At 70.5% G+C, this 57671-nt stretch carries 51 protein-coding genes and 5 tRNA genes (2 of these 56 running past the window's edge); 28 read left to right on the top strand and 28 right to left on the bottom strand.

Features of this window, described 5'->3' with window-relative positions; genetic code table 11:
- On the top strand, positions 1-408 hold the 3' portion of the coding sequence (locus ACFY36_RS02035) for an alpha/beta hydrolase (protein ID WP_499744013.1). Its footprint begins 1041 nt before the window's first position; the window shows 408 of its 1449 coding nt (coding positions 1042-1449); the start codon falls outside the window, past its left edge; it ends in the stop codon at positions 406-408.
- Between the two features lie 17 nt (positions 409-425).
- On the opposite strand, the gene ACFY36_RS02030 is transcribed toward ACFY36_RS02035, so the two are convergent.
- Together ACFY36_RS02030 and ACFY36_RS02025 are read right to left on the bottom strand one after the other, a co-directional pair.
- A complete protein-coding gene (locus ACFY36_RS02030) occupies positions 426-1085 on the bottom strand; it encodes a LuxR C-terminal-related transcriptional regulator (protein WP_499744012.1) in 660 nt (219 codons plus the stop codon).
- Positions 1076-2770 carry a sensor histidine kinase gene (locus ACFY36_RS02025; protein ID WP_499744011.1) on the bottom strand — a complete coding sequence of 565 codons (1695 nt, stop codon included), beginning with the start codon at positions 2768-2770 and terminating at the stop codon, positions 1076-1078. Before ACFY36_RS02025 ends, ACFY36_RS02030 begins: the two co-directional genes overlap by 10 nt.
- Before the next feature lie 91 nt (positions 2771-2861).
- Between ACFY36_RS02025 and ACFY36_RS02020 the strand changes: the two genes are divergently transcribed.
- Positions 2862-3533, top strand: coding sequence for a DUF4097 family beta strand repeat-containing protein (locus tag ACFY36_RS02020; RefSeq protein WP_499744010.1), 672 nt, complete (start codon positions 2862-2864; stop codon positions 3531-3533).
- Positions 3530-5143 carry an alpha/beta hydrolase gene (locus tag ACFY36_RS02015; protein WP_499744009.1) on the top strand — a complete coding sequence of 538 codons (1614 nt, stop codon included), beginning with the start codon at positions 3530-3532 and terminating at the stop codon, positions 5141-5143. The genes ACFY36_RS02020 and ACFY36_RS02015 overlap by 4 nt, the downstream gene beginning before the upstream one ends.
- Before the next feature lie 112 nt (positions 5144-5255).
- Here ACFY36_RS02015 and ACFY36_RS02010 read toward each other — a convergent pair whose 3' ends face one another.
- From ACFY36_RS02010 to ACFY36_RS01990, 5 genes are all read right to left on the bottom strand, one after another.
- Positions 5256-5945 (bottom strand): CBS domain-containing protein, encoded by a 690-nt coding sequence (locus tag ACFY36_RS02010; protein WP_499744008.1) that lies wholly within the window; start codon positions 5943-5945, stop codon positions 5256-5258.
- Between the two features lie 300 nt (positions 5946-6245).
- Positions 6246-8162 (bottom strand): acyl-CoA dehydrogenase family protein, encoded by a 1917-nt coding sequence (locus tag ACFY36_RS02005; RefSeq protein ID WP_499744007.1) that lies wholly within the window; start codon positions 8160-8162, stop codon positions 6246-6248.
- A 96-nt stretch (positions 8163-8258) separates the two neighbouring features.
- The gene (locus ACFY36_RS02000; RefSeq protein ID WP_499744006.1) at positions 8259-8609 is read right to left on the bottom strand and encodes a BBE domain-containing protein; all 351 of its coding nucleotides are present in this window, start codon (positions 8607-8609) and stop codon (positions 8259-8261) included.
- A gap of 131 nt (positions 8610-8740) precedes the next feature.
- Positions 8741-9358, bottom strand: a complete 618-nt coding sequence (locus ACFY36_RS01995) for a hypothetical protein (RefSeq protein ID WP_499744005.1) — start codon at positions 9356-9358, stop codon at positions 8741-8743.
- A 15-nt stretch (positions 9359-9373) separates the two neighbouring features.
- A complete protein-coding gene (locus ACFY36_RS01990; protein WP_499744004.1) occupies positions 9374-9610 on the bottom strand; it encodes a hypothetical protein in 237 nt (78 codons plus the stop codon).
- Positions 9611-10003: 393 nt separating this feature from the next.
- On the opposite strand from ACFY36_RS01990, the gene ACFY36_RS01985 reads away from it, so the two are divergent.
- Positions 10004-10204, top strand: a complete 201-nt coding sequence (locus ACFY36_RS01985) for a FitA-like ribbon-helix-helix domain-containing protein (RefSeq protein WP_499744003.1) — start codon at positions 10004-10006, stop codon at positions 10202-10204.
- Here ACFY36_RS01985 and ACFY36_RS01980 read toward each other — a convergent pair.
- A complete protein-coding gene (locus tag ACFY36_RS01980) occupies positions 10159-11577 on the bottom strand; it encodes a hypothetical protein (protein WP_499744002.1) in 1419 nt (472 codons plus the stop codon). The two genes, ACFY36_RS01985 and ACFY36_RS01980, sit on opposite strands and share 46 nt — an antisense overlap.
- Before the next feature lie 209 nt (positions 11578-11786).
- Positions 11787-17834 (bottom strand): LamG-like jellyroll fold domain-containing protein, encoded by a 6048-nt coding sequence (locus ACFY36_RS01975; RefSeq protein ID WP_499744001.1) that lies wholly within the window; start codon positions 17832-17834, stop codon positions 11787-11789.
- A gap of 315 nt (positions 17835-18149) precedes the next feature.
- Between ACFY36_RS01975 and ACFY36_RS01970 the strand changes: the two genes are divergently transcribed.
- From ACFY36_RS01970 to ACFY36_RS01960, 3 genes are read left to right on the top strand one after another with little or no spacing between them, the layout of a single operon-like run.
- On the top strand, positions 18150-24611 hold the full coding sequence (locus tag ACFY36_RS01970; protein ID WP_499744000.1) for an RHS repeat domain-containing protein: 6462 nt from the start codon (positions 18150-18152) through the stop codon (positions 24609-24611).
- 13 nt (positions 24612-24624) lie between these two features.
- Positions 24625-25149 carry a DUF1877 family protein gene (locus ACFY36_RS01965; protein ID WP_499743999.1) on the top strand — a complete coding sequence of 175 codons (525 nt, stop codon included), beginning with the start codon at positions 24625-24627 and terminating at the stop codon, positions 25147-25149.
- 24 nt (positions 25150-25173) lie between these two features.
- Positions 25174-25704, top strand: a complete 531-nt coding sequence (locus tag ACFY36_RS01960; protein ID WP_499743998.1) for a hypothetical protein — start codon at positions 25174-25176, stop codon at positions 25702-25704.
- A gap of 55 nt (positions 25705-25759) precedes the next feature.
- On the opposite strand, the gene ACFY36_RS01955 is transcribed toward ACFY36_RS01960, so the two are convergent.
- Positions 25760-26008: a GntR family transcriptional regulator gene (locus ACFY36_RS01955; protein ID WP_499743997.1), complete on the bottom strand. Its 249-nt coding sequence runs from the start codon at positions 26006-26008 to the stop codon at positions 25760-25762.
- Here ACFY36_RS01955 and ACFY36_RS01950 point away from each other — a divergent pair.
- From ACFY36_RS01950 to ACFY36_RS01930, 5 genes are all read left to right on the top strand, one after another.
- A complete protein-coding gene (locus tag ACFY36_RS01950) occupies positions 26007-26354 on the top strand; it encodes an SAV_915 family protein (RefSeq protein WP_499743996.1) in 348 nt (115 codons plus the stop codon). The two genes, ACFY36_RS01955 and ACFY36_RS01950, sit on opposite strands and share 2 nt — an antisense overlap.
- Positions 26354-26623, top strand: coding sequence for a hypothetical protein (locus ACFY36_RS01945; protein ID WP_499743995.1), 270 nt, complete (start codon positions 26354-26356; stop codon positions 26621-26623). Before ACFY36_RS01950 ends, ACFY36_RS01945 begins: the two co-directional genes overlap by 1 nt.
- Positions 26623-27729 carry a WXG100 family type VII secretion target gene (locus ACFY36_RS01940; RefSeq protein ID WP_499743994.1) on the top strand — a complete coding sequence of 369 codons (1107 nt, stop codon included), beginning with the start codon at positions 26623-26625 and terminating at the stop codon, positions 27727-27729. Before ACFY36_RS01945 ends, ACFY36_RS01940 begins: the two co-directional genes overlap by 1 nt.
- Positions 27711-28538 carry a hypothetical protein gene (locus ACFY36_RS01935; protein ID WP_499743993.1) on the top strand — a complete coding sequence of 276 codons (828 nt, stop codon included), beginning with the start codon at positions 27711-27713 and terminating at the stop codon, positions 28536-28538. Before ACFY36_RS01940 ends, ACFY36_RS01935 begins: the two co-directional genes overlap by 19 nt.
- Positions 28539-28657: 119 nt before the next feature.
- Positions 28658-29899 (top strand): vanadium-dependent haloperoxidase, encoded by a 1242-nt coding sequence (locus ACFY36_RS01930; RefSeq protein WP_499743992.1) that lies wholly within the window; start codon positions 28658-28660, stop codon positions 29897-29899.
- Positions 29900-29911: 12 nt separating this feature from the next.
- Here ACFY36_RS01930 and ACFY36_RS01925 read toward each other — a convergent pair whose 3' ends face one another.
- Positions 29912-30595: an NAD(P)-dependent oxidoreductase gene (locus tag ACFY36_RS01925; RefSeq protein WP_499743991.1), complete on the bottom strand. Its 684-nt coding sequence runs from the start codon at positions 30593-30595 to the stop codon at positions 29912-29914.
- A 57-nt stretch (positions 30596-30652) separates the two neighbouring features.
- On the opposite strand from ACFY36_RS01925, the gene ACFY36_RS01920 reads away from it, so the two are divergent.
- Positions 30653-30985, top strand: coding sequence for a winged helix-turn-helix transcriptional regulator (locus ACFY36_RS01920; protein ID WP_499743990.1), 333 nt, complete (start codon positions 30653-30655; stop codon positions 30983-30985).
- Between the two features lie 10 nt (positions 30986-30995).
- The gene (locus ACFY36_RS01915) at positions 30996-32480 is read left to right on the top strand and encodes a class I SAM-dependent methyltransferase (RefSeq protein WP_499743989.1); all 1485 of its coding nucleotides are present in this window, start codon (positions 30996-30998) and stop codon (positions 32478-32480) included.
- A gap of 14 nt (positions 32481-32494) precedes the next feature.
- Here the strand turns inward: ACFY36_RS01915 and ACFY36_RS01910 are convergent, their stop codons facing one another.
- Positions 32495-33013: an RICIN domain-containing protein gene (locus ACFY36_RS01910; protein WP_499743988.1), complete on the bottom strand. Its 519-nt coding sequence runs from the start codon at positions 33011-33013 to the stop codon at positions 32495-32497.
- 510 nt (positions 33014-33523) lie between these two features.
- Between ACFY36_RS01910 and ACFY36_RS01905 the strand changes: the two genes are divergently transcribed.
- The 7 genes from ACFY36_RS01905 (at position 33524) to ACFY36_RS01875 (ending at position 39252) form a co-directional block, all read left to right on the top strand.
- On the top strand, positions 33524-34351 hold the full coding sequence (locus tag ACFY36_RS01905; RefSeq protein ID WP_499743987.1) for a methylenetetrahydrofolate reductase: 828 nt from the start codon (positions 33524-33526) through the stop codon (positions 34349-34351).
- A gap of 2 nt (positions 34352-34353) precedes the next feature.
- Positions 34354-35205, top strand: a complete 852-nt coding sequence (gene purU, locus ACFY36_RS01900; protein WP_499743986.1) for a formyltetrahydrofolate deformylase — start codon at positions 34354-34356, stop codon at positions 35203-35205.
- 10 nt (positions 35206-35215) lie between these two features.
- Positions 35216-36043, top strand: a complete 828-nt coding sequence (locus ACFY36_RS01895; RefSeq protein ID WP_499743985.1) for a bifunctional 5,10-methylenetetrahydrofolate dehydrogenase/5,10-methenyltetrahydrofolate cyclohydrolase — start codon at positions 35216-35218, stop codon at positions 36041-36043.
- Positions 36044-36228: 185 nt separating this feature from the next.
- Positions 36229-37518 carry an aminomethyl transferase family protein gene (locus ACFY36_RS01890; RefSeq protein ID WP_499743984.1) on the top strand — a complete coding sequence of 430 codons (1290 nt, stop codon included), beginning with the start codon at positions 36229-36231 and terminating at the stop codon, positions 37516-37518.
- Positions 37515-37769 carry a hypothetical protein gene (locus ACFY36_RS01885; RefSeq protein ID WP_499743983.1) on the top strand — a complete coding sequence of 85 codons (255 nt, stop codon included), beginning with the start codon at positions 37515-37517 and terminating at the stop codon, positions 37767-37769. Before ACFY36_RS01890 ends, ACFY36_RS01885 begins: the two co-directional genes overlap by 4 nt.
- Before the next feature lie 52 nt (positions 37770-37821).
- Complete coding sequence (locus ACFY36_RS01880) at positions 37822-38049, top strand: hypothetical protein (RefSeq protein WP_499743982.1); 228 nt, start codon at positions 37822-37824, stop codon at positions 38047-38049.
- A 102-nt stretch (positions 38050-38151) separates the two neighbouring features.
- Positions 38152-39252, top strand: coding sequence for a beta-galactosidase (locus ACFY36_RS01875; protein ID WP_499743981.1), 1101 nt, complete (start codon positions 38152-38154; stop codon positions 39250-39252).
- On the opposite strand, the gene ACFY36_RS01870 is transcribed toward ACFY36_RS01875, so the two are convergent.
- The 10 genes from ACFY36_RS01870 to ACFY36_RS01825 form a co-directional block, all read right to left on the bottom strand.
- Positions 39234-40328, bottom strand: a complete 1095-nt coding sequence (locus tag ACFY36_RS01870) for a glycosyltransferase family 4 protein (protein ID WP_499743980.1) — start codon at positions 40326-40328, stop codon at positions 39234-39236. The genes ACFY36_RS01875 and ACFY36_RS01870 overlap by 19 nt on opposite strands.
- The gene (locus ACFY36_RS01865) at positions 40325-41719 is read right to left on the bottom strand and encodes a polysaccharide biosynthesis protein (RefSeq protein WP_499743979.1); all 1395 of its coding nucleotides are present in this window, start codon (positions 41717-41719) and stop codon (positions 40325-40327) included. The genes ACFY36_RS01870 and ACFY36_RS01865 overlap by 4 nt, the downstream gene beginning before the upstream one ends.
- A complete protein-coding gene (locus ACFY36_RS01860) occupies positions 41719-43335 on the bottom strand; it encodes an ArnT family glycosyltransferase (protein ID WP_499743978.1) in 1617 nt (538 codons plus the stop codon). The genes ACFY36_RS01865 and ACFY36_RS01860 overlap by 1 nt, the downstream gene beginning before the upstream one ends.
- A complete protein-coding gene (locus ACFY36_RS01855; RefSeq protein ID WP_499743977.1) occupies positions 43328-44059 on the bottom strand; it encodes an SGNH/GDSL hydrolase family protein in 732 nt (243 codons plus the stop codon). Before ACFY36_RS01855 ends, ACFY36_RS01860 begins: the two co-directional genes overlap by 8 nt.
- Complete coding sequence (locus tag ACFY36_RS01850; protein ID WP_499743976.1) at positions 44056-45507, bottom strand: glycosyltransferase family 4 protein; 1452 nt, start codon at positions 45505-45507, stop codon at positions 44056-44058. Before ACFY36_RS01850 ends, ACFY36_RS01855 begins: the two co-directional genes overlap by 4 nt.
- The gene (locus ACFY36_RS01845) at positions 45504-46055 is read right to left on the bottom strand and encodes a glycosyltransferase (protein ID WP_499743975.1); all 552 of its coding nucleotides are present in this window, start codon (positions 46053-46055) and stop codon (positions 45504-45506) included. The genes ACFY36_RS01850 and ACFY36_RS01845 overlap by 4 nt, the downstream gene beginning before the upstream one ends.
- A gap of 357 nt (positions 46056-46412) precedes the next feature.
- Complete coding sequence (locus ACFY36_RS01840; protein WP_499743974.1) at positions 46413-46694, bottom strand: hypothetical protein; 282 nt, start codon at positions 46692-46694, stop codon at positions 46413-46415.
- A 305-nt stretch (positions 46695-46999) separates the two neighbouring features.
- Complete coding sequence (locus tag ACFY36_RS01835) at positions 47000-48856, bottom strand: EAL domain-containing protein (RefSeq protein WP_499743973.1); 1857 nt, start codon at positions 48854-48856, stop codon at positions 47000-47002.
- A complete protein-coding gene (locus ACFY36_RS01830; protein WP_499744842.1) occupies positions 48853-49422 on the bottom strand; it encodes an RNA polymerase sigma factor in 570 nt (189 codons plus the stop codon). The genes ACFY36_RS01835 and ACFY36_RS01830 overlap by 4 nt, the downstream gene beginning before the upstream one ends.
- Positions 49423-49424: 2 nt before the next feature.
- Positions 49425-49682 (bottom strand): hypothetical protein, encoded by a 258-nt coding sequence (locus ACFY36_RS01825; RefSeq protein WP_499743972.1) that lies wholly within the window; start codon positions 49680-49682, stop codon positions 49425-49427.
- A 463-nt stretch (positions 49683-50145) separates the two neighbouring features.
- Between ACFY36_RS01825 and ACFY36_RS01820 the strand changes: the two genes are divergently transcribed.
- From ACFY36_RS01820 to ACFY36_RS01805, 4 genes are all read left to right on the top strand, one after another.
- Positions 50146-51153, top strand: a complete 1008-nt coding sequence (locus tag ACFY36_RS01820; RefSeq protein ID WP_499743971.1) for a glycoside hydrolase family 11 protein — start codon at positions 50146-50148, stop codon at positions 51151-51153.
- Between the two features lie 183 nt (positions 51154-51336).
- Complete coding sequence (locus ACFY36_RS01815; RefSeq protein WP_499743970.1) at positions 51337-52488, top strand: sensor histidine kinase; 1152 nt, start codon at positions 51337-51339, stop codon at positions 52486-52488.
- 21 nt (positions 52489-52509) lie between these two features.
- Positions 52510-52755, top strand: a complete 246-nt coding sequence (locus ACFY36_RS01810) for a hypothetical protein (protein WP_499743969.1) — start codon at positions 52510-52512, stop codon at positions 52753-52755.
- Entirely contained in the window at positions 52725-52907 is a 183-nt protein-coding gene (locus tag ACFY36_RS01805) for a hypothetical protein (protein ID WP_499743968.1), read from the top strand. The genes ACFY36_RS01810 and ACFY36_RS01805 overlap by 31 nt, the downstream gene beginning before the upstream one ends.
- Here ACFY36_RS01805 and ACFY36_RS01800 read toward each other — a convergent pair.
- The 6 genes from ACFY36_RS01800 to ACFY36_RS01775 form a co-directional block, all read right to left on the bottom strand.
- Complete coding sequence (locus tag ACFY36_RS01800; protein WP_499743967.1) at positions 52904-53362, bottom strand: nuclear transport factor 2 family protein; 459 nt, start codon at positions 53360-53362, stop codon at positions 52904-52906. The two genes, ACFY36_RS01805 and ACFY36_RS01800, sit on opposite strands and share 4 nt — an antisense overlap.
- 35 nt (positions 53363-53397) lie before the next feature.
- Positions 53398-53478, bottom strand: a tRNA-Tyr gene (locus tag ACFY36_RS01795).
- Between the two features lie 2 nt (positions 53479-53480).
- A tRNA-His gene (locus ACFY36_RS01790) sits at positions 53481-53553 on the bottom strand.
- Between the two features lie 2 nt (positions 53554-53555).
- A tRNA-Pro gene (locus ACFY36_RS01785) sits at positions 53556-53628 on the bottom strand.
- A gap of 4 nt (positions 53629-53632) precedes the next feature.
- Positions 53633-53705 (bottom strand) — tRNA-Leu (locus ACFY36_RS01780).
- Positions 53706-53715: 10 nt separating this feature from the next.
- A tRNA-Glu gene (locus tag ACFY36_RS01775) sits at positions 53716-53787 on the bottom strand.
- 303 nt (positions 53788-54090) lie between these two features.
- On the opposite strand from ACFY36_RS01775, the gene ACFY36_RS01770 reads away from it, so the two are divergent.
- From ACFY36_RS01770 to ACFY36_RS01760, 3 genes are all read left to right on the top strand, one after another.
- Positions 54091-55512, top strand: a complete 1422-nt coding sequence (locus ACFY36_RS01770; protein WP_499743966.1) for a serine/threonine-protein kinase — start codon at positions 54091-54093, stop codon at positions 55510-55512.
- A 37-nt stretch (positions 55513-55549) separates the two neighbouring features.
- Positions 55550-56569 (top strand): aldo/keto reductase, encoded by a 1020-nt coding sequence (locus ACFY36_RS01765; protein ID WP_499744841.1) that lies wholly within the window; start codon positions 55550-55552, stop codon positions 56567-56569.
- Positions 56570-56642: 73 nt separating this feature from the next.
- On the top strand, positions 56643-57671 hold the 5' portion of the coding sequence (locus ACFY36_RS01760) for a glycoside hydrolase family 6 protein (RefSeq protein WP_499743965.1). 342 nt of this gene lie beyond the right edge of the window; only the first 1029 of its 1371 coding nucleotides appear in the window; it begins with the start codon at positions 56643-56645; its stop codon lies beyond the right edge, outside the window.

Below are 57671 nucleotides of genomic sequence, written 5' to 3'. Positions count from 1 at the left end.
GCGCAGGCCACCGGCCCGGCCTGCATGGACAACCCGTCCGAGATCAGCACCTACGAGCAGTACCGGCGGCTGGCGGCCAAGGCCAGGAAGATCGCCCCGCACCTGCAGGGCGCGTCGCAGTCCTGGACGCTGTTGCGCTGCACCGGATATCCGGTGCCGGCGACGAACCCGCCGCGGCGGCTGGACGTCCGTGGCGTGCCGCCGATCCTGCTGGTGAACGCCACCCATGACGCCTCCACGCCGTACAAATGGGCTCATCAGCTCCGATCCCAGGTGCGCGGCAGCGTGCTGCTGACCCGGATCGGCGACGGGCACACGTCGTCCATGCACGATCCCTGCGCCCGCGCGGTCATCGACCGCTACCTGATCGACCGGATCACGCCGGCCCCGGGCTTCGTCTGCCGCTGACGCCGCGGGAAAAGTCGCTAACGCCGCAGGAACAGCAGGACGGCCAGGACGCGGCGGCTCTCGCTGCCGGTGGCCGGGAGCCCGAGCTTGCCGAAGATGCTGGACACGTATTTCTCCACCGCCCGCAGCGTGATCACCAGGCGGTCGGCGATGCCCTGGTTGGAGTTGCCCTCGGCCATCAGGGTGAGCACCTCCCGCTCGCGGGGCGTCAGCGCCGCGAGCGGGTCGTCGCGGCGGCGGCGCGACAGCAACGTGGAGACGATGATCGGGTCGACGGCCGAGCCACCGGCCGCGACCCGGCGCACCGCCGCCAGGAACTCGGGGACGTCGCTGATCCGGTCCTTCAGCAGATAGCCCACTCCGTCGGCCGAGTCGGCCAGCAGACTCATGGCCAGGCCGACCTCGACGTACTGGGACAGCACGAGGACGGCCAGGCCCGGATGGGCGGCCCGCAGCTCGATCGCCGCCCGCAGGCCCTCGTCGGTGTGCGTGGGCGGCAGCCGGATGTCGACGATGATGACGTCGGGCACGCTGGCCCGGACCGCGGCCCGCAGCTGGACCGCGTCGCCGCACCGGGCCACGACGTCGAATCCGGCGCCGGCCAGGAGCGAGCTGATCCCCTCGCGGAGCAGGACGCTGTCCTCCGCGATGCCGACGCGCGGGGTTCCTACCGGCACGGCAGCTCCGCCCGCACCCGGGTGCCGCCGCCGGCCGCGGCGCACACGCGCAGCCGGCCGCCCAGGGCCTCCACCCGATCGGCCAGGCCGCGCAGGCCGGTACCCCGCCCGGTGTCGGCGCCGCCGCGCCCGTCGTCGACGACCTCGATGATGATCGAGCCGTTCAACGGGGTGACCAGGACGGCCGCGCACGACGCCGCCGCGTGCTTGCCGATGTTGGTCAGGCTCTCGCAGACCACGTAGTAGGCCGCGACCTCGACCGCCTCGTCGACCCGGCCCGGCAGGTCGACGGTGAGCCGCACCGGCACCGGCGCCCGGGCCGCGAGCGACTCCAGCGCGACCGCCAGCCCGTGCGCGCTGACCACGGCCGGGTGCAGGCCGCGGGCCAGGTGGCGCAGCTCCTCCAGCGAGACGGCGATCTCGGTACGGGCCAGGTCGAGCAGCGCGCCCGCCTCCGGGTCGCCGTCGAGGCGGGTCCGCAGCACGCCGAGGTTCAGCGACAGCGCCACCAGCCGCTGCTGGGCGCCGTCGTGCAGGTCGCGTTCCAGCCGCTGGCGTTCCCGCTGGCCCGCCTCGAGCACCCGGGCCCGCGAGCCGCGCAGTTCCTCGACGTTGGCCCGCAGCTGCGCCTGCAACCGGCCGGCCCGCAGCGCGATAGCGGCCGCCGCGCTGACCGCCTCGAGCAGGGCCGGCTCGTCGCGCAGGGCCGCGTCGTGCACCAGCGCCGCCATCGGCCGGCCGTCGTCGTCGATCATCGTGACCCGGGTCGTGTCGTCGGGCAGGCGCAGCGGCCGGCCGTCCTGGTCGCCCCAGACCCCGAACTGCGGCAGCCAGTAGGCGAGCACCAGCGACGGGTCGCGCAGCGCCCGGGCGAGCGGGCCGCGCAGGTCGGCCGGGCCGGCCCGCAGCTCGACGACCAGATCGCCGACCGAGCTGCGGGCGAGCCGGGCCTGCAACAGCCCGGCCACGAAGGCGACCGGCGCGACGCCGACCAGCAGCAGGCAGATCCGCTGGACCACGGGGAACACCGGTCCACCGAGGACACCGACGATCAGCAGCACCGCGATCATCGTGAGGCCGACGGTGAACGAGTCGATGAGCAGCGACAGCGATCGCCGGAGCGGATGCCCGCGGCGCATGACCAGCAGCACCACCCCGCCCAGCGCGACCGCGCTGACCACCAGCAGCTCTGTCTGATAGACGACGGTACCCAGCGTGCGCCGCTCGACAACGGTCAGAACGTGCGGTTCGAGCACGCCGAGCAGCATGGCGGCGAGCTGGCCGCCGACCGCCGCCAGGTAGCCCGCGCCCAGCAGCAGCCGCTCGGGCCGCCCCCGCAGCCGGCCGGACGGGAACGACAGGAAGACGTGCACGATCAGCACCAGCGGAAGCACGTCCACGGCCTGCCCGACCGTGTGCGCGATCCGGTCGCTCGACCAGCTCAGAGCGCCGACCATGCTGGTCACGCCGGTGATGATCATCAGCGGCCCGAACCGGTTGTCCGGCCGGCAGCGCCACGCGACCAGCCCGCTGAACGCGTATCCGGCCGAGATCCAGCCGATGACGGCCACGTGCGCGCGGGGAATCCCCTCGCTCACCCCGAGCGCGACGACGCCCGCCCACGCGGCCAGCAACACCGAGCCGAGCGTGGCGAGCACAGTGGTCGTCGGGCGGAGCGTCCGCACCCGGTTGACGCTACGCCCCCGGGATACACCAGAAAACCGCCTTACCCGCGCGCCTTCCCGCTGCGACCGTGGCTTGGAGGAGGTGAACGTCATGCGCCGCTTCGTTCCGCTCGCGGTCCTCGTGGCAGTGGCCGCGGCCTGCGCCGGGCCCTCCGAGACCGGCGAGAAAACGTACAAGACAGACACACCGATCACCGCGCTCGTGGTGGACGCCCGGGCCGCGACGGTCACGATCGAGACCGCTGACGGGCCGGTGTCCGTCCGCGAGGAACACCGCTGGTCCGACCGCCGGCCCACCACCGCCAACACCGTCGACGGGCAGACCCTGCGCCTGACCGAGTCCGGATGCGGCGGCGACGACGTCCGGTGCGACGTGAAGTTCCACGTCGTGATGCCGGCCGCCGTGTCGGCCGACATCAGCTCCCAGGCGGGCGCGGTGAAGATCGACGGGCTGACCGGCAACCTGCGGGTCCGGTCCCAGGCGGCCGCCGTCGAGGCCACCGCCCTCGGCGCCGGCCAGGTGACGGTCGAGACCAGGGCCGGGGCGGTGTCGCTCGAGTTCGCCGAAGCTCCCGGCCTGGCCCGGGTCACGTCGGACGCCGGCGCCGTCACCGTGCGGGTGCCGGACACCACCGCCTACGCGGTCGAGGCCGCCGTCAGCATGGGCGCCCGCGACGTCTCCGTGCGGGAAGACCCCACGTCGCCGCACCACATCCAGGTCAAGACGTCGGCCGGAGCGGTGAGGATCGAGCCACGACCATGACCGGCCGGGTCGTGCGGGCTCCGCTGAGCCCGACGGGGACCGTCTTCGCGCTCGTGTTCTTCTGCGCCGCCCTGACGCCGTCGCTGCTGCCGCGGCCCTGGCTGTTCCAGGGTGTGGTGAGCGGGCTGACCGCGGTGCTCGGCTACGGTCCGGGCGCCGCCGCCGGCGCCCTGGCGCGGCGGATCCCGCACCGGGCCCGCCCGCGCGCGGTCCGGATGTTCTGGCTGGTCATGGCTGTGTGCGGGCCGCTGATCGGGCTGGTCTTCCTCGCTCTGGGCACACGGTGGCAGCAGGAGCTGCGCGAGCGCCTGGTGATGCCGCGGCTGGAGACGTACGACCTCATCCGCATCGTCGCGGTGAGCGCGCTGACCTTCACGATCCTGCTGCTGCTCGCGCGGAGCCTGCGGCTGGCCACGCGGCGGCTCGCCCGGTTCGCGGGGCGATGGGTGCCCAAGCCCGTCGCGTACGGCATCGGGGTCCTGATCGTCGCTTATGTGGTGACCGGCGTCGTGCGCGGCTTCCTCGGCACCCAGCTGCTCACCGTCGCCGACCAGACGGCCTCGCTGGCCAACGGGCGCACCGGGCCGAACGCGCGGGAACCGTGGGCGCCGCAGCGGTCGGGCAGCGCGTCGTCCTACGTACGGTGGCCGGACCTGGGCATGCAGGGCCGTGAGTTCATCGGCACCGGTCCGAACACGGCCGATATCAGCGCGTTCACCGGCCGGCGCGCGGTCGACCCGATCCGGCTCTACGCGGGACTGGAGTCGGCCGGAACCCCGGAGGAAAGGGCCCGATTGGTGGTACGGGAGATGGAGCGCACGAAAGCATTCGACCGCGCCGTGATCGCGGTGATCACGCCGACCGGCACCGGCTGGGTGGACTCCGCGGTCACCGACTCCCTGGAATATCTGTACAACGGCGACACCGCGCTCGTCTCGATGCAGTACTCGTACCTGCCGAGCTGGATCTCGTTCCTGGTCGACCGTTCGAAGGTGGCCGAGTCGTCACGGGCGCTGATCGGCGCCGTACGGGAAAAATGGTCCTCCCTGCCCGTCGCCACCCGGCCCAAGCTGCTGCTGTTCGGCGAGAGCCTGGGCTCGTTCGGCACCGAGAAGGCGTTCCCGGACGCGGCCGGCCTGACCGCCGGCGCCGACGGGGTGCTGCTGGTGGGGCCGCCGTTCGCCAACCCGATCCGCAACCGGCTGCTGCCGGCCCGCGACCCCGGCAGCCCCGCCTGGGATCCGGTGCTGACCGGAACCGGCATCGAGTTCAGCCGCGACCCGGCCGACCTGCGCACGTCCCGCCCGGCCAAGGTGGTCTACCTGCAGAACTCGTCCGATCCGGTGGTGTGGTTCCACCCGAGGCTGCTCATCCGCGAACCGGACTGGCTGCAGGGCCGGCGCGGCCCCGACGTCTCCCCCGACATGCACTGGTATCCGGGCGTGACGTTCTGGCAGACCGCCGTCGACCAGTTCTCGGCCAACGGCGTGCCCGCCGGGCACGGCCACGTCTACGGCTCCGGCGTCGTGGACGGCTGGGTGGCCCTGGCCCCACCACCGGGCTGGACGGACGCCGACACGATGAACCTGCGCGCCCTGATGGACGGCTGACGGTGAGGCCCTCCGGCACGGCCGCACACAAGGCCCATCGGCGTCTGCGCCCGCTCGCCTCCGGCGAGTTGGAGCGGGCCCGCACATGGGCGGCGGGACTCGCCGCCGACCTTCAGCCGGCCACTGTGCCCTTGCGGACGTCGAGGAACTGGCGGTCGTCGTAGTCGTGGTCCAGGGCGCACCGCACCTCGACCACGCCCGCCACCTGCCGGGTCAGGCGCTCGGCGATCTGGGCCGACGTATATCTCTGCACCCGCCCGGACAGGGTCACCACTCCGTCGACGACGGTTGCCGTCACCATCGTGCCCTCGTCGTCCACGTACGGCTGGAGGACTCCCGACTCCACGTCGGCGAGGATCTCGTCGTCCGGGCGGAGATGCGCCTTGAGCAGGTCGGCCCGGGACACGATGCCGATCAGGCGCCCGAGGTCGTCGGTGACCGGGAGCCGCTTGACCTTCTCCTGGTCCATCAGCCGGGCCGCCGAGGCGATCGACGTGCCGCTGGTCGTCACCACCGCCGGCGCGCTCATCAGCTCGGCCACCGAGCTCGCCAAGGCCTTGCGCCGCTCGCCCCGGCGACGGCGGCCCTCGAACATGCGGGGCTCCTCCTCCCCCGCGAACTCGACCTTGCGCAGCAGATCGGCCTCGGAGACCACGCCGGCCACGTGCAGCGAGTCGTCGATCACCGGGACCGCGCTCAGCCTCTTCCCGATCAGCAGATCGACCACGTCCCGGTAGGAGTCGGTCGTCTTCACCGACACGACCGCCCGGGTCATCACATCGTCGACGGTCCAGGTCTTCACGGCGCTCTCCTTCGACAAGCTTCAATTCCCCACACAGTACGGCGGCGGGCCGCTCCACATCAGGGCCGATCGGCTCTCACGGCGCGGCCGGGCCGCGTCCGAGGAGCGGGGCCGCCACGACTGGGGCGGGTTCGCCCCCGCCGGCGGCTGCGACCGGGTCCGCCACTGCCTGCGGTGCGGCAAGGCCGATTCGTGGCCCGAGCACGACTGGGGCCCGTGGCTCTACGCCGGCACCGAGTTCAACGCGCCGCAGGTCCACACGTGCCGGCGGTGCCACATCAGCGAGCGGACGACGCCGACCTATCGGTGATGGTCCGGGTCGGGCTTCGGCGGGATGCGCCGGCGGACGTCCTCCGCCGTCGACGGGCCGGCCTCCCAGGCCGCGACCCAGGGGTTCTCGTCGCGGCGCGGGGCGATGACGCCCTCCTCCAGCAGGCCGTAGCGGCCCTGGACAAGGCGCTTCGCCGCCCGTACGTCGACGCTGTCGTTGTTCTCCCACAGCGCCGTGAACAGCGCCTCGGTCCGCAGGCGGGCCTGACGGCAGAACAGGTCGGCCAGCTCGGCTCCCTCGGGCCGCCGCTCCCGCTCGGCCCGGGCCCGGACGCAGGCCGCCGACATCGCGAACAGCTCGGCCCCGATGTCGACGATCCGGCCCAGGAAGCCCTGTTTGCGTTCCAGCTTCCCCTGCCAGCGCGACATGGCGTAGAACGTGGACCGGGCCAGCTTGCGGGAGGCCCGCTCGGCGTAGCGCATGTGGCCGGCCAGGGGGCCGAACTCGGCGTACGCCGAAGGGGCCTGCCCACGCCCGACCGCGAGGGTCGGCAGCCACCGTGCGTAGAACGCTCCGGCCCGTACTCCGGCCCGGGCCTTGCGGCCGAGATCGGCCTCCGGGTCGATGATGTCGCCCGCCACCGCGAGATGCGCGTCGACCGCCTCGCGGGCGATCAGCAGATGCATGATCTCGGTCGAGCCTTCGAAGATGCGGTTGATCCGCAGGTCGCGCAGGAGCTGCTCGGCCTCGGCGGCGCGCTCGCCGCGGGCGGCCAGCGAGTCGGCCGTCTCGTAGCCCCGGCCGCCCCGGATCTGAATCATCTCGTCGGCGATCCGCCACGCCATCTCGCTGGCGTACAGCTTGACCAGCGCCGCCTCGATCCGGATGTCGTTACGGTCGTCGTCGGCGATCACACAGCTCAGGTCGAGCATCGACTCCATCGCGTACGTGGTGGCGGCGATGAAGGCGAGCTTGCCGGCCACCGCCTCGTGCCGGCCGACCGGATGTCCCCACTGCACCCGCTGGGCCGACCATTCGCGGGCGATCGTCAGCGCGCGCTTGCTGGCGCCGACGCACATCGCGGGCAGCGACAGCCGTCCGGTGTTGAGCGTCGTCAGCGCGATCCGCAGGCCCTTGCCCGGACCGCCGACGACGTTGCCCTCGGGCACGAAGACGTCGTGGAAACGGGTCAGGCTGTTCTCGAGCCCGCGCAGGCCGAGGAACGAGTTGCGCCGCTCGACGGTGATGCCCGGGGAGTCACCTTCGACGACGAAGGCGGTGATGCCCTTGCCCGGCACCCGCGCCATGACGACGAGCAGGGTGGCGACGGTGCCGTTGGTGGCCCACAGCTTCACCCCGTTGAGCCGATATCCCCCCTCGACCGGCTCGGCCACGGTGGCCAGCCGGGCCGGGTCGGAGCCGACGTCGGGCTCGGTGAGCAGGAAGGCGGACACCTCCCCGGCGGCCAGACGGGGCAGGAACTCGGCCTTCTGCTCGGCGGTGCCGAAGATCTTCAGCGGCTGCGGCACCCCGATCGACTGATGCGCCGACAGCAGGGCGCCGGCCGCCGGGCTGACCGATCCGATCAACGTCAGCGCCTTGCAATAGTGCAAATTCGAGAGTCCGAGGCCGCCGTACGTCTCGTCGATCTTCATACCGAACGCGCCAAGCTCGGCCAGACCGTGGAACACCTCGTCCGGGATGCGATCCTCGCGCTCGATGCGGGCCCCGTCCACCTCGTCCCGCAGATATCCTTCGAGCCGCCCGAGAAACTCGGGAGCCGGCGCCGCGCCGGGCCACAGATCGATCAGATCGAGCCGCAACCGCCCCAGAAACAGTTCCTTGCCGAAGCTGGGCTTGCGCCACTCGGTCTCGCGAGCGGCCTCGGCCACCTGCCGGGCCTGCTTCTCCGAGACATGGGTCTGTGCTGGCTGCGCTGCCGTCACGGCTAAACCCCCCTGACCTGGCTCGCCGTCACGCTACTCAACGGTGTTACCTCTGGGTAGCCGTCTGGCGCATGCCGCGATTTCCCACCGCCCGGCCTAGCCGAAGTTGACGTTGACGTTGACGCGGAACAGGTCGTCCGGGTCGTACTCTTGCTTCACGGCGAGGACGCGGTCGTAGAGCTCGGGCCCGTACACCTCGCGCGGCCCGGCTCCGCAGGCGGTCATGAAGTTGGGCATCTGGTGCTCGTACCGCCAAGGGTGCAGGGCGTTGACGAGCCGGTCGAGCGCGGCCGTCAGCCGGGGCAGGTCGTCCGGCCCGCCCGCGCCGATGCCGAGTACCTGGAAGGGCAGTCCAGCAGCGGGGCCAAGGGGCTCGCGTGCATCATCGCGGATTCGCGGTACGGCACGCCGGAGCACGTTGGCGTAGAACGCCAGCTTCTCCCGCACCGGCGACGCCATCGTGACGGCCCCGGTGTGGCCATCGCGGCGAGCTGCTCCGGTGCTGGATCAGTCCGGCCGGGCCCGGTCGAAACGGTCGATCAGACTCGGCTTACGCGCATGACGCTCCCACAGCCGCGTCATCCGCTCCGCGAACTCGAAGATCTTGCCCTCCCGTGCCGCCATTGCCTGAAGTTCAAAAGTGAAGTGACCGCCGTGTCGTAGTCCTTCGGGCGCTTCGTCGCGATCAACTCGTCCACCTGATCCCAGGCTCGGACCGGGTTTCTTGCCAGCTTGTCCAGACGCTGCTCGCGGGCCGCAACGGCCGCTTCCTCACGACTCTGACGCTCGGCCGCCTCTCGCTCCCGCTTCTGCTGCTGCCGTGCGGCCCAACGTTCCTCAGCGGCAGCGAGCAGGTCCCCGGCGGTCCGGCTCTCTCCGGCAGGCGGCTCCTGCGCCACACCCTGAAACCGCCTCAGCAACTCCGATCGCAGCATCTCGGCATCGCCGCGAAGTACCCGCAGCAGCACCTCGTCCTTATCCTCCGCCACAGGCAGACCCGCCACCCAGCGGCGCAACTCGGCGGCCGACGGCTTCTGCTCGACCAGCGGCCGGCTCGCCACTGCCGCCGGATCCAGCAGACCGGGATCCAGGCGAAGGAAATCGGCCAAGGCCCGCAACGGCCCGCTCAGCTTCGCCAGCCCGGCCGGGATCGGAGGCTCCGGCTCTTCATCATTCGTCGCCGTCCTCGTCCTCACTGCGAAGATCGAGGATCACACGGGTACGGGTCGTCGCCCCACTTGTAGTTGTTGACGAAACTCGACTACGTGATCCGCCCCCGCGACGACCCCGCCCACCACCGGCACGCCGAACACCTCGGTCTCGAACGGCACCGCCAGATCGCCCTCAATCATGGCGAACAGGCCACTGAGCTGCTCATGCTCGTCGTAGCAGTCCACGACCGCCTCGGCGACCAAGGCATCGAGCTCGGTTTTACTGAGCGAAGACACCCGCGCAGAAGTGCCGCCGCAGCCGCATTGACAGTTCGCCGAGGCTCACTGCGTTTGGCTCCAGCCTCGGCGCTCACGAAGTTCTCGAACAGAACGACCCAGTTCAAAGGCCAAGCGCACAGCGTCGTACGCCTCCGCGGCACCCGGCTCGGCCATCCGCCGTTCACGCATCGCGGCCCAGCCACCACTGTCGCTCATGACCCTGCCTCCTCGTCCACGGCCTCGTGCGCCTCGTCGATACACCGCGCCACGCCCGGCGCGCCCGGTCGATCTCCCGCTCGTCTCGCATGCGCGTCTTGTGGAAGACCGTCAACAGGATGATCCTTTTGTCGGTCGCAATCCAGTAGGTGATCCGGACTGACCGCCGCAGCGTCAGCCGGCGACGAGGAGCCAATGGCGGCCCTCAGCATTAGAGGTCTCGACGACTCCGTGGAGGAGAATCTATGCCTGCGTTCCGCCGGGCATGGTCAGTCCGTGGAGGCGTCGCCAGGCAGGACGTTGGCTCCTCGACTATCGCCCCGAAGTCTCTGCTGGCGCGGACACAAGATTCATCGTTTATCACTGACGATCTGGAGGGCCGGAGCGCCCACCTGAAATCGGCCGCGGTAGGGCTCACTGAACGCGCCTTCACGCCGTAGCGTTGCCCGCACCTTGGCCTCACCTCGGGGGAACCCGTCGGTCAGCCGGAGCGCCGCAGCGAGCTCAGCCGCGCTCAGGTCGCTCTGCGGGTTGCGAGCAAGGCGGTGCAGGCTGGCTCGGGTCAGCGCGGCCTCGGTACCGCGGCAGTTGGCGACCTCATTCCAGCCGGGCTGGACCGGTAGCAGTGACTCGAACTGGCCTCTTGCTGCCTCCCGCGCGTTGACGACCTCCATCACGGTCTCCCCGACGGACGCGAGGCCAGCGCCCAGCGCGACCTGCACTCGCTGCCGAGTCTCGGGCGCGACGAAGTAGCGGAACGCGCCGGCCGCGGCCACCGCACCGACCAATAGCCAAGGCAAAGGCACTCGTCGAGCCGCCGCTGCGACTCCCTGGAAGGCCCCAGAAGCAGCGATTCCGAGAAGCGAGTTGATCGCTCCAGCCAAGCGTCCGAGCGGTCCCAGGTCACCGACGGCGGAGAGTTGGTCCAGCCACTGAGCGTGCGCGACATGGTCGAACGGCTCGCCGTAAACCGCGCGCAACGGTGCCTTGTCTTTGCTCAGCAACGGCGCGTTCAGCAACAACGCCAGCCTGGCCGTCGGAACGTCATCCGGGTCGCAGTACCTGCTGGTCTCGGGCGGGAGGCCGAGGTAGTCCAAGCGTTTCTGCTCAGCGATGGCCGCGAGTCCATCGGGAACGTCGACGCAGCGCAGCAGAGGCGCAACGTCGCTTTCCCAGACGCCACGGACAATGACGGGATCGAGACGTTTCCGTGCTGACCACTCAGCAAGGTGTTCGTCGACCTCGTCCAAGACGTGCGGCGCGCAGAAAAGCCGGAGAACGCCGCTGTTGGCGGCCTTCAGCATCAGAGTCCGCCCCCGGCCGCCGGCCACCCGTAGCAGGTCGTCGCGCAGCGCATTCGCGTCCACGACCGCCGGGAACGTCTCGGGCAGAAGCGCGGGCGGAAAGAGACCGTTCTCGTCGGGGACGCCGACAGGGAGGGCCGCGTTCTGGAGGTGAGCCTTCTTGACCATTACACGGACGGCGTCATCTGCGGAAGGCCGTACGGTCAGCTTGGGCTGAGCGGCGGTCATCGGCGACGCGCCAAACGAGCGCCACCACCTCCGCCGCTCTGCCGTTGTCACCGCGGTGGCCACGAACTCCGCCACGTCGCCGGCCACCGTGACCTCCACCGGCGCGGGCGCCTCGGCGACCCGTTCTGCCTCGACCGCCATGATCGGCAGCGGGGCCAGTTGCTTCGCGCCAAGCGCGATCAGCCCGTCGGCCGTCCCCGGGGTGCCGTCCGGGCCGACCCACCAGACGCGGGGCACACCGTCTAGTGGGGTGCGGGCGCGGTCGTACACCCCGGAAAGCTCGAATCCCACACCTGGAGAACGCCGTTGAGCGTCGGGTGCGGGACCCGGTTGGCGGCGAGCTGGGTGTCGAGCGTTTCCACCAGTCGATGATCGACGCGACGACCCCGGCGAGCACGAGTCATTCGACTCTTGTCGCCGGGGTCACGCGCCCGCGCCCGACCGGATCAGGCCTGTGGGGTCTCCTTGGCCATCAGGTTCGTGATGTTCTCCGGGGTCAGTGCCTCCTGATAGGCGACGACGTCGTCGACGTCGCCGGTGAAGTAGTCGCGCCAGGCGTCGTTCCACCAGGCGCGGCCCACCACGAACTGGCCGCTCGAGTTCCACGTCGGTGCCGGCACGGCCACGCTGGCCACCTCGGCGCCGTTCACGTAGAGCTTGGCCGTGCCGGTCGACGCGTCGTAGACGCCGGCCAGGTGTGTCCAGGTGTTCAGCGCCACCGGCTTGGTGTCGGCCGCGATCGTCGACGCCGGGCTGGTGTTGACGTCGGTCAGCGGCAGCACGAAACGCCAGCACTTGCAGGTGCCGCTGAAGTTGAGCTGCATGCCGCTGGCGTGCGCGCCCGCCTGGCCGACCACCGTCGAGAACTTGGTGTCGTTGGTCAGGCGGGCCCAGGCGGCCACCGTGAACGACTGGTCGGTGCGCAGCCGGGCCCGGGTGCTCACCGCCGAGTCGGTGCCGCTCAGCGTGATCGCGCCGCGGTCGACGTCGATGCCCTCGTCCGAGCCGGCCGGCAGCGGGTGCCCGTCGGCCTTCCAGGTGACGCCGCCCGTGAAGGCGCCCGGCGCGTCCGGGTCCAGGCCGGACGAGTCGGTTGCCGTCGTCGGCAGGCTCTGGTCCTCGAACTGCCAGTTCACCATGGCCGACCGGGGCTCGGCCTCGCCCGCGACCTCGGCCTCGCCCAGGGCCCGCTGCCACACCCGCACGTCGGCGATGTCGCCGGCGAACCACGTGGCGCCGCTGCGGCCGATCCAGGCCGTCTTGTCAGGCTCGTTGAACGGGGTCACCTCGTCGGCGCGGCCCTGCGCCTCGCCGTCGACGAACAGCTGAAGCCCGTTGACCGAGGCGTCGTAGACCGCCGCGATGTGCGTCCACACACCCACCTTCGGGCTCAGCCCCTCGTCGGAGACCGCGTCGAAGTAGGTGATCGAGTCGCCGGAGGTGGCCGAGGGCATCTGGGCCCGCCAGCCGTCGGCCGCCTTGTCGTACTGGACGTACAACGAGGCGTAATTGGTGCCGGAGCGGGCGAAGAACGTCCGGTTGGCCGACTTGTCGGTCAGCCGGACCCAGGCCGACACGGTGAAGCTCTTCGCCGTGTTGAACGGCAGGTTCGTGTCGGCGTAGCTGCTGGTGCCGTTGAAGGCGCCGGCCTTGGCGTCCGCCTTGCGGCCGGCCGACCAGGTCACGTTGGTCAGGGCCGCGTCGTGATAGACGGGACTGGCCGGGTCTCCGGTGCCGGTGCCGGTGTCGGCCGCCGTCGTGCCGGTGCCCTCGCCGAGCTTCCACTCGCCGATCGGGAACGTGTCGTCGCCGCCGGTGACCGTGCCGTCGCCGGCGATGGCGTCGACGCTGTCGGCGTCGAGGACGTACTGCTGGGCGAGCGCCTGGTAGTAGAGGGCGTTGGGCGCGCCGCCGGTGAGATATTCGGCGCCGACGGTGCCGGCCGGGGAGACGGCGGCGGCGAAGTCGATGACCCCGTCCGCATATCCCTGCATGTTGGCCGGTCCGCCCGAGCCGAGGATGTGGGTGTTGACGAGCTGGCGCGCGGTCTCCTGGGCCGCGGTGTGTGTGCCGGCGAAGGCGGGGACCGTGGCGACGTACACCTTCAGGGTGCGGCTGCTGGTCGGCAGCCCGACCGCGTAGTCCAGGGCGTCGTCGGCCCGATACTGCTGCAGCTGCCCGGAGAGGGTGTTCAGCTTGGTGATCACCGCGCTGGAGCACGCGGCCGCGGTGTCGGTGCAGGCGAGCAGGTCGCTGCCGCCGCCCGCGAGCAGGACGATCCGCGCGTTCGTCTGGTTGAGGATCTCGCGGTCGACCAGGCCGTACGAGTTCTGCGGATAGAGGGTGTTGGCCACCCGCGGCAGCTGGGCCTTGCTGGTGCCCTGGTCGAGCACGCCGGCCCGGATCGGATAGCGGTTGCCGTACTCGTCGGTGGACAGCGCCGTGGCCAGCGGGTCGCTGACCTGGCTGAACTCGTCGTCGCCGTAGAGCACGACCGAGCCCGCCGGAGCGGAGGCCGGAGTGCTGACGTCGACGCCGGCCACGAGCGGGATGCCGGTCATGGCCGAGACGGTGAAGGCGGCCCCGTCGGTGTCGCCGGTGTGGTCGGCGCCGTCGGAGGCGCTGACGTAGACCGGGGTGCGGCCGTCGAGGTGACCCGGCACGGCGCTCAGGTTGCCCTTGACCTTGAGGCTGACCAGCACCGTGGACTGGTCGCCGGCGGGCAGGGCGACCGGGTCGCTGAGCAGGTCGGCGCCGGCCGGCAGGGTGGCGCCGGCGGCCCCGTTGAAGGTCAGGCGCACCGGGGCCGAGGCCGCGGTGGCACCGCCGGATCCGGGGTCCTGCAGCGCGATCGAGGCCGCGTCGAAGGTGACCGGGGTCTTGCCCTGGCTGTTGGCGACCCGCACCCGGACCCGCGGCGTGTCGCCGCCGGCGCCGATGCTGAGCCGGGCCGGCACGCGCACGGTCTGCGCGCTGAGCGAGCCGTTCTTCACCGCGCCGGTGTCCTGCGCGGCCGACCAGCTGCCGGTCCAGCGGCCGCCGTCGGCCGTGACCGAGGCGGGCCGGATGCCGAGGCCGAGGATGTGCAGGGCGTTGGGGTGCCCCTCGACGGTGTTCGACAGCAGCGGCAGCGAGACGCTGGAGACGGCGGCGCCGGGGCAGACCAGCGGGACGCTGAACGCCATGATGCTCGGGGTGACGCCGCTGTACGCCGTGCCGTCCGCGGTCTTGTTGCGCCACGGAAGGTTGACCACCGTGTTGCCGGCCGGGACGTACGCCCAGTCGACCACCCAGTCGATCGTGTACGCCTGCGAGGCGACGTTGCAGCCGCTGTCCTTGGCGTAGGTGACGCGGCCGGTGGCGCTCTTGACGTCGCCGTTGACGGCGAAGCCGAGGAAGACCACGGCGTTGCCCTTGTTCACCACGCCGCTGCCGGGAACGGTGACCACCTGCCCGGCCGCCAGCATGTTGTCGTTCTTGCCGTCGCCCCACGTCGCCGGGAGCTTGACCGCGGCGCCGTGCACGTTGACGGTCGCGCCGGGCGCCCAGCCGACGTCGCGCAGGTTGCCCGCGTTCAGGCTGTAGCCGAAGCCGTCGGCGTCGGCGTCGGTGACGGCGGGAGTGCCGCCCGGCGTCCAGGTGCTGATGGCCTTGTTGTTGAGGCAGGACCGGGTGTCGTTGATCGGGCAGGTGACGGTCAGCCCGAGCCGCAGCACGTCGATGCCGGCCTGATATCCGCCGGAGGCGGCGTTCTTGCCGGTCACCTTCAGGGTGAGCGTGTGCAGGCCCTTGTCCAGCACGATCGGGGCGCCGTTGGCGTCCTTCGGGGTGCCGAAACTGCGGTAGACGGTGCCGTTGGGCGTGGTGTACGCGTCGAACGGCGAGATGAGCGTGGCCTGGGTGGACCGGCCCTGGTCGAGGGTGAGCGAATAGCTGCCGTAGTCGCTGGCCGCCATCAGGTTGGCGCCGATCTCCCAGATGCCGATCTGCGGCACCGCGAACGAGAACGTGGCGCTGTCACCGGAGGCCACCTTGGTGCCGGCCGTGTTGTTGTTGGCCAGCATGCCCTGATAGCCGTCGGCGAAGTAGTACCCGGCGTAGCTCGGCTGCGTGATCATGACGCCGCCGGCGCTGGTCGTGGTGGCCTTCGGCACGGCGGTGGTCGTGCCGTCGGAGTTGGTGGCCGTATATCCGGTCACCATCTTGTCGCCGTACACATAAACCGGTGTTGAAGTGCCGGCGTTGAACTGATAGGTCGTCTGCCCGGAGGTCGATCCGGCCGCGTCGACCGCCTTGGCCACGAGTTTGTGCGCGCCCGCCGTCCGCGGCGCGAAGACCGGCGCGGCGCTGCCGTTGTTCACGACCGTGCCGGTGCCGTCCTTGTTGTCGGCCTTGGCGAAGTAGATCGTGCCCGGGGTGATCGTCGTCCCGGCCGTCCACTGGGTGCCCTTGTTGTTGGCGTACATGACGTTGTTGAGGTCACCGTCGAAGCTGAACAGATATCCGGTGACGTTGTTCTTGCGGTCGTTGCCGAACGCGAACACACCCTTGTCGGTGAAGCTGCCGCCGACCTGGTTGGGCGGGAACTGCGACGACTTGATGGTGGGCGGGTTGGGCGCCGTCGCGTCGACCGTGAAGTACATGTACGGGCCCCAGGCCGGCGCCCAGAGGCCGTCCTGGTTCTTGGCGGTGACCCGCCATTGATACTCACCGTCGGGCAGGGCGACGTTCACCCGCCAGTCGGAGCCGTTCTTGTTGTACGTCGTGGAGCCCGGCCCGTAGCCGTACGCGATCAGTTTGCCCGTGCCCTTCTGCTCGACGTGGTAGTCGACCATCAGGTTCCGCTCGTACCCGTTGGGGAAGCGGTTGGTGGCCCGCCAGGACAGCGTGGGCTGGCGCGAGGTCGTGATGACCTTGCCGCCGTCGGTGATCGACGGGAAGACGTGCTGCTTGCCGTCGTTGGCGTTGAGCGTGGGCGGATAGCTGTAGTGGACGGTCAGCTTGGCCCCGCCCTTGTAGCCGAGCTGCTTCCACGACATCCGGTCGTTCATGTCTTTGGCCTCGACCAGGAAGTACGCGTAGTCCTTCTTGGACTTGGCCAGCGTCGCGACGTTGCCCGAGACGTCGAACGGGAACGAGCCGGGCGAGGCCGACGGGCTCGACGTGCCGCACTTCAGCTCCTGGCCGGCCTGCGTGTTGAGCAGGGCGCCGCGGGACGGCTCCTTGCCCCAGTACAGGGTGGAGGAGCTGAAGCCGGCCGGCGCGCCGGTGGCGTACACCGCGGCGTTGGTCTTCGAGCAGGAGGCCGACCACCGGTGGGTGACGTACAGATAGGCGTACTTGACCGTGGCGCCCTTGATGCCCGAGATGTTCATCTTGTAGTACGTGCGGGCCTTCTCGCCGCCTCCGCCGGCCCAGTCGTCGAGGCCGATGCGGGCGCTGTTGGAGCCCGTGGTCGACGTCGAGTTGTAGACGTTCCAGCCGTTGCTGGAGATGCGGGCCCAGGACGACTGGCTGCCGTAGTACTTGACGCCCCAGTCGGGGTCGACGAAGACCGGATATTTGGTGGTCTTGGCGGTCAGCAGGGACTTGTCGAGGGTCAGCGACTGCTTGCCTTTGCCGAACCCCACCTTGATCTTGGCGCGGTTACGGCCCATCACCGACGCCGCCTCGTGCGCGGCCTGCGGGCTGGTCAGCGCCTTGCTCAGCGCGGCCTTCTCGGCGGGCGCGCCGGTGGCCGGGGTGCTGTCCCACATCATCGCGGTGTTGGCCTGGAAGACGGTGCGCCCGGTGGCGGTGTCGGTCGCCTCGGCGCCGCCGTCCCGGGTCGCCGCGACCTTGACGCGGGTGCCGGTGAGCCCGAGGTCGAGCTGCTGGACCTTCGGGTTGGCGGCGGCCTCGGGGGTCTTCACCACGAAGATCGACGAGTAGCCGGTGGCGTTCGCGGTGACCTGGAGGTCGACGCCGGCCAGGACGTTCGGATAGGTGGCGGTGTCGCCGGTGATCACCGGGCGCGGCAGGGCGCTGCCCCAGGTGAACTTGAGCGTGTTCGCGCCCTGCTTGAGCGAGACCAGGGTGGCGTCGCCGCCACCGCCGAAGGCGACATCGGCCGCCGCGACCTTGGGGGCGAAGGTGCCGTCCGGCCGCTCGGTCAGGGTGGTGTCGATGGCGGTCCACCTGCCGTCGCGCTGCACCCGCTCGGGGGTGACCGAGTACGTGGTGGCGAGTGTGCCGTCGGGCATGGCGCCGGTGGTCGTGTACTCGTCGGTCAGCGCCGGGATCGGCGTGGTGCGGCCGCTCTTTCGCGCCTCGGCGAAGGCGTCGGCGATCGCCTTGGCCGCGGCCGGCGGGGGTGCCTCGGAGGCTGGTCCGGGATCGGTGTCCTGGGTGGTGGGCGGGACGGAGGGGCTGGGTGGACGGGTGGGCGTGGGCTGAGGTGCCGGAGGTGCCGCCTCCGCCGGGACGGCAGTCCCGACGGTCCCCGTGATGAGCAACGCGGAGACCGCCGGTACCACTACCAGACGGCCCCATCGCGTCGAACGTGACGACATGGTTCCTGAGAGACCCTTCATGAGGAAATCGCGATCATGAATCGCGTGGCGCACATTGTGATCACGGGCAGTGAGAAAGAGTTGCATGTATCGATATCGAGTGACGTAGATCACGAGGATGTTGTGCGGGGTCACCGCATTCGTACTATGTGCACGCCGTCATCAAGATCGATCGACGGGCTTCCACGGGGGAAGGGCTGCTGCATGCTGTCCAAAATCGGTCTGAGGCGTTTCATTGCCGCCACTGTCATGGTGGTGATGGCACCGGCGTTGACCACGCTGGTGGCCGGTGAGCCGGCCGTCGCCAAGCCGGGCATACCGGCGCCATCGGGGCCGCCGCGGGTCGCCCTCGGCGCGAGCAAGACCCGCCCCGAGGTCAAGGCCCGCCCGACGTACGCCAAGTTCAACCCGGCCGCGAACGCGAAGCTGCCGGGCGCGGGGGCCAAAAACGTACGGCTGTCCGCGCCGGCGCAGGTCCAGGTGAACACGATCGGACAGGATGTCGCCCAGAAGGCCGGCGTCCGGGGCATGCTCTTCACCGTCAGCAGCGCGGGCAAGGCCGGCCCGGTCGACGTCTCCGTCGATCCCTCCACGTTCCGCAACGCCTACGGCGGCGACTACGCCTCCCGGCTGCGCCTGGTCCGCCTGCCCGCCTGCGCGCTGACCACACCCGAGCTGGAGAAGTGCCAGACCCAGACACCGGTGGCGACCGGGGCCGGCACCCCGCTCGCGGCGAAGGTGAGCCTGGCCGCCACCGGGGCGACCGTGCTGGCCGCCACCGCCGACGCCGCGGGCACCTCCGGCGACTACAGCGCCACCAGCCTTTCCCCCGGCGGCTCCTGGTCGGTCACCGGGAACACCGGCGCCTTCAGCTACAGCTATCCGATCGCGGTGCCGCCGCCCATCGCCGGCGCCGCACCGGGCATCTCGCTCACCTACAACTCGGCCTCGCAGGACACCCGCACGCTGGGCACCAACAACCAGTCCTCATGGCTCGGCGACGGCTGGAGCTCCGGTGAGAGCTTCATCGAGCGCAGCTACGAGCCGTGCAAGGACGTCAAGGACTCCGGCGCCCCGGAGCACGACGCCGACGTCTGCTGGGGCGGCCAGCGCCTGACGATGTCGCTGAACGGCGCCTCGACCCCGCTCGTCTACGACGACGACACCAAGGTGCTGCGGCCGGCCAACGACGACGCCACCACGAAGGTCGAGAAGCTCACCGGCGCCACCAACGGCACCAAGAACGGCGAGCACTTCCGGGTCACCGAGAACGGCGTCCAGTACTACTTCGGCCTCAACCGCCTCCCGGGCTGGGCCGCGGGCAAGGACGAGACCAAGTCGGCGTACACGATGCCGGTCTACCGGGCGCACTCGGCGGTCGCCGACTGCCCGGACGGAGACTTCGCCGAGACCGCCTGCACGCTCGGGTACCGGTTCAACCTGGACTACGTCGTCGACACACACAACAACGCCACGGCGTACTACTACGACCAGGAGATCGGTTACTACGGCCCGGCCATGAAGAACAAGGCGGTGTCGTACGTCCGCGGCGGCACCCTGCGGCGCATCGACTACGGCATGACCGCGTCGACCGTCTACTCGGCCACCGCGCCCGCCCAGATCGTCTTCACCACCGCCGAGCGCTGCATCGCCGGGCTGCCGGCCGGCAACACCTGCGCCGACAGCCAGTTCACCGTCTCGCACCCCGAGTACTGGCCGGACGTGCCGGTCGACCTCAACTGCACCGACGGCAAGGACTGCACCAACCACGCACCGAGCTTCTGGTCGCGGCGCCGGCTCACCTCGATCGTCACCCAGGTCCAGGTGGGCGGGGCGACCAAGCCGGTCGACCGCTACGACTTCGTCCAGTCCTTCCCGGACGGCGGCGACCACGCGCCGACCCTGTGGCTCGAGTCGATCCAGCACACCGGCCTCGACCGGCTCGGCGGCGCCTCGGCCGACGCGTCGACCAGCCCGATCACCTTCTATCCGATCCAGCTCGCGAACCGGGTCGGCACCCTGCCCGGCCTGCCGAAGATGTACTACAACCGGATCCGGACCATCATCTCCGAGTCCGGCGCCGAGACGGTCGTCGACTACAGCACCCCGGACTGCTCCGACGTGCCGGCCAGCGACCTCTCGGACACCAACGACACCAAGGCCAAGCAGTACGCCTCGACCAACTCCACCGGCTGCTTCCCGGTCTACTGGACGCCCGAGGCCCAGCCGGCGCCGCTGATGGACTGGTTCTACACCCACCCGGTCACCTCGGTGATCACGTACGACAGCGCCGGCAACCACTATCAGGACGGCTCGCAGCCCAAGCTCATCACCGAGTACGCCTACAAGGGCAAGCCGGGCTGGCACTACGACGACAACGAGGTCGTCAAGGCCAAGTACCGCACCTGGGGCCAGTTCCGCGGCTATCCCGAGGTCCACGTCACCACCGGCGACCCGTCCGTCTTCCACTACACCGACGGCAAGCCCGTGTACGACCGCAAGACGCTGACCAGGACGTACTACTTCCTCGGCATGGACGGCGACACGCTGCCCGGCGGCAAGACCCGCGACGCGCCCGCGCTGACCAGCCAGGACGGCTCGGTCACGGTCGAGGACAAGGACGTGTACGCCGGACGGGTCTTCGAGACCGACGTCTACACCGGCGCCGGCGGCACCATCGACCAGGCCACCATCACCGTGCCGACGAGCATCGGCCCGACGGCGACGCGGGCCCGTACGGGCCTGCCGGCCCTGAACGCGCAGATGGTGCGCACCGCCAAGGTCCTCACCCGCCAGGCCGTCTCCTACGGCTGGCGCAAGACCGAGGTCGCCACCTTCTACAACACCACGCTGGGCCAGAGCACCACCGGCATGCCGGTCCAGGTGGCCGACCGCGGTGAGGCCGGCGCCGCCGGCAACGTGCCCAAGTGCACCTTCACCCGCTACCTCGACGGCAAGAACGCCGCCATGGTCGTGCCGGCCGAGACGATCGTGCGGGCGCAGGACTGCCCGTCGGCCGGCGCCACCCCGTCCGGGACGCTGATCTCGGACGAGCGCACCTCGTACGACGGCAATCCCTTCGCCTACAACGGCGACGGCCAGAGCAGCCCGGCCAGGCCCGCGATCGGCAACGCCACCCTGGTCCAGAAGGCGTCGGACGCCTCCGGCGCCTTCCTCGACGACACCGCGCAGACCTTCGACTCCTACGGCCGGGTCACGAGCACCACCCACCTGCCCAAGTCGACAGGCCTGTCCAAGACCACCTATCGCACGGTCTCCCCGGCCACCGGCGCGCTGCCCACCAGCGTCGTCACCACCACCCAGGTGACGTCCGGCGCGAGCTGCGCCACGGTCACCGCGTCCACCGTGAACTGTCAGCGCGAGACGCTGACCCTCGACCCGGCCCGCCAGGTGGCCACCGAGAAGCTGGCCGCCGACAACTCCCGCAACTCGCTCACCTACGACGGCCTGGGCCGGCTCACCGCCGTGTGGCTGCCCAACCGCAGCAAGCTGGCCGGTGCGGCGGCGAGCATCACCTACAAGTACGACCTCAAGCGCACCGGCCCGTCCGTGGTCACCACGAACACGCTGCTCGACGACGGCACGTACTCGGTCACCAAGGTTCTCAGCGACGCCCTGCTGCGCCCGCTGGAGAAGCAGGTGAGCGGCGAGAACGGCAGCACCACGGTCACCGACACCCAGTACGACTCGCACGGCTGGTCGGTCATCACCAACAACGCGTACGCCACCGCGGGCAACCCGGTCGACACGCTCATCTCCGACCGGGTGTCGCAGGTGTCGATCCCGTCGACCACGGTGACCGACCACGACGGCATGGGCCGCGCCACCCAGGTCACCACCGAGCACAACGGCGTGCAGGTCACCCGCAGCCGCACCGCGTACACCGGTGACAGGACCACCGTGGTGCCGCCGGCCGGCACCGTGGCCACCACCAGCACGACCGATGCCCGCGGCCAGACCACCTCGCTGGCCCAGTACACCGTCGCGCCGACCCTGTCCGGCAACCTCTCGGACGGGTTCACCGCGGCCGGCGGCGCCTCGCAGTCGATCCGCTACGGATACACCGCGGCCGGCCAGCAGGCCACCGTCACCGGCCCGGACCAGTCGGTCTGGACCTTCGAGTACGACCAGCTGGGCCGGCAGATCTCGCGGACCGACCCGGACACCGGCACGGCCTTCACCTCGTACGACGACGCGGGCAACATCACCGCGACCAAGGACGCCCGCGGCATCCAGCTGACCTTCACCTACGACCTGCTCGGCCGCAAGCTGACCGCAGTCGACAAGACCAAGAGCAATTTCAAGTACGCCTCGTGGACGTACGACACCCTGAAGATCGGCAAGCTGACCTCGTCCAGCCGGTACGTCTCCGGCGTGACCGGCGCCTACACCGTGGCGGTGACCGGTTATTCGGCCATGGGCAAGCCGCTGGGCCAGACGGTCACCCTGCCCAGCGTCGAGAAGCCGCTGCCGGTCTCGTACACCACCAAATACCGCTACACCCCGAACGTCGAGCTGCTGGCCCAGCAGGAGGACCCGGCCGTCGGCAACCTGCCCGGCGAGACCATCACGTACGGATACAGCACCCTCGGCGCCGCCACCACCACCTCGGGCGTCGACCTCTACGTCTCGGGCACGGTCTACACCGACTTCGGCACGCCGTCGCGGGTCACCATGGGCGCCTCCAGCAACGAGGCGCAGGTGCTGTACTCGTACGACGAGACCACGCTGCGGCTCTCCCAGCGCTCGGTCTACCGCACCGAGGGCATCGGGCCGCTGATCGACCGGCTCACCTACACGTACGACGACGCCGGCAACCCGCTGTCGATCACCGACGAGCAGTCCGAGTCGGGCAACACGGTCACCGACACGCAGTGCTACCGCTACGACGGGCTGACCCGCCTCGTCGACGCCTGGACCGCCGCCGGCGCCTGCCCGGCCGCCACGACGGCCAAGCCCGCGGCCGGCACGGTGGCCACCGGGCCCGGCTCCTACTGGCAGAGCTTCGAATACGACGTCATCGGCAACCGCAAGCAGTCGGTCGAGCACTCGACCAGCGGCGGCAGCGATGTCACCACCGGCTATCAGAACGGCTGCACGACCGGCTGCAACCGGACCGGCGCCCAGCCGCACACGCTGACCGCGACCACCGGCGCCGCCGCCGCGACACTCGTCTACGACGTGGCCGGCAACCTGCTGACCCGCGCCAACGCCAACGGCACCGGGCAGAGCCTCAAGTGGGACGACGAAGGCCACCTGGCCGAGGTCGCCACCACCGGTGCGGGCGCCGGGACCACCAAATATCTGTACGACGCCGACGGCAACCAGCTGATCCGGCGCGAGCCGGGACGCACCACGCTGTTCGCCGGCGACACCCAGGTCGTCGTCGACACCGCGGCCGCCACCCCGGCCGTCCTCGGCGCGGTCCGCAGCTACGCGCACGGCGGCACCGGCGCCCCGGTGGCGGTCCGTTCCTCGCTGCCCGGCGGCGGCGCCCACTACCTGTTCAACGACGCGCACGGCACGGCCACGCTGGCCATGGACACCACCACCCAGCAGGTGACCCGGCAGCAGTACAAGCCGTACGGCGAAACCCGGATCAGCGCCAACACGCTGACCTGGCCCGATCCCAGCCGCGGCTATCTGGCCGCGCCGAAGAGCAATGCCGCCGGATATACGGACCTCGGCGCCCGCAAGTACGACCCGGCGCTGGGCCGGTTCATCAGCCCCGACCCGGTGCTGGAGACCTCCGACCCCAACCAGCTCGGCGGCTACACGTACGCCGGCGACAATCCGGTCACCAACGCCGACCCCAGCGGCAAGATGCTGCCGATGGACGAGCGGGGCGCCCCGCCGGCCAGCTCGTACAAGCCGCTGACCCAGCCCAACCCGACCACCATCGTCGACCAGAACAACGTGCCGCACCGGCTGCTCAAGGGTTCCAACGTCAGCAAGGACCAGGGCACGGTGTCGTACCTGAACCGGCACCTGAAGACGGCGGGCGAGCTGTACGACGCCAGCACCGGCAACGGCTCGATGTTCTTCCTCCAGGACGAGAACAACCCGATCACCGGCAAGGGCACGGTCGACCTGGGCGGCGGCGCCAAGACCGTCAAGGGCACCACCGCCGACGCGATCAAGGTGTCCTGGCTCAACGGCAAGATGGTCAGCGTCGACTCGTACGACTTCACCGAGGGCAAGCCGGACCGCAACGACGCGCACGCCAACACGGCCCGCAACAAGATGTCGACCGAGGTCGTCGACGGCAAGAAGCCGAAGATGCAGACCCAGAACGTCGTGTTCGTGGCCGAGAGCGACACTCAGGCGGCCGACATGCACGCCCGGCTGAAGGACAACCCGAACGTCCGGATCGTCAACCCGAACACGGGCTGGGACTCGGGCGAGCTCTACAGCGACACGCATTGGAAGGCGCTGAAGGGCGCGGGCCTGGGCGGCAACAAGCCGCGCACGACCACGGCCGAGGTCGAGGGCAACCGCGGCGGCCGGGTGGCCCGCGGCGGAGGCGCGGCGCTGGGCGCGCTCAGCGTCGTCGGCGACCTGTACGCGGCGTTCAAGTTCGGCAAGGCCCTCTCCTCGGACGACCCCCTGGAGATGGACCAGTTCATGTGCGACTTCACCTTCAACCCGGTGTCCTGCTACAACGTCAACGTGGCGCAGAATCCCTACAACACGGCGTGATGCGGAGAGAGTGATGAGTGTTCTGGGCGAGTTCCGGCGAGTCTCCCCGGCAGTGCTGGAGGAGATCCGGGCCGACCCGGAGAAGGCCTGGGACCGGGTCGACCGCCTCCCCGACGGCGTCGACCTGGACCGGGCCTGGGAGAGACTGGCCAGGCTGATGGACAAAGCGGGATTCCCGCTGAACCCGATCAGCGGCGGCGCCCTCTTCCCGGACGAGGCACACGCTTTCGGCCGCGACGGCGACTCCCGCGCCCTGACCCCCGCCCAGGTGGCGGAGGTCGCGGCGCGGTTGTCGAGGACACCCTTCACCGACCTCGAACCCCATCTGCGCCCGCTGCTCGACGCCGAGGGGTGGTTCCAGCTCCCGGAGCCACCCCTGCTCGAGCCGTTCACCCCGACCGAGGCGGACTTCCACCCGGTCGACGACGAGACAGCCAAGGCCATCCGCAACACCCTGGCCGAGGCATACGACGAGTTGGTGGAGTTCTTCACGCTCGCGGCCCAGAACAACCAGTGCACAGTGTTCTGGGCCGCCTGACCCGGCCCCGTATGCTCCCCCGCTATGGCCGCCGGCGAGCGCAGCGCCACCGCCGCTGAAGACGCCGCCATCACCTCGCGGCGCTCAGCCGAATACGCGGGCGAGTCCGCCGATCACGCCAAAGTCTCGGCCGAGGCCAGCAGCCGGCTCACCGAGGCCGAGCTCCAGCGTGATCATCGCGAGCTCCGCCCCGAGCCGTCCGGCGAATTCGTCCGGATCCGGAACAACCGCACGCAGAAGGTCAACATCTTCTACCGGTGCACGCTGCCCCGGACCTACCGGGTCAAAGCCGATGCCTTGACTTCAGGTGGGGCGCGTAGCCCGCTGAACGTGGACCTGGTCGTACCCGGCGGCATCCCTCAGGACATCTTCATCGGAGAGGCGGCGCTTCCCCTGCCGCAATCCTTGGAGTTCCGGTTCTGGCCCCCGATCGAGGGTGATGCTGGCGAGTTCTGGCGGTGCCCATGCGCGCGGCAGGCCGATTCCAACGGGGCACCCCATTGGGTGCACGCTGTGGTCGTGAGGCAGCCCGACTCCGGCGAAGTCGTCTACTGAAACCGACGACTGACACTCGCGGACATCGCCTCCTGACAGATCCACGCCGGTCGGCTCATTGCGTTTGGCGGGCGACGAACGTTCCCCGGCCCACCACCGTGACGACGAGGCCGCGCTCGCGCAGCAGTTCGAGGGCTTTGCGCGCCGTTCCGCGCGCTACACCGAACTCCTGCACCATCTGGTTCTCGGACGGAATCGGGCGGTCGGGCAGCAGCTCGCCCGACCGGATGCGCGCCTCGATGACGTCCGGGCGCCGGGTCAGTGGTCTGTGCGGGTTGGCGTGCGTGCTTAGACTGCTGCGCATGCCGACGACACCATCGGGAGCTAACGATTGGCCGCCTGACCAGGACGTGGCGGCTGAGCCGGCTCGGCCCGTGATCGTGCCGCCCTTCGTCTATGTGCCGTGTGCGCCGCTCAGGGCGGGGGACTCGGAACTCAACGTCGATCTGCGGCAGACCCGGGACGGGCGGCTCGCTCTTCTGGCGTACACCGCCCTCGATCGCCTTGTGGACTGCTGCGGGGCCGAGCAACCCTGGACCGTCATGCCGACCGAGAACCTCGAGCAGGTCCGGGTGGCCACCGGGTTCGAGCTGATCCTCTTCGATCTCGAGATCCCGCCCGAGCAGCGGCGGCACGCGGAGGTGTCCTGATGGGTGACGAGACCCGGGCCGACCTGGCCACCCTCCAGGCGCTCGCCGGGCGCCTGCGCCGGGCCGGCGAGTCGCTCGACGAGATCGGCGGGAGCGTGCCGCCGACGCCCGCGGCCGGTGATCTGTCGCCGGACATCGCGGCTCTGGTCGGGCATCTCACCGACGTCTGCGGCAACCTGGTGGTCGGGCTCAAGGAGGCCGGTGATCGGGTGGAGCAGTCCCGCGCCGGCTACATCGGCACCGATTCGGCGGTGGGCGGGCTCTTCTGATGGCGATCGACACGCGTATCGAGGGCGACCCGGAGGGGATCCGGGCCTCCTCACAGTGGCTCAAGGGCCGGCTGGCCGGCGGGGTCGACAGCACCGTCACCGAGATGCACTCGGCCCGCGCGGACGCGGCCCGTGGGTGGAACGGTGACGCCGGCCCGGCGTTCCAGGCGCGCATGGACAGTGGCAGCCAGAAGGCCGACTCGCTGCGCACCGACATCGAGACCGCGGCCAACTCGCTCGTCGTCTACGCCGACGAGCTGGAGGACGCGCAGCTGGGCATGGCCCGCACCCGGCAGATGGCCTCGGCGGCCGGTCTCACGGTCGTCGACGACCAGATCCAGCCGCCCGGTGACGGGCCGGTCCTGTCCGGCGCGCCCACCGACGACACGGCGTTGCGGGCACACCAGGCCAAGGTCGACGCCTACGTGCTGGCCCAGAAGCAGGCCGACGGTTACTGGACGGCCAACAACGCGGCCAAGAGCATCGCCCGCAACATGTGGGACGACCTCTACGGCAAGGCGTTCCTGCAGGCCGGCGACGTGGTCAACGGCGCCGCGCTCGGTGGCCTGGTGGCCAAGCACCGCAGCATTCTCAAGGCGCAGTCGGTCGCCCTGCTCGACGACTCGAAGCGGCTGGCCGAGCATTATCTGAAGACGCCCGGCGGCACCGCCCAGTCGCGCTATCTGAACAACGCCTCCTGGAAGAAGTTCCTCGAGGCCGACGAGCTGGCCCGGCGCGCGCCGAAGGCCGGGGCCCGGATCGCGAGCAAGATCCCGATCATCGGGCTGGGCATCACCGCGGCCGGCATCGGCTACGACATCCACCAGGGCAAGCCGGTCGGCAAGGCGGTCATCTCCGGTGTCGGCGGCGCGGTCGCCGCCATGGCGGCCGGTGCGGTGATCGGCACGGCCATCCCGGTCCCGGTCGTGGGCACGGTGGTCGGCGCGGTCGGCGGCCTGGCCGTCGGGCTGGTCGCCAGCGGCACGCTCGACTTCGTCTACGACGGACTGCCGCAGGGCGTCAAGGACGGCATCGAAAACGGCATTTCGGCCGCCGGTGACGCGATCGGCGACGGCGCCAAGAAGGCATGGGACGCTATCTTCTGATGGAGACTCTTCCGTACGCATCCACCTGGCCGGACGAGTGGGCCGGCCGGCGCCGCTCGAGCCTGCTGCTGTTCGGCACGGTGTTCATGGGCCTGCTCACGCTCGGCATCGCCGCCGCGGCCGTCTCGCTGGCGGCCGGCGGTGACACGGGCAGCGCCGTCGTCTTCGCGGCCATCGCCGTCTACTTCGGCCATCTGACCGCGCTCAGCCTCCACTCGTGGCGAGGCGGCCGCCGGCGGAGCGACACCACAGGCGTACAGCAAGAGGTCAAAGGCTTGGTTTTCCGGTACGGCACCACGCCCACCTATCTGCTCGGCGCCTTCCTCGCCCTCACGACCGTGGCGCTGGCCGCCATGTGCGTGGTCTCCGCCCTGCGGGGCGGCGCGCAGGGGTACATCGTCGCCGCCGTCCTGGCCGCCGGGGCGGTTCTGCTCGCCGTCTTCCTCGCGGTGTTCGTCAAGCTCGCGCCGGGCGAGGTGGTGGTCGGCCCCGACGGCATCCACCACCGGGGGCTCACCTTCACCCATTTCGTGCCGTGGGAGGCGGTCGTCGACGTGGCCGCGCTCTGGGCCCACGCGCCGGTCGTGTTCATCCGCACGATCGGCTCCTCCGGCACGGTCACCCGCAACTATCTGGGCCGTTCCACGCCGGGGCCGCAGGCGCTGTCGCCGTTCGACACGATCAGCGGCCGCTGGCTCGCCGCCGACCCGGCCCTGCTGCTGAAGGCCGTGGCGTACTACATCGTCCATCCCGCCGACCGGCGCGAACTGGCGGGCGGGGACGCGCTGCGCCGCATCGCGGCAATGTAATGCGCAAAGGCGCATAAGGCGGTAGAAGCCGAAACCAGAGACATAGGCGCATGTCGATGCCTTGCTTCGGGTGGGCGGCCGTGGGCAGGCTGAGGTTCTGCCTACGGGGGTGTTCAATCATGATCCGACGCGCCATCGTCGTGGCCGCGCTCGTCCTCAGCACTTCGACCGTCGCCGCCGGGAGACCGGAACCGGACCCCAACATGGTCGTCACCTGGGCCGCCCACTCGGAAACCGCCGCCTACGAGGTCGCCGGCCAGCCTCCGTACATCAATGGCCGGACTTTCGCCATGGTCCAGGGCGCCGTCTACGACGCGGCCAACGCCGCCGCCGGCAGCCCGTACGAGCCTTACCTTCTCTCCGTGCGCGGGCGGCACGGTCACTCGCTCGACGCGGCCGTGGCCACCGCCGCCTATCGTGTGCTGCTCTCGCTCTTCCCTGGGCAGGCGGCGACGTTGCGCGCGCGGTACGGCGAATCGCTGGCCACGATCCGCGACGGGCGGGCCAAGCGGGGCGGCATCGCGCTCGGTGAGGAGGCGGCGGCCGCGATGATCGCCGCCCGCCGCGGCGACGGCTCCGACCGCACGGCCACCTGGAACGTCGGCACCGCGCCGGGCCAGTGGCGGCCCACCCCGCCCGGCTTCGCCCAGGACGGCGCGCACATCCCCGACGTCCGGCCGTTCGTGATCCGCAGCGCCGCCGACTTCCGCACGGCCGGCCCGCCCGCGCTGGGCAGCGCCGAATACGCTCGCGACCTCAACGAGGTCAAGGCCGTCGGCTCGGCGGCCAGCACGGTCCGCACCCAGGACCAGACCGAGTCGGCCATCTGGTGGCACGACCGCCGCCAGACCGAGTGGCAGATCAAGGCGCAGCTGGCGGAGACCCAGCACTTGAGTCCACTGCAGACCGCGCGGATGTACGCCATGTCCGACGTGACCCGGGCCGACGTCACGATCGCCTGCTTCACCCAGAAACGCGCGTGGAACTTCTGGCGCCCGGTCACCGCGGTCCAGCTGGCCGGCACCGACGGCAACCCGGCCACCAGCCCCGACCCGGCGTGGACGCCGCTGCTGATCACCCCGCCGTTCCCCGACTTCACATCCGGCCACGCGTGCACGACCGGCGCCATCATGATGGCGCTGCGAAGGTTCTTCGGCCGCGACGACATAGCGTTCAGCGCCTACAGCGCCGACTCGGGAACCACCCGCCACTTCACCAGCTTCTCCCAGGCCACAGCCGAGGTCATCGAGGCACGCATCTGGGGCGGCGTCCACTTCCGGAGCGCCGATGTCCAGGGCGTCGAACTGGGCGAACAGGTGACCCGCTACGTCCTGGCCCGCGAGTTCAAGCCCCGGCGCTGAGAGGTCTGACGGCTACGAAACGAGGGCTTCCGTGGCAGCTCCAGTCACGGCGGCCGGCTCCCGCCGGCGGGTCGGCGCGCTGATCTGGTCGAGGACGGCCACGGCGAGATCGGCGTACGACAGAGGAATGCTCCACCCCGGCTCGGTGACAATGTCGTCGCCGAGCCGGTAGGTCCCGGTCACCGCGGCGTCGAGCGACAGCCCGGGCGGCGGGGTCAGAACGAGCCAGTCGACGTCGGCGTGGTGCTCCCCCAGCCGGGTGATCGCGCGGGCGTGCGCGACGGCGAAGGGCCGCAGCCCCTCGGGGAACAGCGCGGGATCGTCGAGCACCCGCCGCCCGTCCGAGGTTCGCAGTGTGGCGAACAGCCCGACCATGACGATCCGGCTCGCCGTCGTCCGGGCCGAGGCGGTGCACATCGCGTCGACGACATGTTCGTAGAACGCGGCGTCGAACCCGTCGAACGTCGGCGGTGGCGCGGTGAACGGCGTGACCGCGCAGACGATCGCGGAAGCACCGGCCGCGGTCCTGGTCACCGAGTCGGCGTCGAGCGCGTTCCCGGCCACCGTCCGCCCTTCATGACGGCGCGGATCGCGCACCACCGGAACTACCGGGACGCCGCGACGGCCGGCTTCGTCGACGACGGCACGGCCGGCCCGGCCGGCCGCACCGAGCACCACAACAGGAGCAGGGGTCATGGGGGCGAAGGTATCTTCGGACCCACCGGTTACCGCAACGAAACCGATGGAGCCCTCGTGGACCGCATCGATCCGGTTTGCCCGTCGTCGGCGTTCCCGTTCCAGATCGGCGGCAAGTGGACGGGCATGCTCGTCGTCCTCCTCTCCGGCGGCCCGCTCCGCTTCGGCGAGCTGCGGCGACAGCTGCCCACGATCACCTCGAAGGTGCTGGCCGAGACGCTGCGCGCGATGCAGCGCGACGGCCTCGTGACCCGGCACGACCACGAGGCGAATCCGCCGCACGTCGAGTACGGCCTGACGCCGTTCGGTCTGAGCCTGATGGAGCTCATCGACGCCGCCCGCGCCTGGAACGACCGGCAGCGTGGGGGCGGGGGAACCGGCGCGGGGTAAGATCAGCACGGTGGCACGCTTTGTTCTCTTTCCCGGGCGGCACCATCTGCTGACCCGCTTCCAGGCCGGCTATCTGCGGCAGCTCGCCGAGGACGGCTCGACCGTTATCTGGGCGGTGACCTCGGCCAACCACGAGAACACCAAGCGCAACCCCGTGCCGTACCACCGCCGCGAGGCCGCCATCGAGCGCTTCAGCGTGGAGGCCGGGCTCCGATCGGTTGTCGTGCCGATCTTCGACGCCGCTCCCACCGACGCGTTCGCCGAGGTCACGCTGAAGACGATCACGGTCGCCACCGGGCTCGAACTCACGCCCGAGGACACCCTCGTGGCCTGCTCCACGCCCGACGTGGCCAAGCTGTACGAGCTTCTCGGCTTCCCGATCGCCTGGGTCGAGGCCTCCGCCGATCCTCAGCCGGAACGGCCCTGGGACGTGCTCCTGCGGCTCAGCCGGGGCGACGAGACCTGGCGCGAACTGGCGCACCCGGCGACGATCGACGTCTTCGAGCGGTACCGGCTGGTCGACACGGTCCGCACGGTCATCAACGACCCGATCATCGGCGACGAGGGCGGTCTCACCGCGACCCGCGACTACCGCACCTATGTCGAGGCCTTCGCCGTGGCCGCCGAGCGCAAATGGTCGGCGGTGCGGCAGTACGTCGAGCCCGGCCGCATCGTCGACATCGGCTGCGGCGCCGGCTCTCTGCTGGAGCTGGCCGACCGCGAGCCCAGCCTGCGCGAGAGCGACCTGATCGGCGTCGAGATCGCCCGCCATCTTTACCAGGAATGCCTGCACAAGAAGGACCAGGGCGTCTTCCGCAACGCCAACGTCTACTTCTATCAGCGCAACGTTCTGGGCGGCGCCATCTTCGACGAGCGTTCCGTCGACACGACTCTCACATTCGCTTTGACCCATGAGATCTGGTCGTACGGGCAACGCCGGGCCTCGGTCCTGGAATTCGCCCGCCGCATCTTCGAGCACACCGCGCCCGGCGGCGTCTGGATCAACAGCGATGTCTGCGGCCCGGACGATCCGCATCGTCAGGTGCTTCTGCGCCTCACCCGCGACGACGGCGACAATCCCGTTTCCGTCTCCACGGAGCCTTCCAAGACGTACATGGAAAGCCTCTCGACCCGCGCCCGCCTCGACCAATTCGCGGCCGATTTCGCTTTTCCGTTCTCCTTCGAGGCCGTGGACGACGAGACCGTGCGGATCGAGCTGGCCCCGGCCATGGATTTCCTGACCCGCAAGGACTACACCGACAATTGGCTCTCCGAGACCAGGGAACAGTTCTGCGGACTGAGCTTCGCCGACTGGACGGCCCTGCTCACCGAGGTCGGCTTCACCATCGACCCGGCTTCGGCCCCGATCCGCAACGACTGGGTCATCGACAATCGGATCGCCCCGGTCGCGTCGATCAGCGACCTGGACGGCGCCCCGATCCCGTGGCCGTCGACGCATCTGCTCGCGGTGGCCCGCCGCCCGCACAACGGCTGACGGCGGGCCATTGATCACACGATGCTGAACCGCTGAGCGAAATCGTTCTCGCACTGGTACTGGACGATCCGGGCGCCATTGGCGCCGCTCTGGTTGGTCACGGTGAAACACTTGTCGGCGAAGGTCTTGAGATAGACCGTCGACCCGATGCCGGACGGCACGACGCTGAACCGCTGGGCGAAGTCGTTCTCACACTGGTATTGCACGATGGCGGCGCCGTTGGCCCCGCTCTGGTTGGTCACGGTCAGGCACTTGTCGGCGAACGTCTTAATGTAGAACGTGGATCCGATCCCGGACGGCACGAAGGTGAACCGCTGGGCGAAATCGTTCTCGCACTGGTACTGGACGATCCGGGCGCCGTTGGCGCCGCTCTGGTTGGTCACGGTGAAACACTTGTCCGCGAACGTCTTCACGTACTGCGGCTGATTCTCCGCGACCGAAGCCGCATGCGAGACGCCGGCCGCCGACACCAGAGTGGCCGCCATCGCCGCCGTGATCACCGCGGCCCGGCGTAGAGCCGTTTTCCATTTCACGATCATTGACCTCCTGTCCGAATGCCCTTGCGATGTCGCCATGCTTGCGCAGTTGCAAAACTCCGGCAACAAGCTCGGACTGTCAGCAAATTGCACTCATCCAGGCCGCCCGCTCCTACGAATGGGTGGACGATTTCAGTCTGATACCTGGACAAAACGGTTGGCCGTTTTCGCACGATCCGCGACGCCGGCCGCGCCGGTTCAGCTCGCGCGAAGCCGACCTCCGGGTGGGCGGCCAGTGCCGTCCCGACCGCGTGCAGCGCGCCCGGGGCCACCGCATCGCGGCCATGTCGTGGCCGACGCGTCCGGCGCGTACCGCACGTCGAAATAGAGTGCTCCGCTGTCGCGCAGGCGGTCGAGGCGACGGCGTACGGCGTCCTCGGACTGTCCCGTCGCCGCCTGGACCTACCGTCCGGCCGGGTTTCCGACAAGCGTGATCACCCCCTTGCGGCCGGGCGAAATCTTCTCGTAACCTCAACTAGCTCGATTTAGTTCAACGAAGGGAGGCTCATGCTCCTGGACGACTTCTCCCTCGAGATGACCGGCAAGGACATCGGCGATCTGGCCGATGCCCGGGGCGTCATCCCGCCGGGCACCCGGATCAATGTGACCTTCCTCGGTCACGAGGACCTGGCCGTACGGCTGGCGGCGGCGCAAGCGGTCGAAGCGGCCGGCTTCATCCCCGTACCCCATGTCTCGGCCCGTCGCCTCGCCTCGCGGCAGATGCTCGAGGACTTCCTCGCCGCGCTGCGGGCGGCCGGGGTGAGCGACGAGGTCTTCGTGGTCGGCGGCGACCCCGCCGATCCGCACGGCCCCTACCCCGACTCGCTCTCGATCATCGAGTCGGGCGTCCTGGAGGAATACGGGGTGCGGCGGGCCAGCATCGCCGGTTATCCCGAAGGGCACCCCGACATCCCGTACGACATCTTGTGGAATGCCCTGGCCGACAAGAGCGCCGCCCTGCGCAAGCGCTCGCTGGACGGCGACATCATCACCCAGTTCGGCTTCGACGTCGATCCGGTCCTCGACTGGATCGCCGCCGTCCGGGAGCGCGGCATCGACGCACCGGTCCGGATCGGCGTGCCGGGGCCGGCCGGTGTGCGGCGGCTGTTGCGGTACGCGGCCCGGTTCGGCGTCGGCACCAGCGCCTCCATCGCCAGGAAGTACGGGCTGTCGATCACCAATCTGATGGGCACGGCCGGCCCCGACCGGTTCCTGCGGGCCCTCGCCACCGACTACCACCCCGGAACGCACGGCGAGATCAAGCTGCACTTCTACACCTTCGGCGGTCTGCGGGCCACGGCGGAGTGGATCCGAGACTTCGCGAAGGAGCACTGAGCGTGGAAACACAGGCCTCGCTGATCGTGCACGGCCAGGACCGGACCGGCATCGTCGCCGCCATCGGCGCCGTGCTCAGCAAGCACGACGCGAACATCGTCGCGCTCGACCAGTACTCCGACGACCCGCACGGCGGCGCCTTCTTCCAACGGGCCGTCTTCACCGCCGGCAATCTCAAGGCCGCCCTGCCCGACATCGCGCAGGACCTGCAAAATCAAGGGCTGGACCTTTCCTTCACCGTACGGGACATGTCCGTACCCAAGCGGGTCGCCATCTTCGCCTCGAAGCAGGACCACTGCCTGCTCGACCTGCTCTGGCGGCACCGCCGCGGCGAGCTGCCGGTGACCGTGTCGATGGTGATCTCGAACCACACCGACACCGCCGACGAGGTGCGCTCCTTCGGCATCCCGTTCTTCCACGTGCCGTCACCGGCCGGCCCGGACAAGAGCGCGGCCGAGGCCCAGCACCTGAAGCTGCTGGCCGGCAACGTGGACTTCGTGGTGCTGGCCCGCTACATGCAGATCCTGTCCGGCGACTTCATCGAGCGGGTGGGCGTGCCCATCATCAACATCCACCACTCGTTCCTGCCCGCGTTCATCGGCGCCGGCCCGTACGCCAAGGCCAAGCACCGCGGCGTCAAACTCGTCGGCGCCACCGCCCACTACGTCACCGAGGACCTCGACGAGGGCCCGATCATCGAGCAGGACGTGGTCCGCGTGAACCACGCCGACACGGTCGCCGACCTGCAGCGCCGCGGCGCCGACGTGGAACGCGACGTCCTCTCCCGGGCCGTGCTCTGGCACGCCGAGGACCGCGTCATCCGCCAGGGCAACCACACCATCGTCTTCCCCTGAGGTTCCGGAAATGACCACTTACATCGACGGCAGGGCGGTGGCCGCCCGGATCCGGGCCGGCGTCGCGGCCGAGGTCTCCACCATGCCGTTCGCACCCGGACTGGCCACGATCCTGGTCGGCGACGACCCGGCCAGCGCCGTCTACGTGGCCGGCAAGCGCCGCGCCATCCGCGAGGCCGGCATGCGCGACCTGCACCGCGCGCTGCCCGGCGACGCGTCCGAGGCACAGGTCGCCGCCGTCATCGATGACCTCGCGGCCGACCCGGCCTGCCACGGCATCCTGCTCCAGCTGCCGCTGCCGGCCGGGCTCGACGCGGCCGCGCTGATCGACCGCATCCCCGCCGCCAAGGACGTCGACGGGCTCACCACCCACAGCGCGGGCCTGCTGGCCCGCGGCGAGCGGGGCCTGCGGCCGTGCACCCCGTCCGGCGTCATCGAGCTGCTCGAATCGTCCGGCGTGCCGATGCGGGGCGCCCATGCCGTGGTCGTCGGCCGGTCCACTCTGGTCGGGCGCCCGATGGCCGAGATGCTGCTCCAGCACGACGCCACCGTCACCATCGCCCACAGCCGCACCCCCGATCTGCCCACGGTCACCCGCCAGGCCGGCATCCTCGTCGTCGCGGCCGGCGTGCGGGGCCTCATCGGCGCCGAACACGTCAGTCCCGGCGCCACGGTCATCGACGTCGGCATCCATCGCACCGCCAGCGGGCTGGCCGGCGATGTCCGGACCGCCGAGCTCGACGGCCTGGCCGCGCGGGTCACCCCGGTACCCGGCGGCGTCGGCCCGATGACGATCGCCATGCTGATGGTCAACACCTTGCGGGCGGCCCAGTGGTGACCATGCCCCGAACCGGGCGTCCGGCGCCCACCACCGTCACCTCGGCCATGCTCGGCTCCCTGCGCGACGACGCGCTCTCGCGGCAGGAGTTCCTCGCCGCAAGCTGAGCTTGCACAGCGCGCATCTGTCCCTGTCCGTAACACGCTTGTAGCGTTTCCGTACTAGCTCGTTTTAGTGGAGGCACCGTGAATCTTCAGGACGGCATCGACAAGGCCGGCTCGCCGGTAGGTCTGCTGTGGAGGCCGGGCGCCAAGCCCTGGACGCCGGAGGTCGTGGAGCCCGAGTACGCGGGCTGGCGCCAGGAGCAGACGGCCTGGCACGAGGGGGTGGCGCTCTCCGACCTGTCCCACCACATGTACGACCTGTTCATCGAGGGCCCCGACGCGACCCGGCTGCTGGCCGCGGTCAGCGCCAACAACTACGAGAAGTTCGCGATCGGGCAGGCCAAGCAGATCGTCCCGGTCAACCGCGACGGCCTCATCGTCACCGACGGCATCCTGGCCCGCGAGGGCGAGCAGAAGTACACGCTCAGCGGCGTGCCGGCCTCGCAGCACTGGGTGCAGTGGCACGGCGAGCAGGGCGGCTACGACGTGTCCTTCTCCACCGACCCGTCGTCGGCGTTCCGGAAGTCCGGTGACCCGAAGCTGTTCCGCTTCCAGGTGCAGGGCCCCCTCGCCCAGCAGCTGGTCGAGGACGTCTTCGGCGGCCCGCTGCCGCCCACCAAGTTCTTCCACTGGACGCCGGTCACCCTCGGCGGGCGCACGTTCCGCGCCCTGCGGCACGGCATGGCCGGGCAGGCCGGGTACGAGTTCATCGGCGACTGGGCCGACGGGTCGTACGTCAAGGAAGCTCTTCTGAAAGCGGGCGAGCCCCTGGGCATCGTGCGGGTGGGCGCGCTGGCCTACACGACGGCGTCGGTCGAGAGCGGCTGGATCCCCTCGCCCACACCCGCCATCTACACCGATCCCACGCTGGCCGAATATCGCAAGTGGCTCCCGCTGTTCGGCATCGAGGGCCAGCGCCCGCTGCACGGCAGCTTCTACTCGGAGAACATCGAGGACTACTACGTCACTCCGTACGAGCTGGGGTACGGCCGCCTCGTCCACCTCGACCATGACTTCCTAGGCCGCGACGCGCTGGCCAAGGCGAAGGACAACGTCCGGTACACGAAGGTCACCCTCGTCTTCGACAACGACGACGTCCACCGCGTGCTGGGCGACGATTTCATCCTCAGCTACGCCCGCCAGCGCATCGAGACGGAGAAGGGCCTGATCGGCACGACCTACCACACGGCTTCGCTGCACCCGTACAACGCGGTCCTCGCGCTCTCGCTGGTCGCCCCCGAGCACGCCACCCCCGGCACCGAGGTCAGCGTCGTCTGGGGCGACCACGGCACCCCGAACCTCCCCCGCATCCGCGCCACCGTGCAGCCGGCCCCGTACAACGAGCACGCCCGCACGGAGTACCGCCGATGAGCGCCCGCTTCAGCCCCGCCTTCGAGGCTCAGGACCCGGCCAACGCCAAGGGCGCCTTCGCCCCGTTCGCCCAGCTGCTGCTGCCGCAGGAATACTCCGGGTGGGCCGCCGAATCCCAGGCCGTCCTGGAAAAGGTCACCGGCGAAGACCTGAAAGACGCGCAGTCGGTCCAGCACATCGAGGCCGGCATAGCCACGAACGGCCTCGACTACCTGCCCTCGGCGATCCTCACCCCCAACGCCCCGCCTTGATCGCCTCGTCCTCGAGCCGTGTCCTGGCCGGCCTGCGCTGAACCCGGAGGACGTGGCCGCCGTGGCCGCCGGCGTCTTCGACGGCGTGGAGCAGATGGAACTCCCCCGCCTGAACGGCCCGGCATTCGACCAGATCCTGTCCGGCGGCCGCCCGGTCGGCGTCTCCACCGGCCGCGCCCTCTCCCTCACGGTCGGAGCCACCCAGCGCCCGATCCGGGCCGTCGTCACCGCCCTGCCGTTCAAGTCCGACCGCCGGCGCACCGACGTGGCGTCCCTCTGACGGGACGCCGGGTGCTCGGGCGGTGCGGTTGCGGAGCGCTCGGTTGCGGGCGCGACTCAGCCGGGCGGGCGGGCCGATGCGGAAGGGGTGAAAAAGCTATCCGTGACGCTGGCCGCTGTCCTGTCGATCGTTTCCGTCTTCGTGGGGAACGGTGGCGTGGCGTCAGCGGAAACGGGAGCGGGAGCGGGCACCGCCTCCCTCGGGATCATCGGCAACTACTCCGACGCCGACATGCGGAGCATGCGGACCTCCGGTGGCGCCGGGGACGCGCTGGTCGAGATGAACTGGTCGCAGGCCGAGCCGGCGCCCGGCCAGTTCGACACGGCCTATCTCGGCTCCATCGCCGCGCGGGCGGCCAAGCTCCGGGCGATGGGCTACACCATCTCGCTCAACACCGGCATCCAGAGCGCCCCGGCCTGGCTGCTCCAGCGGCCCGGTGCGCGCTACGTCGACCAGTTCGGCGTCACCTACACCGGCGGCAACGAGCCCAACCTGATCTTCGGCAGCGGATACCGGCCGCTCGCCGTCCGCTATCTCACCAAAGTCTTCCAGCAGCTGGGTTCGAACTTCTCGCTCGTACGGGCCGGTGGCGGTCACTGGGGTGAGCTCACCTACCCGAGCAGCGAGAAGCAGCGCAACCTCTACTTCGCGTTCGACGTCAACGCCGCGCGCGCCAATCCCGTGCCCGGGTGGAAGCCCGGCCGGCCCAGCCCCAACGGCCAGGCCGCCAAGTTCCTGAACTGGTACCTCGACGCGCTCGCGAGCTACCAGAACTGGCAGATCACCGCCCTGCGCCAGGCCGGCTGGGCCGGGACGGTCGCCATGCTGTACCCGTCGTACGGCATGCGGGCCGGCGACTTCGGCAAGGCCGTCGCCACCAACCTGGCCGGCACCTCCAGCGCCGAGATCAACGGCGAGGTGCAGCGGGGGTACGACGCCACGCGGCAGATCGGCGCGCTGAAGGACAAGAAGGTCGCCGTCTACGGGACGTGGGCCGAGAACGCCAACACCGTGGCCTATCTGGCCGGCCTCGCGCGCGCCAAGGGCCTGCGCGCCATGGCCGAGACCACCCACGTCTGCCTGCCGTCGCAGCTGCCCACGGTCATGGGCATCGCCCGCGCCAACAACCTCGCCGCGCTCTACATCGTGCGGCTGGGCGCGGCCGACATCGTCAGCAACGCGAGCTACCTCCGTACGGCCTGAACGCAGGCCTCCAGCAGCCGTTCGGCGGCCGCCGCCCACGTGAACCCGGCCGCGTGGGCGGCCCCGCGGGCCGCGAGCGATTCCCGCAGCGCCGGATCGGCCAGCAGCCGTGCGATCGCCGACGCCCACGCCGCGCTGTCCCGCGGCGGCACGTACGTGGCCGCGGCCCCGCCGACCTCGCGCAGCACCGGCACGTCGCTGGCCACCACCGGCGTCCCGGCCGTCATGGCCTCCAGCACCGGCAGCCCGAATCCCTCGGCCAGTGACGGATAGGCGAGCAGGGCGGCGTCGGCGTACACCGCGCCCAGCAGCTCCTCGGGGACGAACGGCAGCCGCAGCACCCGGTCGGCGACGCCCAGGCGGTCGATGGCCGGGCCGACCTCGTCGGGGAAGCGCGGGTCGGGCGAGCCGATCAGCACCAGGCGGGCTGCCGGCACCTTCGCGATCGCCTCCACCAGCACCACCGCGTTCTTGTGCGGCCGCTGCGCGCCGACGTGCAGCACGTAGCCGGGCTCGATGCCGTATTCGGTGGCCAGCCCGCACGACGGCGGGGGTGGCAGGTCGACGCCGTTCGGGATCACGTGGGCCGTCCGCCGGTAGCGTTCGGCGATCTGGTCGGCCGAGGCACGGCTGACCGTCAGCGCCGTGGTCGTCCGGGTGATCAGCGTGGTGAGCAGCCGGTAGGACAGCAGGACGGACCGCGACGGCGCGAACCGGGGATCGGCCTCGAAGATGCAGTCGTGCACCATGGCCAGGCTGGGCACGCCGGCGAACGGCGTCGCGCCCAGGTGGTACGGGAAGAACATCACGTCGACCGGGCGGCGGCGCAGCACGCCGCGCCACCGCCACAGTTGCCGCACGTCGACCGGCGGCAGGCCGACCGGGTGCAGGGTGACGTTCGGCCGCTCGGCCAGCCGGTCGACGTCGAAACGCTCGGATCGCGTGCGGCCGGTGAACACCACCAGTTCCACACCCTCCAGGCGGGCCAGCTCGCCGCACAGCCCGTACATGACCCGGCCGATGCCGTGGTAGCGGTCGTCGAGGACCCGCCCGTCGACCCCGATGCGCAGTCTCATCGCCACCTCCGCGGAGTGAACTCGGGAAACGCCATGGCGAGCGCGACCGCGCCGGACACCGCCGCGACACCCACCCACGCGACCGGGTCGTCGACGACGGCCAGGGCCGTCGTCGCCAGAGCCAGCACGCCGGCGTCGCGGGCCGATCGGCGGCTGGTGAGCAGCAGCCGCACCGCGGGCCGCAGGGCCGGCAGGACCAGCAGCGGCAGCAGCACGACGGTCAGGGCGCCCACGGTGGCGCTGACCGCCACCCCGGCCACCCCGTACGCCACACCGGACAGGCCGACCACGGCCAGGTAGGCCACGGTCGTGCCGGTCAGGGTCCGGACCGCGCGTCCCCGGGAGTCGTCGGCCTGCAGGACGGTGACCACCAGGTTGAGCAGGCCGACGGCCAGGCCGAGCACGGCCGCGTACGGCAGCCAGCGGTCGACCGCCGCGAAAGTGTCGGGCAGCAGCAGCCGCCGGATCGGCGGCGGAAGCGTCATCAGCACGGCCGCCATGACCGCGGCCACGAGCAGATACGTCCGGATCGCGTCGGCCTTGCGCCGGGCCGAGCCGTCCCGGCTCAGCGCGGCGAAGGTGGCGGTGGACACCGCGTTCGACACGAACAGGGGCACCCGGCCGAGCGCGGAGGCCGCCTGATAGGGCGCCGCCGCGCTGCCCAGCCCCAGCACGGCCACGATCACCGAGTCGGCGGCCGCGGTGACGGCGACGTTGGCCTGCAGCCGGACCTGGCGTACGGCCGCTCGGAGAAGGTCGGTCTGGGCCGGGCCCCAGGTGGGCCGGCGCAGCAGCCGACGGGAGGCCAGCACCGGGACCAGCAGCACCAGGCTGCCGGCGGCGAACCCGCCCAGAGCGCCCGCCGACTGCCAGTGCGCGCCGAAGACGAGACCGGCGCCGGTGACCGCCTTGACGACCGCCTCGAGGGTGAGCAGGCCCGCGATCGCCGTGATGCGGCCGGTGCCCTGGAGATATCCCATGCCGGTCGAGCCGATCGAGAGGATCAGCGAGGCCGCGGCCAGAATCACCGCGTCACCGGCCGATCCGAACAGCATCACGCCGGCGACCAGCAGGACGGTGAGGGCGACGCCGAGCACGATGTTCGACCAGAAGGCGAACGAGGTGACCACGGCCTGCCGTTCGAGGTCGCCGCCGGCCCGGCCGACCTCCCGGGCCAGCACCCAGGAGACGGCCGCGCTGGAGATGGTGGTGCGGACCAGCAGCAGGGCCTGGCCGGCGGCGAAGGCCGCGAACTCGGCCGGGGCCAGGCCGTGGGTCATGGCCAGCGCGTACCCGTAGTTGACGGCGCCGGCCGAGGTGGTCGCGATGAGCAGCCACCCCGCGCCGCCGCCGCGGCCCCGGACTCCGGAGCCGCGCAGCGTCTCGGTCATCAGATGCTCCGCCGGACCCAGCGGTGCCAGCCGACGACCGCGAAGGCGGCCAGCGCCAGCGCGGCGAACAGCAGCGCGAGGAAGCCCTGGCTGGAGGCATTGGCGGCCACCGTGCGGGGCGGGTTGGCGCACTCGGACAGCGCGGTCATCCCCGAGCCGACGACCCAGAGCTCGATCGTCTCGTAGCGGCGGCTGCTGTAGGCGTACAACTGGCGGCCGTTGCCCTTGACCCAACCGGCCAGCTCGGGCGAGCTGTTGCCGTACCGCAGGCGGCTGTCCTTACCCGACAGCAGGAACGCCTGGACGCCGGAGCGGACGGCGGCCGGGCCGTCGCGGAAGGCGGTGACGTGGTTGCGCGGCAGCACCGGGATCCAGCGCTCGGCGTTGCCGGTGGCGTTCACCGCCACGCACGGCAGCTGGGCGGTGATCCGCGTGCCCATCCGGGTGGTGGCGTCGTCGCGGGCCAGGGCCACGTTCGTCACCCAGCCGAGGGCGCTGACCGCGACGGCGACCGCACACACGGCGACGGCGGCCCGACCGTTCCAGGCGAGAACCGTCAGCAGGACAGCGGGGACGACCGTATAGACGGTGAGCTGCTCGTTGGCCTGCCCGAGCAGCACGCAGTAGGCCAGGAAGCCGTAGCTGAGGGCGCCGAACGACATCAGCCAGGCGGTCGGCTCGTCCGGGCGCAGGCCTCGGCGTACCACCAGAAAGAGCAACCCCGCGGCGCCGCAAGCGAAGATCAGATAGCCGGCGGCGTAGCCGAGGAAGCTGTCGGCGAAGACCGAGAACGACGAGACGCCCGTACGGTTGAGGCCGCTGAGCTGCTTGAGCCCGAAGAACCGCTCGGCGCTGATGTTGTGCTCGGCCAGCCACCACGACCCGGCGCCGTTGACGGTGGCCCAGATCGGGAAGACGGCGTAGACGGCCGCCGCCATCAGCAGGGAGCCGGCCGAACGCCGCAGGAAGGCCCAGTCGCGCTGGAGCAGCGCCACGCCGAGCGGCACGAGCAGCGCGAACAGCAACGGCTCCTTGACCAGCAGGGCCAGACCCGACACACACCCGAGAACGACGATGTACGTCGGCGACGAGGCACGCCGCATGCGGAGGGCCAGATAGACCACAACGACCTGGGCGAGCACGGCGGTCGGCTCGATCAGTGCCGTACGCCCGAAGCGCAGCACGAACGCGTCCGCCGCAAAAATGATCATCGCGGCCGCCACCAGCAGCGGGTTCGCCGTGAAGCGCCGGGCCAGCAGCCCGACCACGACGACCGTCAGCAACGTGACCAGCGCGCCCATCGTCCGGGCGTGGAACATCGCCTCGATCAGGGACTCACCGGACGAGGTGTCCCAGAGGCCGAGGAGCAGGAAATGCAGGGGCGGGTGTACGGCGGTGAGCTGCGCCCCCCACGAAATGGAACCGTGCTCGGCGATGTTCTGGCCGGCCAGGGCGTACATCACCTCGTCGAGGTCGAAGTCGCGGGCCCCGCGGACGTTGGTGAACAGCGCGACGGCGGCGGCCAGCACGGCGCCGGCGTAGATCCACGGGCGCCACCGGCGCCAGTACCCCGGCTCGGCCGGCCGGTGCACGTCGAGCAGTGTCGTTTCAAGCACCGGTGCCTGCTTTCTCGGTGACGTTCTCTGAGATCAACTGGGCGACGACGTCGTGGCCGTGGTCGTTCAGGTGGGCGTGGTCCTGGAGGAAGTCGTCCCAGTAGCGGACCGCGTCGCGGGTCTGCACGTAGACGAGGTCGTCGCGGTCATGGGCGATCCGCCGCAGCAGCGCGTCGTGATGGCTGAGGACCGCGTTCGAGCGGGGGAACATGTGGTCGTCGACGCCCCACAGGCCGACCAGCACCTTGGTGGCCGGGCCGAGGTCGTCGAGCAGGTCGCGCAGCCGGTGGTCGAAGTCGTCGGACCCGAGACGGTGATAGCCGCCGGTGACCGCGATGATGGCCCGCTTGACGGCGATCTTCGAACCGGAGACGAACCGCTGCCGCCATCGCTTGTACGGGCTGCGCGAGTAGTACGGGCGGGGCTCCATCCCGGCCGGGCCGCGCCAGCTGCGCGGGCCGAAGCGGTCGAGCAGCGCCTGGAGGAGGCGGCTCGGGTGGACGTGCCCCTCGGCCGCGCCGAACGACAGGATGACGACGTCCGGCCGGAACCGGCGGATCTGCTCCACGGTGCCGCGATGCACCTCGGCCACGGTCTGCGCCGATTTGGACAGTTGGAGGATCTCGACGTCGGCGTCGAGCAGCTTCGAAGCGCGGACGGCGTACGAGTTCCCGCCGACGCCGAGCCCGAGCGAGCTGCTGCCGCCGAGAATCACTACCTTCATGACGCTCCTTCGAAGTATTTCCGCAGGTCGTGTGCGCGGGGGCCACCGGTGCGCTTCCAGCCGACGAGGTCGGCCGGGCGGGCCACGCGGGCCCCGATGCTCCTCACGTCCAGCCCGTAGCGGCCCAGCAGCCCGAGCGTGTCCCGTTCGTCGAGGCCGGCCAGCAGGAGCCGGACCCGGGGGTCGCCGTCGCCGGGCTCGTCCCAGTCGATCTGGTCGACGCTGCGCAGCGCGCGGTAGTCGATCCGGGCGGCCTGGCTGAGCGGCAGGTCGGCCACGGTGGACAGGTCGCAGATCGCGCGGCGGTCGGCCTGCACCCGCCGGCAGTCCTCGTGGATCAGCAGGCTGGCGATCCGGTCGGTGGTGGCGTCCCAGTCGAAACGGGCGGCCCACAACCGGCACCGCTCGGCCCACTGTCCGGCCACCACCGGGTTCTCGAGCTCGATCAGCGCCGCCGCGAGCTGCCCCGGCAGCTGACCGGGATGCGGGACGACCCAGCCGGTGACCCGGTGGCGCACCGAGTCCCGCAGGCCGGGCGCGGCCAGCACCACCGCCGGAACGCCCAGGCTCATCGCCTCGGTGACCGACAGGCCCCACCCTTCGAGCTCGGACGTGCAGACGGTCACCCAGGCCGTGGCGAGCAGTTCGTCCCGCTCGGCCTGCGGCAGCCGGCCGTGCAGCCACACCCGGTCGCCGGGCCCGATCAGCGCCTCCAGCTCGGCCCGGCACGGCCCGTCGCCGACGATGTGCAGCTCGACGTCCGGCACCGTCGCCGCCACCCGCGGCATCGCGCGGATCAGCAGCTCCCAGCGCTTGTGCGGGGCCAGCCGCCCGACCACGACGATGCGCGGGGTGCCGCTGCGCTCGGCGCCGGGCGCGGAAAGCGGCTCCTGACCGTTGTTGGCGATGTAGATGGGCCCGACGAGCCCGAGCGCGCCGCGCACCTCGGCTCGCGACGACGGCGACACCACGGCAATGGTCCGGCGCCCGTAGACGAGCCGATTTCCCACCCTTTCCACCCAACGGCCTATCCAGGCTGCCGGAAAGGGCAGATTTTGAGCGAACATCGTCTGATGCACGTGATGAATCAGCACTAGAACCGGCACTCGCCGCCCTACTGCCAATGGCGAGAAGAAAGGAATTCCGTTACAGGTGTCGACAATGGCGTCGATGCCATTGCGGTGCCGGAAGACCCAGAGCCAGGCGAGGACGTAGACGGTGTACGCGTTACCCATCCGCCGCACCGTCACGCCGTCCGCGGTCTGGGCCCGCGGCGCGCCCGTGTGGCGGGCCGCGAGGACGGTGACCCGCTGCCCCTCATCCGCCAGCCGCCGGGCCACGGAGTGCATGAAGACCTCGGCTCCCCCGGCCCGCGGATGCGACGAATCCTTGAAGTTCAGCCACACCACGTGCTCGCCCTCGTGGGAGCGGTAGCGCCGCCGGCTCATGCCGGCACCGGCAGCACGTCCGTGTTGTCGTCGCGGAGGCCGCGCCGGTTCGAGACGACGCTGTACGCCGACATGCGCAACCCGGCATAGTCGGCCGTATCCCGTGCCACAGGCAGGGATCCGGGCCCGTCGGGCATCGCGTCCCCGACGATGAGGGCGGCCACATCGCGGTCCATGAGCGTGACGTGCCGGCCGTTCCCGCCGACGGTGACGACGTGCGCGCCGCCGCCGAGAACGCGGAGGGCGTGCGAGAGGAGAACGCTCGCCCGGGCGCCGAGAACATGCGTGTCGCCGACGCCGACGCGGCGGGCCGAGCTCGTGGCGACACCGCGGAGAACGCCCGCGGTCCAGCCCGGCCGGGAGCTGCCGACAACCCGGACCGGCACGGGCGAGCGAAGCGCGAACTCGTCGACGACTTCGACGGTCCGATCGCTGGAGCCGCCGTCGATGACGGCGATGGAACCGGCCACGGGCAGACGGGAAATGACGTCGGAAACGGACGCCAATATGGTTCGGACCCGGCTTTCCTCATTCACCAGCGGAAGCATGAACTCCGCGTCGGTGACGGACGATGAAGAATAGGACGCCAATGCCGGAGCATTCGCGAGAGTTTGTCGCATCCGATTGACCCCAAGTCGTGGTTTCACGCCAAGATCGGCGCAAGACGCACATTACCGATCAACCGCTCAAGAACGGCTTCGCGGCACCGGGTATGGCGATTCGGAATGCCCGGCCAACTGAACGAACTAATCCTCTAGAGAATGGCGCACCCAGCCCAGAATGCATGCTGCAGCGGGGCCCCGACCCGACCCGCCCCAGTCGCACGTGGACGGACACGGGCGGCCACGTTGCCGACGTGAATCCCGCAGCGCTCGCGTCCTGGCGGCCTCGTTCACGCGGCCCTCTCACGCGCCGCCTTCCTCCTCGCCGCCCTCCTCGCCGCCGTCCTTCTCGCGGCCCTCCTCGCCGCCGTCCTTCTCGCGGCCCTCCTCGCCGCCGTCCTTCTCGCGGCTCTCTTTCTCACCGCCCTCCTCGCGCCCCGTTCTCGTCGCCCTCCATCCCGCGACCCCTTCTCGTCGCCCTTTATCCCGCGACCCCTTCTCGTCGCCCTCCTTCTCCCGGGCGGCGTGGATGTTGCGTTCCCAGCCGACGGCGGCGGAGGCGGTGAAATGGCGGCCCCTTCTCACCGCCCGCCTTTCTCGCGGCTTCCTCTCACCGCCCTCCCTCTCGCTGGCGGCGTTGAGGATGTTGCGTTCCAGCCGACGGCGGCGGAGGCCGTGAAGTTGGCGGCCCCTTCTCGCCGCCCTCCCTCTCCCGGGCGGCGTTGAGAATGCTGCGTTCCCGACCGACGGCGGCGGAGGCGGTGAAGTTGGCGGCCCCTTCTCGCCGCCCTCCCTCTCCCGGGCGGCGTTGAGAATGCTGCGTTCCCAGCCGACAGAGGCGAAGGCGGTGAAGACGGCGGCCGCTTAACACCGCCCACCTCTCTTGCGGCTCAGCCGGTTGCCCGTTCCGCTGTGGCCGGTGGCGCTGAGGGCTCGGCCGTTGCCTTTGCCATGGGCATCGGGCGGGCTATGGCGTACCCCTGGGCGAAGTCCAGACCCATGTCGCGGAGCAGGTCCACTGTGGCGGCGTCCTCGGCGAATTCCGCCGCCGTTCGCACGCCCAGCTCGCGGCACATGTGCACCACGTGCTGGACGACTATGCGGTCGAACGCTGAGCCGCGCAGGCCGGTCACGAAGTCGCCGTCGATTTTGACCAGGTCGATCGGCAGGTATTTGAGCAGCAGCAGCGATGAGTGCCCGGTTCCGAAGTCGTCCAGGGCCAGCCCGCACCCCCGGCTGCGCACCCCGGCCGCGAACTCGGCCGCGGCGGCCAGGTTGTCGACCGCCGCCGATTCGGTGATCTCGAAGGTGATCGTTCGCGGGTCGACGCCGTACCGGCCGAAGGCGCCGATCACGAACTCGGCCAGGCCGGGCCGGGACAGCGTTCGGCCCGAGAGGTTGATCTGGTGGTGTGACGTCTGCGGTCCCTGCCCGATCAGCGCCAGGCTGCGCTCGACGACCCACAGGTCCACGGCTTCGATCTCGTTCAGGCGCTCGGCCACGGCCAGGAACGCCGCCGGTGGTTGCGGGCGGCCGTTCTCGTCGAGGACCCGGACCAGGATCTCGTGCCGGGTGATCTCGTTGAGGGCCAGGTCGAGGATGGGCTGGGCGTACAGGCGCAGGCGATCGGCGGCGACCACCGCCGCGATCTCCCGCCGGGTCGCCGACTCCCTGGTCGCCGCGTCGCGGGGGCCGGGCAGTTCGGTCAGCGTGTCGCGTCCGCGCCGCCCCTCCCGCCAGGCCCAGCTCGCGTCGAGGAGCAGGTCCTGTCCGCTGACCCGGTCGGCGTGGGTGAACGGCACCAGAGCGGCCCACGCGCGCAGCCGTACACCGGTCGATGTGGTCAGCGTCAATCGCTGATGCAGGCAGCCCAGGAGCGTCTCGGCCACCGCGTGGGCGTGCCCGGCGTCGCCCAGCAGGAGGCCGAACTCGCCGGAGCCGAGGGCGCCGCAGACGTCGCCGCAGTCGACGATCTCGTCGAGGATGCCGGCCACGGTCCGGGTCACCTGTTCGCCCTGGGCCTCGGTCAGCTCCCGGTCAGGCTCGACGGCCACCACGAGCAGCGTGCCCCGCCCACCGCGGGCCAGCCGGTCGAGCTCGTCGGTGAACCGGTCGCGGCCGGGCATGGTGCTCACCGGGTCGCGGCCGGGCAGGTCGGTGGCCTCGCTCTCGCGCCGGCGGCGGCGCCGGTCGATCTCCTGCCGTTCGAGTTCCTGGCGGGTGATGTCGCGGACGGTGGCCACGATGCCGGTCGGTGTCCGGCCGTCGTCGCTGAGCAGCTCGACCAGGCAGCCGGCGTAGCGCATGGCACCGTCCGCGCGCAGCACGCGGAAGGTGAACTCCTGCGGGATCCGCTGCCGCCAGCCCTGCTCGACCAGGCCGTTGACCCGGGTGAAGTCCTCCGGATGCACGCCCCGGATGAGGGTGTCGACCTTCACGCGCGTGGTCACGGCCGGATAGCCGAACAGCCGCGACATCTCGTCCGACCACGTCAGCTCGCCGGTCGCCACGGTCCATTTCACCCAGCCGGTCTTGGCCGACTGCGCGGCCCGGGTGATCCGGGTGGCCTCGTCCGCGTCCGGGGCCAGCACGTCCTCCACGTCCAGGTCGCCGAGCACGTTGCGGCCCGCGGCGGTGGCCGCTCCGTGATCGCGCAGCACCCGCTCGGCGGCGCGGCGGGCCCGGGCCCGGTCGAGAGACGACGGCGTGCGGGCCGCCGCGAGCTCGAAGATGTCGTCGAGGTTCATCGGCGCCTCCGCCCGGCCGGGGTGACGAATCCGTCCGCCTCCGCGAGCTGCTGGAGCTTCTTGCGGGCCTCGCCCTTGGACTCGCGGACCGTGTTGTGCGAGATGCCGAGGGTCAGCGCGATGGCCCGGTCCGGCAGGCCGGCCAGCGACATGCTGATCACCTCGCCCATCCGGGCCGGAAGCAGCTGGATCCACCCGGCGAGCAGGTCGTCGGCCTCCCGCGGGTCGATCGGGGCCGGGATGTCGGGCATGCTCACGTCGTCGAAGAAGAGGACCCGCCGCCGGCCCCGCCTCTTCTGGTGATCGCGCAGGATGTTGCGGGCGACGGCCAGGGTCCAGGCCAGCGGGCTCTCGTAGTCCTGCACGTCCTCCCATTTGGCCCGGACCGCCATGAGGGTCTCCTGGCTCACGTCCTCGACCATCCCGCCGTCGGCCTCGAGACGCCGCAGGAACTTCTCGACGTCCAGGTGGTGCTTGTGGACGAAGCCGGTGAACGTCGCGTCGAGCGCCGCCCGGCGGAGCTTGGCGGCGGTGGCGGCGTCGTCGCCGGCCCGCGAGTGCAGCATGCTCACGCCGCGTCCTCCCGGGAGCCGCTCATCCGCACCACGCGGTGACCGTCCTGGTCCCGCTCGTCGATCAGGACCATCCCGTGCCGCTTGGCGATCCGGGCCAGCCCCGTGGCGCGGGCGACGGCCCGCGCCGACCGTTCGCGCTCCACCTGAAGTCTTGTGCGGTGGCGGATCCAGGCGCGTACCAGGCCGCTGAGGCCGAGCCCGCCGACGACCGCCACGACTGCGCTGAGCAGCTCTCCGCTGATGTGCTCCACCGGTTCTCCCGCCCGATTCCCGGCCCTCCTCGATGGGCCCCTGATCACTACTCTCCGTGGAGACCATCGATGTGGGGGTGCGTCACGGTGCCAGCTTCCATCGAAGATCGCCCGTACGGCTGTGAGCTGCGGCGTATCGGATGATCGTCCATTGCGGACGAGCCGGAAGAGGGAACGATGTGACCAGTGAGTATCGTGACCCAATTCTAACGGAGAGTAGCCGTACCGAAATCTCGTAAGTTTCGGACGTGCTCCACTCGAATCCATCTGGACGGCACCAATACAAAGATCGGAGATGTCGCTCTACCTGGTAACACTCTTCGGAGATCGAGTTCGATATTTCCGCTGAGTTTCCGGAAGTTGTTGACAAGGAGCGGTCGACGGGCCACGCTCTCGCAGAGACGCACTTCGATGTCCGTGGGGCTGTTCCCCGGCAGCCCCCTCACGAGGAGGACGCACCCACATGACCGCACCTCTCCCCCGCCGCGGCCGGCTCCGGCTTCTCGTCGGCGCCGCCTGTGCCCTGGCCCTGACCGTCACCGGCGTGATGGTGGCCGGCGTCGCGCACGCCGAAGCCGACCGGACCGTCAGCTCGAACACCACCGGCACGCACAACGGCTACTACTTCTCGTTCTGGAAGGACAGCGGCAACGCGAGCATGACGTTGCGCGCCGACGGCCGGTACTCCAGCAGCTGGAACAACTCGACGAACAACTGGGTCGGCGGCAAGGGCTGGGCCACCGGCACGCGCCGGACCGTCAGCTACTCGGGCACCTACAACCCGGGCAACAACAACACCTATCTGGCCCTGTACGGCTGGACGCGCAACCCGCTCATCGAGTACTACATCGTCGAGAACTTCGGCAGCTACAACCCCAGCAGCGGCGCGACCCGGCTGGGCACGGTCACCACCGACGGCGGCACGTACGACATCCTGCGCAGCCAGCGGGTCAACCAGCCGTCCATCGACGGCACCGCCACGTTCTACCAGTACTGGAGCGTCCGGCAGCAGAAGCGCAGCTCCGGCACCATCACCACGGCCAACCACTTCGACGCGTGGGCCCGCGCCGGCCTGAACCTCGGTTCCAGCTGGGCCTACCAGATCATGGCCACCGAGGGCTACCAGAGCAGCGGCAGCTCCGACATCACCGTCCGCGAGGGCAGCGGCGGCGGCACCACCCCGACCACCCCGCCCCCGGGCGGCGGCAGCAACTGCACCGCGGTTCTCTCGGCCGGCCAGCAGTTCGGTGACCGCTTCAACCTCAACGTCGCGGTCAGCAACGCCAGCAACTGGTCCGTCGGGCTCGCCCTCAACGGCGGCCAGAGCATCCAGAACAGCTGGAACGCCTCGGTCAGCGGCACCACCGGCACCGTAACGGCCACCCCGAACGGCAACGGCAACAACTTCGGCGTGACCATCATGGCCAACGGCAACTGGACCTGGCCCACGGTCACCTGCCGAACAAGCTGATCCCGGGGTACGGCGCGGCGGCCCTCACCGCCGCGCCGTTCCCTCACCGGGGCGCGGCGAAGAAGGCGTGCTCGTGAGCGGCTGACACCCGGAACGCCTCGCGCATCGCGGCCCGGGGTGAGGGCGCGATCCTGGAGAATCCGCTGCGGATCGTCGCCTGAGACGACCTGTCATGCTGGGGCCGTGAGCGCCGACCGCTGGGAACGCCGGGAGATCGCGGTCTTCACCCTTCTCCCGTACGTCCTGCTGGCGATCAGCCTCCTCCTCACGCTGCTCCAGCGGCCCGAGCACCTTCCCGTGGTGCTCGGGCTCTCGGCCGCCGTCGCGCTCTGGCTGCTCCGCCCGCGGGCGGGCTTCTACTACGCGGTGCTGATGGCCCTCACGGCCGGCCTGGTGGCGTTCGCGCCCTTCTTCGGCCTGTTCGCCTTCATCGGCTACCCACAGGCTTTCGTCTATCTGAGTGGCCGCGCGCGCTACGCCGGCGTCGCCGCCACGGCCGCCATCTCGGCGGTGGCCTATCTGGGCGGAGCCGCCGGCGTGGCCGAAGGCGCCTGGTGGGAATGGCTCGCCGTGAGCGTGCTCAGTGTCGTACTCGCAAGCGCTTTCTTCTTCTTCGCCGATCTGGCCCATCAGCGCAACGAGAGGTTGAAGCAGGCGCTCCAGGAGAACGCCGAGCTGCACGCCCAGCTGCTGGTCCACGCGCGCGAGGCCGGGGTGCTGGACGAGCGGCAGCGGATGGCCGGCGAGATCCACGACACCCTGGCCCAGGGTCTGGCCGGCATCATCACCCAGCTCCAGGCGGCCGAGAACACCATGGACCGCCGGCACATGACGAACGCCCTCACCCTGGCCCGGGAGAGCCTCACGGAGGCCCGCCGGACCGTCCACGCGATGGAGCCGTCGATGCTGGCCGAGACCCGCCTCCCCGACGCCATCGAGGATCTGGCCCGCCGCTGGTCGCAGGCCCACCAGATCGACGCCGCCCTGACCACCACCGGCGACGCCCGTCCCCTCCACCCCGACATCGAGGTGGCGCTGCTGCGCACCGCCCAGGAGTCCCTGACGAACGTCGCCAAGCACGCGCGAGCCACCGAGGTCACCTTGACGCTGTCCTACATGGAAAACCAGGTGACATTGGACGTACGAGATGACGGGTCCGGCTTCGACACAAAGGCCGAACGCCTCCACGACTCCCTGAACGGCGGCTTCGGCCTGACCGGCATGCGCCGGCGGATCCAGCGCCTGGCCGGCCGCCTGATCATCGAGTCCGAGCCCGGCAACGGCACAGCCGTCTCGGCGTCAGTGCCCGCGATCCCTCCACAGCCGTCGGCCTGACCGCCGGGTTACGGTGCTCCGATGCAGGCGTACGAGGTCCAGCGGGCAACCCAGGCGGCCATGTCGAGTGCCGCATCGCTCGGCCTGACCTCCCACGACGCCACCATCCTGCACAACTCGAACAAGCTCACCCTGCGCCTCCAGCCCTGCGACGTGCTCGCCCGGGTGGGGCCGGCGGCGCATCAGAGCGCCCAGCGCGAGGTGGACATCACCGGATATCCGAGGCACAGACGCTCGTGGCCGACCACGACCGGACGCCGAAGCTGACCGGCGAGGACCGGACCTTCCTCGCCGGCACGCTGGACCGTTTACGCCGGGCGGTCGGCGACAGCGGCCGGCCCGAACAGCTCCTGCACGGCGAACCTCATGCGGGCAACCTGCTCGCCACCGAGTGGCTGGACGAACTCCGCGCCCTCTAACGCAGGGGTAGCTCCTCGCCCCATTCCGAGCGCGGTCTCGGGCCGAAGAGGCGGCGGTCGGACTGTTCGATGGCCACGTCGTTGATGCTGGCCTCGCGGCGGCGCATCAGGCCGGACCGGTCGAACTCCCACAGTTCGTTGCCGTAGCTGCGCCACCACTGGCCGGTGTCGTCGTGCCATTCGTACTGGAACCGGACCGCGATGTGGTCGTCGGTGAACGCCCAGAGGCTTTTGCGCAGCACGTAGTCGAGTTCGCGCTGCCACTTGCCGGTCAGGAATTGCACGATCTCATCGCGACCGGTGAGGAAGGTGTCGCGGTTACGCCACACCGAGTCCTCGGTGTACGCCAGCGACACCTTGTGCGGGTCCCGGGTGTTCCAGGCGTCCTCGGCGGCTTGCACCTTCTGCGCGGCGGTCTCACGGTTGAAGGGCGGAAACGGCGGCCTGTCAGTCATAGCCGAACGCTATGGCACGCCGGCGCCGTGAGATGTGCGGGAGGCGGGATTCGAACCCGCTCAGCATTGCACCCGCTTTACAGGCGGGCCCGACTCTCCAGCGTCGGCGCTCCCACGAGGTGACCGGCGGGATTCGAACCCGCGTGTTCCGGCTCCACAAACCGGCGCGCCTGCCTCTGCGCTACGGCCACAGTCGGGATGGGGAGACTCGAACTCCCGGCTTCCGGTTCCCAAGACCGGCGCCCTACCACCTGGGCCACATCCCGTTCGTGTCCTCGGCGCGATTCGAACGCGCACTGACGACGCCCTCGACGTCGTGCCTCTGCCATTGGGCTACGAGGACATGTGATTCGTAGACCCGACCGGGATCGAACCGGCGTCTCCGCCTTGAGAGGGCGACGAGCGTTCCACTGCTCCACGGGTCCATCAAAAACAAAAAGGCCGCCTTCCCCGAATCGGGAGGCGGCTTTTGAAGCCGGGCGTCAGACGACGCCTCCCGATGGCGCGAGCCGGCCGAACTGCTCCTCGAGGACGCAGTCAGCCACCGCCGGCAGCGGATGCCGCGGTTCGGGGGCGAGATAACTGCGAATCATCGGAAGCTCCTGAGCGAATCATTGGCGCCGGTACTGAGGACTGTCGGTGCTGAGGACCAAGGTAGGGCCCTCGCCGAGGGCCGGCAAACGTATTTACGAGTTTCAGGCCGGCGCCCGGGGGAACGGAGACGGCCCGTGGAGAGCGGACAACTCATCGCGGGGCGGTACCGGCTCGGCGAGCAGCTCGGCCGCGGCGGCATGGCTGTCGTGTGGCGGGCCGACGACGAGGTGCTGGGCCGTGAGGTGGCGGTGAAGGTGCTGTCGCCCTCGCTCGCCGGCGATCCCGAGCTGCGCCGGCGGATCCGGGACGAGGCGCGGGCGGTGGCGCGGCTGCGTCATGTGAACGTGGTCGCGGTCTACGACTACGGCGAGTTCGCCGACTCCGGGCACACCCTGTCGTTCGTCGTGATGGAGCTGGTGGACGGCCGGACCCTGGCCGACATGCTCACCGGCGGGCGGCTCCCGTGGCAGGTCGCCGTGCTGATCGGCGCTCAGGTGGCGGCCGCGCTGGCCGCGGCGCACGCCGACGGCATCGTGCACCGCGACGTGAAGCCGGCGAACATCATGGTCACCGGCAGCGGCGTGAAGCTGGTCGACTTCGGCATCTCGGCCACGGTCGGCGTGCTCGACGGCCAGGACGGCCAGGTGCTGGGCACGCCCGCCTACCTCGCGCCGGAGCGCATCGCGGGCGGGCCGGTCCGTCCGGCCACCGACGTGTACGCCCTCGGCCTGCTGCTCCATCTGGCCCTGGCCGGCCGGATGCCCTGGGACGCCTCGACGGTGACCCAGATGGTGCGGGCGCACGTCTACGCGAAACCGGACCCGCTGCCGCCGATCGCCGGTCTTCCTTCCGAGGTACGCCGGCTGGTCGCGCGCTGCCTGACGAAGAACGCCGCCGACCGCCCCAGTTCGATCGAGGTCTCGGAGGTGCTCGGCGAACTCGCCGGCCTGCCGTCGGCAACGCTGCTGCGCGGCGCGGCCGGCCCGACGATGCAGCTGGCCGCCGCTCGCGCCCGCCGCCGGCCGACGGTTGCCGCCATCAGCCAGCCCACGGCAGCCGCCGGTAGTCAGCCCACGGATCCCGCCCACCGCCAGCCAACGGTTGCCGCCAGCAGAAAGCCCACGGCTCTCGCGCGCCGGCGCAGCCGGAAGGGACTCATCGCCGCCGGCGTGGTCGCCGGATTGCTCACGGCAGGCGGCGCCTGGTGGGCGGACAGCGGTCCGGAGCAGCCGGCCCAGGCCGCAGGCGCGCCGGCCGCATCGGCAACCTCGCCTGCCGCCGAGAAAGCCACCGAGAAAGCCACCGAAAAGGCGCACGGACCGGCCACCGAAAAGACGCACGGGACGGCCACCGAGAAGGCCACCGACACGGCCAACCGGCCCGGGTCCGAACGGCCGGTTGCCGCTCCGGGCCGGGCCACCATCCGTACGATCTCCATCGCTGCCGCCCCGAAGGCTGACAGCAAGGCCAAGCCGCAGCCGAAGGCGAAGGCGCCGAAGAAGGCCGCCGCACCCGCGCCCAAGAAGAAGCCCCACGCGAAGCCCGGCAAGAAGTGACCGTTTGAGGTTCGCCGGGCAAGGTACTTGCATGAGCATGGAATATCGCACGCTTGGGCGCAGCGGATGCGCCGTCTCGTCGCTCTGCCTGGGAACGATGACCTTCGGTAACGAATCCGACGAAAAGGTGTCGCACGCCCAGCTCGACCTCTTCACCGAGGCCGGCGGCACCTTCGTCGACACCGCGGACGTCTACTCGGCCGGTGAGTCGGAGCGGATCATCGGGCGCTGGCTGGCCTCCCGGCCGGCCGATGTCACCGAGGCCGTCGTTCTCGCCACCAAGGGCCGCTTCCCCATGGCCGACGACCCCAACGGCGCCGGGCTGTCCGCCCGGCACCTCACCCGGGCCCTCGACGCCTCCCTGACCCGGCTCGGGGTCGAGGCCGTCGACCTCTATCAGGCCCATTCGTGGGATCCGATGACTCCGCTCGAGGAGACGCTCCGGGCCCTCGACGGGTTCGTCCGGGCCGGGAAGATCCGCTACTACGGCTTCTCCAACTTCACCGGCTGGCAGCTCACCAAGGTGGTCGCCCTGGCCCGCGAGCTCGGCCTGGTCGGCCCGGTCACCCTGCAGCCCCAGTACAACCTGCTGGTGCGCGAGATCGAGTACGAGGTCGTCCCGGCCTCGCTCGACGCCGGCATCGGCCTGCTGCCCTGGAGTCCGCTCGGTGGTGGCTGGCTGACCGGGAAGTACCAGCGCGATCAGCGCCCGACCGGCGCCACCCGTCTCGGTGACAACCCGGAGCGGGGCATGGAGGCGTACGACCGCCGCAATGTCGCCCGCACCTGGGACGTGGTCGAGGCCGTGCAGCGGATCGCCGAGGACCGTGGTGTCTCGATGGCCGAGGTGGCGCTGGCCTGGGTGACCGATCGTCCCGCCGTCACGTCGACCATTCTGGGCGCCCGCACCCTCGACCAGCTGGAGGCCAATCTTCGCGCGGCCGGGCTGCACCTCACCGCCGAGGAGGCCGCGGCCCTCGACGAGGCGAGCGATCCGCGGCCGAACGACTACCCGTACGGCCCGCTCGGCATCAACCAGCGGAGCAGGACTTTCTAGCCCCGCATTGAGAAGCTTCGATCGTCGGGTTACCGTTCGGGAGCGCTCCCAAACTCCCCGGAAGGAAGCCACCGTGCGTATCCCCCGATCGACCTTCGCCGCCGCGGCGGTCGCGTGTGCCACCGCCGCGGCCGCCGTCGGCATCAGCGCCGGCACCGCCAGCGCCGGAACCCTGTCCGGCGCCCTCTACCGCGATCCCGACACCGCCGTCGCGCGCTGGGTCGCCGCCAACCCCAACGATTCCCGTACGGCCCTGATCAGCTCCCGCATCGCCGGCCAGCCGGCCACGCGCTGGCTGTCCAACTTCAACGTCAACACCGTTCAGGCCGAGGTTTCCTCGTACGTCGGCGCGGCCTCCGCCGCCGGCCAGGTACCGGCGCTGACCCTGTACGGGATCCCGAACCGCGACTGCGGCGGCGCCAGCGCCGGCGGCGCGCCCGATCTGACCCAGTACCAGACGTGGATCACCAACATCGCCGCCGGCCTGGCCGGGCGGACCACGCTGATCATGCTCGAGCCCGACTCGATCGCCCTGCAGACCTGCCTCAGCGCGAGCGAGCTCACCGCCCGCAACCAGGCGCTGGCCACCGCGACCCGCACCCTGAAGGCGGCCGGCGCCAAGGTCTATCTGGACGGCGGCCACTCGGCGTGGAACACCGCCGCCGACCAGGCGGCCCGGCTGGCCAACGCGGGCGTGGCCGACGGCGACGGTTTCTACACCAACGTCTCGAACTTCCAGTCCACCGCGAACGAGACCGCGTTCGGCCGCTCGGTCCTGAGCGCGCTGTCCGGCCGCGGCATCTCCGGCAAGCGCCAGGTCATCGACACGAGCCGCAACGGCGGCGCGGCCGGCGACTGGTGCGGCGACGACAACACCGACCGCCGGATCGGCCGCTACCCCACGCTCGACACCGGCGACGCGAACATCGACGCCTTCCTGTGGGTGAAGCCCCCGGGCGAGGCCGACGGCTGCCGGTACGCGGCTGGATCGTTCCAGCCCGACCTGGCCGCCAGCCTGGCCACCGGAGCACCGCTCCCGCCGACCACCGGCCCCACCACCCCGCCGACCACCCCGCCGACGACCCCTCCGACCACGACCCCT

It is taken from the genome of Actinoplanes sp. NPDC000266, assembly GCF_042899005.1.
Taxonomy (GTDB): domain Bacteria; phylum Actinomycetota; class Actinomycetes; order Mycobacteriales; family Micromonosporaceae; genus Actinoplanes.
This window is presented reverse-complemented; position numbering and strand designations above follow the sequence as displayed.

Bases quoted from the DNA above. Each gene is read 5' to 3' on its own strand.
- ACFY36_RS01985 (WP_499744003.1), top strand. From the start codon at position 10,004: ATGGCGGCCCTCAGCATTAGAGGTCTCGACGACTCCGTGGAGGAGAAT.
- ACFY36_RS01945 (WP_499743995.1), top strand. From the start codon at position 26,354: ATGGGTGACGAGACCCGGGCCGACCTGGCCACCCTCCAGGCGCTCGCC.
- ACFY36_RS01835 (WP_499743973.1), bottom strand. From the start codon at position 48,856: ATGAACCTCGACGACATCTTCGAGCTCGCGGCGGCCCGCACGCCGTCG.
- ACFY36_RS01865 (WP_499743979.1), bottom strand. From the start codon at position 41,719: ATGACCGAGACGCTGCGCGGCTCCGGAGTCCGGGGCCGCGGCGGCGGC.
- ACFY36_RS01885 (WP_499743983.1), top strand. From the start codon at position 37,515: ATGAGCGCCCGCTTCAGCCCCGCCTTCGAGGCTCAGGACCCGGCCAAC.
- ACFY36_RS01960 (WP_499743998.1), top strand. From the start codon at position 25,174: ATGGCCGCCGGCGAGCGCAGCGCCACCGCCGCTGAAGACGCCGCCATC.
- ACFY36_RS01905 (WP_499743987.1), top strand. From the start codon at position 33,524: ATGCTCCTGGACGACTTCTCCCTCGAGATGACCGGCAAGGACATCGGC.
- ACFY36_RS01820 (WP_499743971.1), top strand. From the start codon at position 50,146: ATGACCGCACCTCTCCCCCGCCGCGGCCGGCTCCGGCTTCTCGTCGGC.
- ACFY36_RS01870 (WP_499743980.1), bottom strand. From the start codon at position 40,328: ATGAGACTGCGCATCGGGGTCGACGGGCGGGTCCTCGACGACCGCTAC.
- ACFY36_RS01940 (WP_499743994.1), top strand. From the start codon at position 26,623: ATGGCGATCGACACGCGTATCGAGGGCGACCCGGAGGGGATCCGGGCC.
- ACFY36_RS01895 (WP_499743985.1), top strand. From the start codon at position 35,216: ATGACCACTTACATCGACGGCAGGGCGGTGGCCGCCCGGATCCGGGCC.
- ACFY36_RS01845 (WP_499743975.1), bottom strand. From the start codon at position 46,055: ATGCTTCCGCTGGTGAATGAGGAAAGCCGGGTCCGAACCATATTGGCG.
- ACFY36_RS01935 (WP_499743993.1), top strand. From the start codon at position 27,711: ATGGGACGCTATCTTCTGATGGAGACTCTTCCGTACGCATCCACCTGG.
- ACFY36_RS02015 (WP_499744009.1), top strand. From the start codon at position 3,530: ATGACCGGCCGGGTCGTGCGGGCTCCGCTGAGCCCGACGGGGACCGTC.
- ACFY36_RS01765 (WP_499744841.1), top strand. From the start codon at position 55,550: ATGGAATATCGCACGCTTGGGCGCAGCGGATGCGCCGTCTCGTCGCTC.
- ACFY36_RS01925 (WP_499743991.1), bottom strand. From the start codon at position 30,595: ATGACCCCTGCTCCTGTTGTGGTGCTCGGTGCGGCCGGCCGGGCCGGC.
- ACFY36_RS01970 (WP_499744000.1), top strand. From the start codon at position 18,150: ATGGCACCGGCGTTGACCACGCTGGTGGCCGGTGAGCCGGCCGTCGCC.
- ACFY36_RS01930 (WP_499743992.1), top strand. From the start codon at position 28,658: ATGATCCGACGCGCCATCGTCGTGGCCGCGCTCGTCCTCAGCACTTCG.
- ACFY36_RS01850 (WP_499743976.1), bottom strand. From the start codon at position 45,507: ATGAGCCGGCGGCGCTACCGCTCCCACGAGGGCGAGCACGTGGTGTGG.
- ACFY36_RS01950 (WP_499743996.1), top strand. From the start codon at position 26,007: ATGCCGACGACACCATCGGGAGCTAACGATTGGCCGCCTGACCAGGAC.
- ACFY36_RS01800 (WP_499743967.1), bottom strand. From the start codon at position 53,362: ATGACTGACAGGCCGCCGTTTCCGCCCTTCAACCGTGAGACCGCCGCG.
- ACFY36_RS02020 (WP_499744010.1), top strand. From the start codon at position 2,862: ATGCGCCGCTTCGTTCCGCTCGCGGTCCTCGTGGCAGTGGCCGCGGCC.
- ACFY36_RS01855 (WP_499743977.1), bottom strand. From the start codon at position 44,059: ATGAAGGTAGTGATTCTCGGCGGCAGCAGCTCGCTCGGGCTCGGCGTC.
- ACFY36_RS01965 (WP_499743999.1), top strand. From the start codon at position 24,625: ATGAGTGTTCTGGGCGAGTTCCGGCGAGTCTCCCCGGCAGTGCTGGAG.
- ACFY36_RS01810 (WP_499743969.1), top strand. From the start codon at position 52,510: ATGCAGGCGTACGAGGTCCAGCGGGCAACCCAGGCGGCCATGTCGAGT.
- ACFY36_RS01955 (WP_499743997.1), bottom strand. From the start codon at position 26,008: ATGCGCAGCAGTCTAAGCACGCACGCCAACCCGCACAGACCACTGACC.
- ACFY36_RS01830 (WP_499744842.1), bottom strand. From the start codon at position 49,422: ATGCTGCACTCGCGGGCCGGCGACGACGCCGCCACCGCCGCCAAGCTC.